This window comes from Arthrobacter sp. Y3221114 (assembly GCF_059092625.1).
Genome location: NZ_JBNHHW010000003.1, coordinates 113,826 through 170,001, shown reverse-complemented (window position 1 = coordinate 170,001; position 56,176 = coordinate 113,826). Strand labels below are relative to the sequence as shown.

Annotated in this window: 57 protein-coding genes and 1 other RNA gene (2 of these 58 only partly in view); 45 read left to right on the top strand and 13 right to left on the bottom strand. The window is 66.6% G+C overall.

The features are described 5' to 3' along the window. The 3 genes in view from AC5RV3_RS07795 to AC5RV3_RS07785 are tightly spaced (at most 2 nt apart) and all read left to right on the top strand, a layout consistent with a single transcriptional unit that may run on beyond the window. A protein-coding gene (locus tag AC5RV3_RS07795; RefSeq protein WP_494121631.1) for a DegT/DnrJ/EryC1/StrS family aminotransferase crosses the window boundary here: on the top strand, positions 1–840 show its 3' portion. 255 nt of this gene lie to the left of the window's left edge; only the last 840 of its 1,095 coding nucleotides appear in the window; the start codon falls outside the window, past its left edge; the stop codon is at positions 838–840. A 2-nt stretch (positions 841–842) separates the two neighbouring features. After that, on the top strand, positions 843–1,913 hold the full coding sequence (locus tag AC5RV3_RS07790) for a Gfo/Idh/MocA family protein (RefSeq protein ID WP_494121630.1): 1,071 nt from the start codon (positions 843–845) through the stop codon (positions 1,911–1,913). Beyond that, entirely contained in the window at positions 1,913–3,091 is a 1,179-nt protein-coding gene (locus AC5RV3_RS07785; protein WP_494121629.1) for a glycosyltransferase, read from the top strand. The genes AC5RV3_RS07790 and AC5RV3_RS07785 overlap by 1 nt, the downstream gene beginning before the upstream one ends. Before the next feature lie 58 nt (positions 3,092–3,149). Here the strand turns inward: AC5RV3_RS07785 and AC5RV3_RS07780 are convergent, their stop codons facing one another. Continuing rightward, on the bottom strand, positions 3,150–4,289 hold the full coding sequence (locus AC5RV3_RS07780) for a glycosyltransferase (protein ID WP_494121628.1): 1,140 nt from the start codon (positions 4,287–4,289) through the stop codon (positions 3,150–3,152). A gap of 245 nt (positions 4,290–4,534) precedes the next feature. Here AC5RV3_RS07780 and AC5RV3_RS07775 point away from each other — a divergent pair, with 245 nt between their 5' ends. From AC5RV3_RS07775 to AC5RV3_RS07750, 6 genes are read left to right on the top strand one after another with little or no spacing between them, the layout of a single operon-like run. Then, on the top strand, positions 4,535–5,695 hold the full coding sequence (locus tag AC5RV3_RS07775) for a glycosyltransferase (RefSeq protein WP_494121627.1): 1,161 nt from the start codon (positions 4,535–4,537) through the stop codon (positions 5,693–5,695). Between the two features lie 27 nt (positions 5,696–5,722). Beyond that, positions 5,723–6,388 (top strand): glycosyltransferase family 2 protein, encoded by a 666-nt coding sequence (locus AC5RV3_RS07770; protein WP_493989168.1) that lies wholly within the window; start codon positions 5,723–5,725, stop codon positions 6,386–6,388. A gap of 4 nt (positions 6,389–6,392) precedes the next feature. Continuing rightward, complete coding sequence (locus AC5RV3_RS07765) at positions 6,393–6,776, top strand: DUF2304 domain-containing protein (RefSeq protein ID WP_494121626.1); 384 nt, start codon at positions 6,393–6,395, stop codon at positions 6,774–6,776. Then, on the top strand, positions 6,773–7,996 hold the full coding sequence (locus AC5RV3_RS07760) for a glycosyltransferase (protein ID WP_494121625.1): 1,224 nt from the start codon (positions 6,773–6,775) through the stop codon (positions 7,994–7,996). The genes AC5RV3_RS07765 and AC5RV3_RS07760 overlap by 4 nt, the downstream gene beginning before the upstream one ends. After that, the gene (locus AC5RV3_RS07755; RefSeq protein WP_494121624.1) at positions 7,989–9,125 is read left to right on the top strand and encodes a glycosyltransferase; all 1,137 of its coding nucleotides are present in this window, start codon (positions 7,989–7,991) and stop codon (positions 9,123–9,125) included. Before AC5RV3_RS07760 ends, AC5RV3_RS07755 begins: the two co-directional genes overlap by 8 nt. 3 nt (positions 9,126–9,128) lie before the next feature. Continuing rightward, positions 9,129–10,112, top strand: coding sequence for a glycosyltransferase (locus tag AC5RV3_RS07750; RefSeq protein WP_494121623.1), 984 nt, complete (start codon positions 9,129–9,131; stop codon positions 10,110–10,112). A 53-nt stretch (positions 10,113–10,165) separates the two neighbouring features. Here AC5RV3_RS07750 and AC5RV3_RS07745 read toward each other — a convergent pair whose 3' ends face one another. Beyond that, positions 10,166–11,983: an ABC transporter ATP-binding protein gene (locus AC5RV3_RS07745; protein WP_494121622.1), complete on the bottom strand. Its 1,818-nt coding sequence runs from the start codon at positions 11,981–11,983 to the stop codon at positions 10,166–10,168. Between the two features lie 209 nt (positions 11,984–12,192). Here AC5RV3_RS07745 and AC5RV3_RS07740 point away from each other — a divergent pair, with 209 nt between their 5' ends. The 16 genes from AC5RV3_RS07740 (at position 12,193) to AC5RV3_RS07665 (ending at position 23,993) form a co-directional block, all read left to right on the top strand. Next, positions 12,193–13,419, top strand: a complete 1,227-nt coding sequence (locus AC5RV3_RS07740) for a TadA family conjugal transfer-associated ATPase (RefSeq protein ID WP_494121621.1) — start codon at positions 12,193–12,195, stop codon at positions 13,417–13,419. Continuing rightward, complete coding sequence (locus AC5RV3_RS07735) at positions 13,416–14,273, top strand: type II secretion system F family protein (protein ID WP_494121620.1); 858 nt, start codon at positions 13,416–13,418, stop codon at positions 14,271–14,273. The genes AC5RV3_RS07740 and AC5RV3_RS07735 overlap by 4 nt, the downstream gene beginning before the upstream one ends. Beyond that, positions 14,270–15,148, top strand: coding sequence for a type II secretion system F family protein (locus AC5RV3_RS07730; protein ID WP_494121929.1), 879 nt, complete (start codon positions 14,270–14,272; stop codon positions 15,146–15,148). Before AC5RV3_RS07735 ends, AC5RV3_RS07730 begins: the two co-directional genes overlap by 4 nt. A 9-nt stretch (positions 15,149–15,157) precedes the next feature. Then, entirely contained in the window at positions 15,158–16,540 is a 1,383-nt protein-coding gene (locus tag AC5RV3_RS07725; RefSeq protein WP_494121619.1) for a recombinase family protein, read from the top strand. Further along, on the top strand, positions 16,537–16,914 hold the full coding sequence (locus AC5RV3_RS07720) for a hypothetical protein (RefSeq protein WP_494121618.1): 378 nt from the start codon (positions 16,537–16,539) through the stop codon (positions 16,912–16,914). Before AC5RV3_RS07725 ends, AC5RV3_RS07720 begins: the two co-directional genes overlap by 4 nt. 87 nt (positions 16,915–17,001) lie before the next feature. Further along, positions 17,002–17,223 (top strand): hypothetical protein, encoded by a 222-nt coding sequence (locus AC5RV3_RS07715; protein ID WP_494121617.1) that lies wholly within the window; start codon positions 17,002–17,004, stop codon positions 17,221–17,223. A 409-nt stretch (positions 17,224–17,632) separates the two neighbouring features. Beyond that, positions 17,633–17,917 carry a hypothetical protein gene (locus AC5RV3_RS07710; RefSeq protein ID WP_494121616.1) on the top strand — a complete coding sequence of 95 codons (285 nt, stop codon included), beginning with the start codon at positions 17,633–17,635 and terminating at the stop codon, positions 17,915–17,917. After that, entirely contained in the window at positions 17,914–19,362 is a 1,449-nt protein-coding gene (locus AC5RV3_RS07705) for a DUF3631 domain-containing protein (RefSeq protein ID WP_494121615.1), read from the top strand. Before AC5RV3_RS07710 ends, AC5RV3_RS07705 begins: the two co-directional genes overlap by 4 nt. Positions 19,363–19,634: 272 nt before the next feature. After that, positions 19,635–19,859 (top strand): hypothetical protein, encoded by a 225-nt coding sequence (locus AC5RV3_RS07700; RefSeq protein ID WP_494121614.1) that lies wholly within the window; start codon positions 19,635–19,637, stop codon positions 19,857–19,859. A 24-nt stretch (positions 19,860–19,883) separates the two neighbouring features. Further along, complete coding sequence (locus tag AC5RV3_RS07695; RefSeq protein ID WP_494121613.1) at positions 19,884–20,126, top strand: hypothetical protein; 243 nt, start codon at positions 19,884–19,886, stop codon at positions 20,124–20,126. Then, positions 20,123–20,392, top strand: a complete 270-nt coding sequence (locus AC5RV3_RS07690; RefSeq protein ID WP_494121612.1) for a hypothetical protein — start codon at positions 20,123–20,125, stop codon at positions 20,390–20,392. Before AC5RV3_RS07695 ends, AC5RV3_RS07690 begins: the two co-directional genes overlap by 4 nt. A gap of 222 nt (positions 20,393–20,614) precedes the next feature. Next, positions 20,615–21,826: a phage major capsid protein gene (locus tag AC5RV3_RS07685; protein WP_494121611.1), complete on the top strand. Its 1,212-nt coding sequence runs from the start codon at positions 20,615–20,617 to the stop codon at positions 21,824–21,826. A 240-nt stretch (positions 21,827–22,066) separates the two neighbouring features. Then, entirely contained in the window at positions 22,067–22,303 is a 237-nt protein-coding gene (locus AC5RV3_RS07680; protein ID WP_494121610.1) for a hypothetical protein, read from the top strand. A 124-nt stretch (positions 22,304–22,427) separates the two neighbouring features. Continuing rightward, on the top strand, positions 22,428–22,985 hold the full coding sequence (locus tag AC5RV3_RS07675) for a hypothetical protein (RefSeq protein WP_494121609.1): 558 nt from the start codon (positions 22,428–22,430) through the stop codon (positions 22,983–22,985). Positions 22,986–23,056: 71 nt separating this feature from the next. Continuing rightward, positions 23,057–23,245, top strand: coding sequence for a hypothetical protein (locus AC5RV3_RS07670; RefSeq protein WP_494121608.1), 189 nt, complete (start codon positions 23,057–23,059; stop codon positions 23,243–23,245). 139 nt (positions 23,246–23,384) lie between these two features. Beyond that, a complete protein-coding gene (locus tag AC5RV3_RS07665; RefSeq protein WP_494121607.1) occupies positions 23,385–23,993 on the top strand; it encodes a hypothetical protein in 609 nt (202 codons plus the stop codon). A 54-nt stretch (positions 23,994–24,047) separates the two neighbouring features. On the opposite strand, the gene AC5RV3_RS07660 is transcribed toward AC5RV3_RS07665, so the two are convergent. After that, positions 24,048–24,272: a hypothetical protein gene (locus AC5RV3_RS07660; protein WP_494121606.1), complete on the bottom strand. Its 225-nt coding sequence runs from the start codon at positions 24,270–24,272 to the stop codon at positions 24,048–24,050. Positions 24,273–24,491: 219 nt separating this feature from the next. Here AC5RV3_RS07660 and AC5RV3_RS07655 point away from each other — a divergent pair, with 219 nt between their 5' ends. The 4 genes from AC5RV3_RS07655 to AC5RV3_RS07640 all read left to right on the top strand — a co-directional run bounded on the left by AC5RV3_RS07655 (position 24,492) and on the right by AC5RV3_RS07640 (position 26,171). Next, positions 24,492–24,704: a hypothetical protein gene (locus AC5RV3_RS07655; protein ID WP_494121928.1), complete on the top strand. Its 213-nt coding sequence runs from the start codon at positions 24,492–24,494 to the stop codon at positions 24,702–24,704. Between the two features lies 1 nt (position 24,705). Further along, positions 24,706–25,155: a TadE family protein gene (locus AC5RV3_RS07650; RefSeq protein ID WP_494121605.1), complete on the top strand. Its 450-nt coding sequence runs from the start codon at positions 24,706–24,708 to the stop codon at positions 25,153–25,155. A gap of 75 nt (positions 25,156–25,230) precedes the next feature. Beyond that, positions 25,231–25,671 (top strand): hypothetical protein, encoded by a 441-nt coding sequence (locus tag AC5RV3_RS07645; RefSeq protein ID WP_494121604.1) that lies wholly within the window; start codon positions 25,231–25,233, stop codon positions 25,669–25,671. An 86-nt stretch (positions 25,672–25,757) separates the two neighbouring features. Next, positions 25,758–26,171 (top strand): pilus assembly protein TadG-related protein, encoded by a 414-nt coding sequence (locus AC5RV3_RS07640; protein WP_494121603.1) that lies wholly within the window; start codon positions 25,758–25,760, stop codon positions 26,169–26,171. A 147-nt stretch (positions 26,172–26,318) separates the two neighbouring features. On the opposite strand, the gene AC5RV3_RS07635 is transcribed toward AC5RV3_RS07640, so the two are convergent. Further along, positions 26,319–27,788: a S8 family peptidase gene (locus AC5RV3_RS07635; RefSeq protein WP_494121602.1), complete on the bottom strand. Its 1,470-nt coding sequence runs from the start codon at positions 27,786–27,788 to the stop codon at positions 26,319–26,321. 179 nt (positions 27,789–27,967) lie between these two features. Here AC5RV3_RS07635 and prfB point away from each other — a divergent pair, with 179 nt between their 5' ends. The 14 genes from prfB to smpB all read left to right on the top strand — a co-directional run bounded on the left by prfB (position 27,968) and on the right by smpB (position 42,195). Continuing rightward, complete coding sequence (gene prfB / locus AC5RV3_RS07630; RefSeq protein ID WP_494121601.1) at positions 27,968–29,086, top strand: peptide chain release factor 2; 1,119 nt, start codon at positions 27,968–27,970, stop codon at positions 29,084–29,086. Between the two features lie 351 nt (positions 29,087–29,437). Next, entirely contained in the window at positions 29,438–30,643 is a 1,206-nt protein-coding gene (locus AC5RV3_RS07625) for a substrate-binding domain-containing protein (protein WP_494121600.1), read from the top strand. Positions 30,644–30,756: 113 nt separating this feature from the next. Next, positions 30,757–31,521, top strand: coding sequence for an ABC transporter ATP-binding protein (locus tag AC5RV3_RS07620; RefSeq protein WP_493989186.1), 765 nt, complete (start codon positions 30,757–30,759; stop codon positions 31,519–31,521). Beyond that, a complete protein-coding gene (locus tag AC5RV3_RS07615; protein ID WP_494121599.1) occupies positions 31,518–32,414 on the top strand; it encodes an ABC transporter ATP-binding protein in 897 nt (298 codons plus the stop codon). Before AC5RV3_RS07620 ends, AC5RV3_RS07615 begins: the two co-directional genes overlap by 4 nt. Further along, entirely contained in the window at positions 32,411–33,286 is an 876-nt protein-coding gene (locus AC5RV3_RS07610) for a branched-chain amino acid ABC transporter permease (RefSeq protein WP_494121598.1), read from the top strand. Before AC5RV3_RS07615 ends, AC5RV3_RS07610 begins: the two co-directional genes overlap by 4 nt. Further along, positions 33,283–34,512, top strand: a complete 1,230-nt coding sequence (locus tag AC5RV3_RS07605) for a branched-chain amino acid ABC transporter permease (RefSeq protein ID WP_494121597.1) — start codon at positions 33,283–33,285, stop codon at positions 34,510–34,512. The genes AC5RV3_RS07610 and AC5RV3_RS07605 overlap by 4 nt, the downstream gene beginning before the upstream one ends. Next, entirely contained in the window at positions 34,509–36,104 is a 1,596-nt protein-coding gene (locus AC5RV3_RS07600; protein WP_494121596.1) for a class I adenylate-forming enzyme family protein, read from the top strand. Before AC5RV3_RS07605 ends, AC5RV3_RS07600 begins: the two co-directional genes overlap by 4 nt. After that, on the top strand, positions 36,101–36,742 hold the full coding sequence (locus tag AC5RV3_RS07595; RefSeq protein WP_494121595.1) for a TetR/AcrR family transcriptional regulator: 642 nt from the start codon (positions 36,101–36,103) through the stop codon (positions 36,740–36,742). The genes AC5RV3_RS07600 and AC5RV3_RS07595 overlap by 4 nt, the downstream gene beginning before the upstream one ends. Next, positions 36,735–37,487 carry a 3-hydroxybutyrate dehydrogenase gene (locus AC5RV3_RS07590; RefSeq protein WP_494074994.1) on the top strand — a complete coding sequence of 251 codons (753 nt, stop codon included), beginning with the start codon at positions 36,735–36,737 and terminating at the stop codon, positions 37,485–37,487. The genes AC5RV3_RS07595 and AC5RV3_RS07590 overlap by 8 nt, the downstream gene beginning before the upstream one ends. Then, a complete protein-coding gene (locus AC5RV3_RS07585) occupies positions 37,484–38,455 on the top strand; it encodes an alpha/beta fold hydrolase (RefSeq protein ID WP_494121594.1) in 972 nt (323 codons plus the stop codon). Before AC5RV3_RS07590 ends, AC5RV3_RS07585 begins: the two co-directional genes overlap by 4 nt. An 88-nt stretch (positions 38,456–38,543) precedes the next feature. Next, the gene (gene ftsE / locus AC5RV3_RS07580) at positions 38,544–39,245 is read left to right on the top strand and encodes a cell division ATP-binding protein FtsE (RefSeq protein ID WP_493979073.1); all 702 of its coding nucleotides are present in this window, start codon (positions 38,544–38,546) and stop codon (positions 39,243–39,245) included. Then, complete coding sequence (gene ftsX, locus AC5RV3_RS07575) at positions 39,242–40,156, top strand: permease-like cell division protein FtsX (protein ID WP_494113739.1); 915 nt, start codon at positions 39,242–39,244, stop codon at positions 40,154–40,156. Before ftsE ends, ftsX begins: the two co-directional genes overlap by 4 nt. A 100-nt stretch (positions 40,157–40,256) precedes the next feature. Further along, positions 40,257–41,636 carry a peptidoglycan DD-metalloendopeptidase family protein gene (locus AC5RV3_RS07570; RefSeq protein WP_494121593.1) on the top strand — a complete coding sequence of 460 codons (1,380 nt, stop codon included), beginning with the start codon at positions 40,257–40,259 and terminating at the stop codon, positions 41,634–41,636. An 85-nt stretch (positions 41,637–41,721) separates the two neighbouring features. After that, a complete protein-coding gene (gene smpB / locus AC5RV3_RS07565) occupies positions 41,722–42,195 on the top strand; it encodes an SsrA-binding protein SmpB (protein WP_494121592.1) in 474 nt (157 codons plus the stop codon). 61 nt (positions 42,196–42,256) lie between these two features. Here smpB and AC5RV3_RS07560 read toward each other — a convergent pair whose 3' ends face one another. Further along, positions 42,257–43,396: a carboxylate-amine ligase gene (locus AC5RV3_RS07560; RefSeq protein ID WP_494121591.1), complete on the bottom strand. Its 1,140-nt coding sequence runs from the start codon at positions 43,394–43,396 to the stop codon at positions 42,257–42,259. A 136-nt stretch (positions 43,397–43,532) separates the two neighbouring features. On the opposite strand from AC5RV3_RS07560, the gene ssrA reads away from it, so the two are divergent. After that, positions 43,533–43,902: a transfer-messenger RNA gene (ssrA, locus tag AC5RV3_RS07555) on the top strand. A gap of 345 nt (positions 43,903–44,247) precedes the next feature. Here ssrA and AC5RV3_RS07550 read toward each other — a convergent pair. The 6 genes from AC5RV3_RS07550 to AC5RV3_RS07525 all read right to left on the bottom strand — a co-directional run bounded on the left by AC5RV3_RS07550 (position 44,248) and on the right by AC5RV3_RS07525 (position 51,435). Further along, entirely contained in the window at positions 44,248–45,441 is a 1,194-nt protein-coding gene (locus AC5RV3_RS07550) for a heparan-alpha-glucosaminide N-acetyltransferase domain-containing protein (protein ID WP_494121590.1), read from the bottom strand. A 186-nt stretch (positions 45,442–45,627) separates the two neighbouring features. Continuing rightward, a complete protein-coding gene (locus tag AC5RV3_RS07545) occupies positions 45,628–45,954 on the bottom strand; it encodes a hypothetical protein (protein WP_494121589.1) in 327 nt (108 codons plus the stop codon). A gap of 26 nt (positions 45,955–45,980) precedes the next feature. Next, complete coding sequence (locus AC5RV3_RS07540; protein WP_494121588.1) at positions 45,981–46,196, bottom strand: hypothetical protein; 216 nt, start codon at positions 46,194–46,196, stop codon at positions 45,981–45,983. Between the two features lie 534 nt (positions 46,197–46,730). Then, the gene (locus AC5RV3_RS07535; protein WP_494121587.1) at positions 46,731–47,867 is read right to left on the bottom strand and encodes a sensor histidine kinase; all 1,137 of its coding nucleotides are present in this window, start codon (positions 47,865–47,867) and stop codon (positions 46,731–46,733) included. Then, the gene (locus tag AC5RV3_RS07530; RefSeq protein WP_494121586.1) at positions 47,864–48,586 is read right to left on the bottom strand and encodes a response regulator; all 723 of its coding nucleotides are present in this window, start codon (positions 48,584–48,586) and stop codon (positions 47,864–47,866) included. The genes AC5RV3_RS07535 and AC5RV3_RS07530 overlap by 4 nt, the downstream gene beginning before the upstream one ends. A gap of 359 nt (positions 48,587–48,945) precedes the next feature. Next, positions 48,946–51,435, bottom strand: coding sequence for a S8 family serine peptidase (locus AC5RV3_RS07525; protein WP_494121585.1), 2,490 nt, complete (start codon positions 51,433–51,435; stop codon positions 48,946–48,948). Positions 51,436–51,727: 292 nt separating this feature from the next. On the opposite strand from AC5RV3_RS07525, the gene AC5RV3_RS07520 reads away from it, so the two are divergent. Next, positions 51,728–52,372 (top strand): hypothetical protein, encoded by a 645-nt coding sequence (locus AC5RV3_RS07520; protein WP_494121584.1) that lies wholly within the window; start codon positions 51,728–51,730, stop codon positions 52,370–52,372. A 149-nt stretch (positions 52,373–52,521) separates the two neighbouring features. Here AC5RV3_RS07520 and AC5RV3_RS07515 read toward each other — a convergent pair whose 3' ends face one another. Both AC5RV3_RS07515 and AC5RV3_RS07510 read right to left on the bottom strand, forming a co-directional pair. Continuing rightward, positions 52,522–52,893, bottom strand: a complete 372-nt coding sequence (locus AC5RV3_RS07515; protein WP_494113734.1) for a hypothetical protein — start codon at positions 52,891–52,893, stop codon at positions 52,522–52,524. Between the two features lie 99 nt (positions 52,894–52,992). Next, positions 52,993–56,176: the 3' portion of a Pls/PosA family non-ribosomal peptide synthetase gene (locus AC5RV3_RS07510; protein ID WP_494121583.1), read on the bottom strand. The gene runs 947 nt beyond the window's last position; the window shows 3,184 of its 4,131 coding nt (coding positions 948–4,131); the start codon falls outside the window, past its right edge — the gene reads right to left on this strand; its stop codon occupies positions 52,993–52,995.

The following is a 56,176-nucleotide window of genomic DNA, read 5'->3' as shown; positions in this document are numbered from 1 at the left end:
GCGGCCACCGCCAACTCGGTGGCCCTGACCGGCGCCACCCCGGTGTTCGCCGACATCGAGCCGGAGCACTACTGCCTGGACCCCGACGCGGTCCGCGCCGCCGTGACCGGGCGGACCAAGGCCATCATGCCGGTGCACCTGTACGGGCATCCGGCCGACATGGACGCGCTGGGCAGGCTGGCCGCGGAGAAGTCGCTGCTGCTCTTCGAGGACGCCGCCCAGGCCCACGGGGCGTCGCTGGGCGGCCGGCCGGTAGGTACGTTCGGCGAGTTCGCGATGTTCAGCCTGTACCCGACCAAGAACATGACTTCCGGCGAAGGCGGCATGGTCTCCACCGGCAGCGACGAGGTGGCGCGCCGGCTGCAATTGCTGCGCAACCAGGGCATGGAACGCCAGTACGAGAACGAACTGGTCGGCTTCAACGCCCGGATGACCAACCTGCACGCCGCGATCGGCCGGGTGCAGCTGGGCAAGGTCCTCGGCTGGACCGACCGGCGCCGGGCCAATGCCGCGTTCCTCGACGCGAACCTGGACGGCGTGGGCACCCCCCGGGTGGCCGACGGCGCGGTGCACGTCTACCACCAGTACACCGTGCGGATCGGCGCGGGGGAGCGCGACCGGTTCGCCGCGGCGCTGAAGGATGAATACCGGATCGGGTCCGGGGTCTACTACCCGATCCCGAACCACCGGCTGCCCTCCTTCAACACCGCCGCGGACCTGCCGGTGACCGGAGCCGCGGCCGCCGAGGTGCTCTCGCTGCCGGTGCATCCCTCCCTCGACGCCGAGGACCTGGACCGGATCGCCACCGCGGTCAACGCCCTCGCGAAGGCAGGTGCCTGAGCATGGCAGGGACCGGCAAGACCGTGCTGCGCGCCGGGCTGATCGGCCTGGGCATGATGGGCCGCCACCACGCCCGGGTGCTCCGCGAGACCGACGGCGTGGACCTGGTGGCCGTGGCCGACGCGTACGGCGACCCGCACGGCGCGGCGCCCGGCCTGCCCGTCTTCGGCGGCGTCGAGGAGCTGATCGCGGCCGGGATCGACATCGCCATGTGCGCGGTGCCCACCGGCCTGCACGAGGAGGTCGGCCTGGCCCTGGCCGAAGCCGGCGTGCACACCATGGTGGAGAAACCGCTCGCCGACACCGTCGCCGGCGGCGAGAAACTGGCCGCCGCGTTCGAATCGCGCGGCCTGGTCGGCGCCGTCGGCCATATCGAGCGGTACAACCCGGCGCTGCAGTCGCTGCGCGCCAGGCTGGAGGCCGGCGAACTCGGCCGGATCTTCCAGATCGCCACCCGCCGGCAGGGCCCGTTCCCGGCCCGGATCGCCGACGTCGGCGTGATCAAGGACCTGGGCACCCACGACATCGACCTCACCGCCTGGCTGGCGCAGTCCGACTACCAGTCCGTCAGCGCCCGCACCACCACCCGCTCCGGCCGGGAGCACGAGGACATGGTCGCGGCCACCGGTCAGCTGGCCAACGGGGTGATCACCAGCCACCTGGTGAACTGGCTCTCGCCGATGAAGGAACGGGTCACCGTGGTCACCGGGGAGCGCGGCGCCTTCGTGGCCGACACGCTGACCGCCGACCTGACCTTCTACGAAAACGGCACCATCGACACCGAATGGGACTCCGTGGCGAACTTCCGCGGCGTCGCCGAAGGCAACATCACCCGCCTGGCCATCCCCAAGCGGGAACCGCTGAAGGTCGAACACGAGGCCTTCCGCGACGCCGTGCTCGCCGCGCGCGGACTGCCGCCCGGTTCCCCGGCTGCACAGCACGACGGCGGCGCTGGCACCGACCGCCCGGCGGCCACCATCGTCACCATGCGCGAAGGGCTGAACACGCTGCGCGTCGCCGAAGCCATGATCGCCAGCGCGAAGGAATCCCGCACCATCGGGCTGCAGGCCTGATGGGCCTGCGGATCCTGCTGGCCACCCGGATCTATGCGCCGGAGGCCGGCGCCGCCGCCTACCGGCTGGCCGCCACCGCCCGGGCGCTGACCGAGGCCGGGCACCAGGTCACGGTGCTCACCACCCGGCCCCCGAAGGGACTTGGTGCCGCGACGGGGGAAACCGGCCGCCCCGGCGACCGGATCCTGCGCTGGCCGGTGCTGCGGGATGCCAGCGGCGCCGTGCGGGGCTACCTCCAGTACGCCAGCTTCGACATCCCGCTGTTCTTCCGCCTGCTGGCGCAGAAACCCTTCGACGTGCTGCTCGTGGAGCCGCCGCCGACCACCGGCGTGGTGGTCCGGGCGGCGGCCGCGCTGCGGTGCCGTCCCTACGTGTACTTTTCCGCCGACGTCAGCTCCGATGCCGCGGCAGGGATCGGCGTGCACCCGCGGGTGGTCAAGGTGCTGCGGGCCGTGGAACGCTGGGTGGTGACCGGTGCCTCCGGCGTCCTGAGCATCTCGCCCGGCGTGACCCAGGCGCTGGCGGGGCTGACCTCCGGACGCGCCAGGGTGGCCGAGGTGGGCACCGGCATCGACACGGGCACCTTCAGCCTGCACGGGCCCCGCGCTGCGCACCCCGGCCCCACCTTCGTCTACGCCGGCACCATGTCCGAAATCCAGGGCGCCGGCGTGTTCGTGGACGGATTCCTCAAAATCACGGACCGGTACCCCGACGCGCGGCTGCTGATGTACGGCGGCGGCGTGGAACTGGAGGAGCTGCGCCGGCGGGCGGCACCGGCGGGGGATCGGATCCGCTTCATGGGAACGGCCGACGGCGGCACTATCGCCGGCGCGCTGCGCTCCGCCACCGCGGGGCTGGCCTCGGTGCGGCCGGCCCGTGGCTATGACTTTGCCTTCGCCACCAAGGCCTTCGTCTCGTTGAGCTGCGGCACGCCCGTGGTCTACGCCGGCGTCGGCCCGCTGCGGCAGCTGGTGGCCGACCACGGGCTGGGCCAGAGCGTGGACTGGGACTCCGGCCAGGTGGCCGAGGCCCTGGCCGCGGCGCTGGAACGGGCCCCGGACGACGCCGAGCGCCGTCGGCTGTCCGACTGGGTCGAACGGAACTACTCGCTGCGTAGCGTGGGGGCCCGCGCCGCCGAAGCCGTCGCGGACGCCGCGAAAGGCTTCCGGCAGCGCTGACGCCGGCTCCGGCAGTGTGTCGGCCGCGCCGCGGGGATGCCGCTGGTGGCGGCCTCGGTCAGGGCGTCAGCAGGGCAGCGAGGATGCCCCTGGTGACGGCCTCGTCCTCTGCCGAGCTGAGCGCCGCGGCGGCTCCGTGCGCGTTGGCCTTGTACTTGTCCACCTGTTCGGTGGTCAGCGACGCCAGCGCCCGGGCCAGCGACTCGGTACTGAAGTCCTCGGTCACCACGCCCAGGTCGTAGGCCTTCATCAGCGCAGCAGTCTCCGGGGACGGGCTGAACACCAGGGCCAGGCGCGCCTGGACGAAATCGAAGAACTTGTTCGGCAACATGAACCGGTGGTTCATCGTCTGCGGCGGAAGGGAAAAGACCCCGACGTCGTAGGCATTGAGCGTGGCGGGCAGCTCTTCCGGGGGGACCGCGTCGTGGAAGGTGATGCGCTCGTCGCCGTCGGCCAGGTCCTTGAGCTGCTGCCAGTAGCGTCCGCCGTCGCGGGCTTTGACCAGGTACAGATCCAACGTGAAACGGTTATCCAGCAGCTTGACGGCGTTGATGGTGCCTTCCAGGTTGCGGCCGGGTACAGCGGCGCCGCTGTGGACCAGGCGGATCTTCCCCGGCACCGGGGCCGACGGATCCAAATGTCGGAACGGCCCCGCGTTGCGGACCACTTCCACGGTGCAGCCGAACTGATCCGCATACATCCGGGCGATCGATCCGTTGACGGCGGTGACCGCGGCGCTGTTCGGCAGGTACTTGGCGCAGAGCCTGTGCATGTACGGCGCGACCAGCAGCCGCCAGGGCAGTACATGGGAGCGTTCCTCCGGCGCCCACTCGTGCATGTCTCCCCACACCGGTGCCCCCTGCGCCACGGCGTGGGCCAGGGGCAGGGCGCGCGCCTCGTTCGCCACGACCAGGTCGAAGCGGCGTCCCGCCACCAGCTCGCGGGCCTGCTTGATGGCGGGGGCAGCCAGCTCCACCGCGGAATACAGGCGCAGCGCCAACAGCAGCACACCCAGCGGCGTCTGCGGCAGCGAGGGCAGCGACGCGTCGATTTCAAGGTGGTGGGTGGCTCCGGGGGGACGCTTGCCGTAGCTGAGCGTGGTGACCTCACCGGCTTCGGCCAACAGCTTGACTTGCCGCAGCACACGGGAATCGGCCTGGATATCCGAGAACGAGATACACAGGATCTGCTGGGCCACCACTGCTCCTTGTCGCTGACGCCGGGCGAATGCCGGACACTGAAAGATTACCGTCAGGGAATCGGTCCGCCGCGGCGCGACGGCGCACCGGGCGCGCCGGACCGCGGCGCCAGGCAAGCGGACCCCGGCCCGTGGCAGGGGCCCCCGGCGAGGCCCGGAGCCCCGGGGTGGCGTTCAGGACGCCGGGCTAGGATGGCGATAAGCCGCACCGAGCCGGCTGCAGCCCACCAAGGTCCGGGAGCCCCGTGAAGATCGCCATCACCAAGAGCACGTTGCGGATTCCGCCAACGTACTTCGCCACGGCGCACGCCGAGCGGTTGAAGGACAGGCACGACTTCCGTGTCTTCACGCTGGTGGCGGAGATCGAGGATTCATCCGTCACGATCCCGGTCACGGACTTCGTTCCGGTGCCGCGGCTGGGCTTCCGGCGCCGCGAGCTCATGATGCCGGCTTTCATGCCGGCCATGACCGTGGCCGTGGGCCGGTTTGAACCGGACATCATCCATCAGCACTTCGCCACCTGGTCGACGCCCGCCGTCAAGGCATCCATCGTGTCCGGGACCCCGCTCATCACCACCATGCACGGCTCCGACATGGTCTCGCTGGGGAACCCCGCGGACACGATGATGGCCCGGTGGCACCACCGGAATGTCCTGGCCGCCGCGGCGCACAGCACCCGCATCCTGGTGGTCAGCAACTACATGGCCGGCCGCGCCGCCGAGCTGGAACTGGACACCGCGAAAATCCAGGTCCACTATCAGGGCGTCGATACCGACTATTTCGAGCCGGCCCGCTACCAGGCCGATGAAGTGCCGGTCGTGCTCTTCGTCGGCCGGCTGAACACGCAAAAGGGCATCCGGGATTTGTTGGACGCCTCCCTGGCCGTCTGGCGCAAGGCCCGGCACCGGCTGGTGGTGATCGGGGACGGCCCCTTGCGCGACACCGTCGCCGAGCAGGCTGCCAGCCATCCGCACATCGACTTTCTGGGCCGCCAGGACCGGAGCGCGATCCGCTCCTGGCTGCAGCGGGCACACGTCCTGGTGGCCCCCAGCCAGGAAGCCGGCGGCGCCCGGGAAGCCGCCGGGCTGGTGCTGCTGGAAGCCCAGGCGTGCGGTACCCCCGTGCTGGCGTACCGCAGCGGTGGCATCCCCGAAATGATGGACGACGGCGTCACCGGCCTGCTGGCACCGGAAGCCGAGTACAACCAGCTGCAGGACGGGTTGCAGCAACTGCTGCAGCTGGGCAGCGCGGAGTACATTGCCATGCGTCGCGACGCGCGCAAGTTCGTGGTGGACCAGCGGAGCCTGGCGGGCAGCGTGCGGGAGCTGGACGGCCACTATCGCGACGTGGCAGCCCAGCCGCCGGCCACCGGGCAGCAGGGCCCGCCGCCCCCGGAACAGCCGTGACCATTCCCTGTGTGGAATACTAGGCGGGTGAGTCGCTGCTGGGTCGTCGTGCCGATGTACAACGAGGCCACCGTCGTCGGTTCAGTCATCCAGGAGCTGCTCGAAACCTTTCCCCACGTGGTCTGCGTGGACGATGGCAGCACCGACGATTCCGCCGCCCTGGCACGCAAGGCCGGCGCCGTCGTCGTTGCCCATCCGGTGAACCTGGGCCAAGGCGCCGCCCTGCAGACCGGAATCGAATATGCCGTGCAGGATCCGCAGCTGGACGCGGTCATCACGTTCGATGCGGACGGCCAGCACCGGGTCCAGGACGCGGCGGCGATGCTGGCGCGGATCCGGGCCGGCGAAGCGGACGTGGTGCTCGGTTCCCGCTTCCTCGACGGGCGCGGCGAGGTCTCGGCGCTCAAGCGCCTGGTGCTGCGCACGGCGGCCATCCAGTCCCGGATTTCCACCGGCTACCGCCTGACCGATGCCCACAACGGGCTGCGTGCCATCTCCGCCGACGTGGCCCGGAGGATCCATCTGACCCAGAACCGGATGGCACACGCTTCCGAACTGATCCACCAGTTCGCCGCCCTCGATGCCCGCGTGGTGGAGCAACCGGTACACATCGTCTACACGGAATATTCCAAGTCCAAGGGGCAGTCCCTGCTCAACGGCATCAACATCCTCGCTGACCTCTTCTTCCGGTGAACCCATGCTCATAGTCGTCCAAATCGTCCTGGTCCTGGCCGTCGCCCTCGGCGCGCTGGCGCTGATGCGCGGGGGCCAGAACGCGCGGCACCAGGCCGTGCGCCGCATCCTGCTGATGCTCTTCGCGGTCCTGGCCGCGCTGTCCGTGTTCTTCCCGGGCATCCTCACCGCCGTCGCCAATGCGCTGGGCATCGGCCGCGGTACCGACCTGGTGCTGTACGGGCTGATTGTGTGTTTCCTGATCTATATGGCGAGCTCTTTCCAGCGCACCCGGCAGCTCGAGGAGCGGATCACCAAGCTGGCCCGGCGCATCGCCCTGGACGAGGTGCCCAAGCCGGATGACGTGGCCGGACCGAAGGACGCGGCACCGCCGGGAAACGGGGCGTGAGCGTGCCGGAGAACCTACGCCACGACCGCGGTCCGGAGGCCGAGATCGTGATCGCCGTGCATACCGCTGACCGCCCGGTCCGGCGCGCCGTGGAATCGGTCCTGGCCGCCGCGCCGGGACGCGTCGGCGCCACGGTGGTGTGCCACAACATGGATCCCGGGCCCGTGCGCGAACAGTTGGCAGGCCTGCCGGAGACCGTCCGGCTGCTGGAACTGGCCGACGGGATACCGTCGCCGGCCGGGCCGTTCAACCACGGGCTGGGCCGGGCCCGGGCAGAGTATGTGGGCATCATGGGATCCGACGACACGCTGGAGCCCGGATCGGTGTCCGCTTGGCTCGACGCCGCGCATGCCACGGGCGCGGGCGCCGTCGTCGCACCTCTCCGCTACCGCGGCGGCGCACGCATCCTGACGCCGCGCGCCCGGGTGTTCAGGGGCCCGCTGGTGGATCCGCTGCGCGACCGCCTGGCCTACCGGACGGCACCGCTGGGGCTGATTCGGCGCGAGGCCGTCGGCCGGTTGGGCCTGCGGCTGACCGCTGGGCTGCGCACCGGCGAGGACCTGGAATTCGGCCTGCGCCTGTGGTTCTCGGGCGACAAGATCGCCTACCCGGCCCACGCCCCGGCGTACCTGGTGGGGCAGGACGCGGACGAACGCGTCACCGCCGCCGTGCTGCCGCTGCGCACCCAGTTCCAGGACGTCGAGTCGCTGGTGTCCGGGGCCTGGTTCCAGGCGCTGCCGGGTGCCCAGCGCGAGGCCATCGTGGTGAAGCTGCTGCGCGGCCACGTCATCAGCGCGGCGCTGCGCCGCGGCGCGGGCTTCGCCTGGGAAGCCGAGGACCGGCAGGCGATGTCCGCCGTCGTCCGCTCCCTGACCAGCGCCGCCCCCGGGGCACCGCGCCTGCTTAACGCCCCGGACGAACGCCTGCTGCTGGCCCTGCGGGACGCGGCCTCCGCCGCGGACCTTGCGGCGGAAGTACGACGACGGGAGGCGGCCGGCGCGCTGCGGCGCACCTTCACCCGGCGCTGGCAGGACAACGCCCGGCGCGAAGCCCCGCTGCGGACCAACCTGAACTCGCTCGCGTTCACCGCCGCCTGCCGGCTGCGCGAGGCCCGGCTGAAGGCCCGCCCGGCCGCCGTCGCGGGACGCCCCGCCGCCGCCGACGGCTCCTCCGCAGCCCCGGAATCCGTTGGACCCGACGTAAGGCAGCCCCGTGACTGATTCCCGCTCCCTGCTGGTCCTCTCGCTCTCGCCGCTGCGCAGCGACCCGCGGGTGCTCAAGCAAATCGCCCTGTTCAAGGACAAGTACCGGGTCTTCACCTGCGGCTACGGCCCGGCGCCGGACGGCGTCGCCGGGCACTTCGAGCTGGACACCGCACTGGCCAGCTGGCCGCGCGATCCTCGGCGGCTCGCCCTGCGCCGCTACGTGGACGTGTATTGGAACATCGCCGCCGTCGCGCAGGCCCGGAAGCTGCTGCGCGGCCAGCGTTTCGACGCCGTGCTGGCCAACGACACCAACACGGTCCCGCTGGCGCTGAGCCTGCGACCCGACCACGGCGTCCACGCCGACCTGCACGAATTCGCGCCGAAGGAGCACTTCAACAAACCGGCCTGGCGCGCGCTGGTCGCCCCCTACGTCCGCTGGCTCTGCCGCACCTACCTGCCGGCCGTGCGCTCGGTGACCACGGTGGCGGAGGGCATCGCCGAGCAGTACACCAAGGATTTCGGCGTCGCCGCCTCCGTGGTCACCAACGCCGCCCCCTACGCGGACCGGCAGCCGCGGCCCACCGGCGCGAAGATCCGGATGATCTACAGCTCCGCGGGACAGCGCTACCGCAAGATCGAAGACATCATGGAGGCCATGCGCGGCGCGCCGGAGCACCTGGAGCTGGACCTGATCGTGATGCCCAACGAGCCGGCCTACGTGGCCGAGCTGAAGGCGCTCGGCGAGGAACTGCCGCGGGTGCGGTTCCGCGAGCCGGTCCCGTACGACCAGCTGGTGGACACCGTGGCCGAATACGACGTCGCCATCTCCATCATCCCGCCCACCAATTTCAACCTGGCCCATGCCCTGCCGAACAAGTTCTTTGAGGCGGTCCAGGCCCGCACCGGGCTGATCATCGGGCCCTCGCCCGCCATGGAGACGCTGCTGCGCCGGCACGGGCTGGGCGCCGTCACCGCCGACTTCACCCCCGCGGCCCTCGTGGAGGTGCTCAAGACCCTGACACCCGAGCTGGTGGACGAGTGGAAGGCCAACGCGCACGCCGCCGCCCGCGAGCTGTCCTCCGAGCACCAGATCAAGGGCTGGGAGCAGGCCGTGGACAGTCTGTTCGCCCGGCAGGAGGCCTGAGCGGTGGCAGCAGAACCACGCGTCCTGCACATCTACGACGCCGCCGACGTCGGCGCCGCACTGGTCAAATACGGCCAGCGGGCGGGGCGCCCGTGGCGGCACTTTAATGTCATCCCACCGGAAGGCGCGCCGTCGTCGGCCGTCCGCCGGGCCGCGAAGCTCGCCGCCGGCGCCGCGTGGCAGGTACGGCGGGCGGCCGCCATCCTGCGCTCGGACCTGCTGCATGTGCACTCCGGGTCGCGGATCGGCGTCGTTCGGTCCCGACCGGTCAAGCCCTTCGTGCTGCATTTCCACGGCACAGATATCCGCACCCAATACTACGATCCCGTCCGCCGGCCCGCGCTGCAGTGGGGCGCCGACCACGCCGTGAAGGTGCTGTACTCCACCCCTGACCTGCGCGAACACGCGGAAACGGCCCGCGCCGACGCCGTGTACTTGCCGAACCCGATGGACCTGGAGGAACTGCCCGAGTGGCGGCCCGCCGCCAGGCCGCGGATTGTTTTCGCCTCCCGCTGGGATGACTCCAAGGGCGGCCAGCGGCAGCTGGAGCTGGTGCGTGCACTGCAGGTTGCCGCCGGCACGGAGGTGGAGCTGCAGGGGCTGGATTGGGGCGGCGGCGCAGCCCGTGCCGCGGAGCTAGGCGTCGTGATGGTGCAAAAGATGCCCAAGCCCGCGTACCTGCGCTGGCTCGCCTCTGCACATGTGGTGATCGGCCAGGCGGCCGGCATCCTGTCCATGAGCGAACTGCAGGCCATCGGCATCGGGGTTCCCGTGGTGATGCAGTTGGGGGAGGGGTACTACCGGTCGCCTCCCGTGCTGCAGGGGGAGTCGGCCGACGCGCTCGCGGCTGCCGCCGCGGCGGCGCTGGAGAACCCGTCCCGCACCTCCGCGGCCCTGGGCGGCCGCGCCTGGCTCGGGGAACACCACGACCCGGCTCGCCTGGTGGACCGGCTGGCGGGGATCTACGCCGAGCCGGCAGCCGGATAAGCCGGCCGGTTATTCCTGCCGACAGCCTGGAGCTGCCGGCGGCGGACGCGGGCTCAGCGGTGTTCTTCCACCGGCCTCCCGGTCTTGCCGAGGCCTGCGAGGGCAGCCTGCTCCGCGAAGTCCGGCACGGTGGCCACCACCTCGTTGAAGGTTCCGGCGGCGGCCACCGTTCCGCCGCGCATGAAGAACACGATGTCGGCGTCCCGGATGGTTGCCAGGCGGTGCGCCACGGTAATGACGGTGACGTCGCCGTGCAGTTGCCGGATCGCCGTCGTCACCGCCGCCTCGGTGGCGGTGTCGAGCGCCGAGGTGGCCTCGTCCATGACGAGCACCCGGGGGTTGTCATACAGGGCGCGGGCGATGCCGAGCCGCTGCCGCTGCCCGCCGGAGAGCGCCATGCCGCGCTCACCCACCAAGGCGTCCAGGCCGCCGTCGCGCCCCATCACCGTGTCCAGCAGCTGCGCGCGCCGCAGCGCAACGGTCACGCGCTCGCGGTCCACGCGGGCCTGGTCCCAGGCCAGGGCAACGTTCTGCGCGATCGAGGCGTCGAAGAGCGAGACCTCCTGCGGCACGTAGCCGATGCGGCGCCGCCAGGAATCCAGCACGAACTCCATCGGTTCGCCGCCCACCAGAATGCGCCCGCGGCTCGGCTCGAGCAGGCCCAGGAGCAGGTCCACCATCGTCGACTTGCCGGCGCCGGACGCACCGACGAAGGCCACGTGGCTGCCGGCCGGAATCCGGATATTCACGTCGTGGAGGGCCGGCGCCGCGGTATCCGGGTAGCTGAAAGCGACCTCCTGCAGCTCGATATCGGCGGCGTTGTCCGGCAGCTCGTGCTGCGGGCGCTCGTCGCGCCGCCGCGACATTTCGGCCTCGCCCGCGTGGATGTCCTCGACGATCTGCCGGGCGAAGGAGGCGCTGGTGTTCACCGAAGACTGCACGGCCTGCATGCGCGTCAGCGAGGGGATCAGGCGGAACCCCGCGACGGCGAACAGGCCGACGGCGCTGACCGCCCCGGCCGGTCCGCCGGTCAGGTAGCCCACGCCGCCCAGCAGCGCGAAACCCAGGACCAGGGCGGTCTCCAGCACGTAGCGCGGGATCTGCGAGATCTGGATGGCGCCGGCGCGCGCTATCGAAGACTTGGTGCGGGTGCCGTGCACCTGTTCCTGCACCTCGGGCCCGCGGCCGGCCAGGGTGATTTCCTTGAGGGCGCCCAGCGCCTCGTACAGGGTCTTGGCGGTGCGGTTGGACCATTCCCGGTTTTCCCGGCCGATGGCCACGGCGCGCGGGGAGATCACCTTGGCCAGCAGCAGCGCCACCAGGCCCAGGTAGATCATCGTCACCACCGCGATCAGCGGCTGGGCCACGAACAGCACGACGACGACCGCCACCAGGGTGCCCAGCTCGCCGAACAGGCTCATCGCCGGCATCAGGACTCCCGAGACGGTGATCCCCACGCCCACGTCCACGGAGCGGACGATCTCGGCCGAGTTGCGGCCGAGCCGCTTCTCCCACGGGGAGGCGAGGTAGGCGGCGAAGAGGCGGTCGCCGATGGCCACTTCGTGCCGGGCGAAGCGCTTGGTGGCGAAGCGCAGCAGCAGGACGGCCAGCACCCCCTTGAGCACGATCAGCAGGCAGATGAACGCCAGCAGCGGCAGGGCCAGCCCGTTTTCGGCGACGTTGCCTACGATGGGCAGCTCGGCGTCGGAGCTGCCCACGAGGGCTGGCAGGAGCGCGGCGATCAACCCCAGGGCGACGACGTCCAGCAGGGCCAGCGCCGCCGATGCCGCGCCATAGCCGGTCAGGAAACGGCGGCTGCCATCGGGCAGGGTACGCAGCAGCGGCACAAGAACGTCGAGGATGCTTTTCATACTGCCCCTCAGCCTATTCCATAGCGCCCTTATCACCCGCGACGGCTACTGGCCAGTGGCGGATAGAAAATGTGACAGCTTTTCCACAATCCGTGTGGAAGGGCTGGCCGGTCTGAAGACCGGTCGCTAGGGTCGGTGGAAACGCCCGCCCGCCGGTCTCAGTTTCGCGCGGCGGGGGGATGCGCCCGAACTCTGAGGGGGGAGAAGGGATGGAGGGCATCCGGATCGTCGAGGGGGAGGTCCGTGAGCTGATCCGCCAACGAGGCTTGGACCCTGTCCGCCAAGGTCCGGAGGTCCGACGGCTGGTCGAAGCCGCGGTGACCGACTATGACGAACGGTCCTTGCTGGGGTCTCTTCCGCCGATCGGCCAACTGGACCATGCACGCAGGTACATTTTCGACGCCGTTGCCGGATTCGGCCCCTTGCAACCGCTGCTGGACGACCGCTCCATCGAAGAGATCTGGATCAACTCCCCGTCCGAGGTCTATGTAGCCCGAGGCGGTGAATCCGAGCTGACCTCCGTCTCGCTCACGCAGCAACAGGTTGCGGATCTGGTGGAGCGGATGTTGAAGTCGTCGGGACGTCGGCTGGACTTGTCGTCGCCCTTCGTGGATGCGGCACTCCCGGACGGATCGAGGCTGCATGTCGTCATTCCGGACATCACCCGCCAGCACTGGGCGGTCAACATCAGGAAGTTCATCGCCCGTGCTTCGCGGTTGGAGCATCTGGTCGAACTGGGCTCGCTGACGCCGGAGGCATCCCGGTTCCTGGGAGCGGCGGTCAGCAGCGGACTGAACATCCTCGTGTCAGGAGCAACGCAGGCGGGCAAGACCACCATGCTCAACTGCCTGGCAGCCGCTATCGGCAGCCGGGAGCGCGTGGTCACGGTTGAGGAGATCTTCGAACTGCAACTGCCCCTGCGCGACGTCGTAGGGCTCCAGTGCCGGCAACCGAATCTTGAAGGGGAGGGCGCCATACCGCTGCGGCGGCTGGTCAAGGAGGCACTGCGCATGAGGCCCGACCGGCTGATTGTCGGTGAGGTCCGGGAAGCCGAAAGCCTTGACATGCTCGTGGCCCTTAACAGCGGGCTGCCTGGGATGTGTACGGTCCACGCCAACAGCGCCCACGACGCCATCACTAAAATTTGCACCCTGCCGCTGCTGGCTGGGCAAAACATCTCGTCCGCCTTCGTGGTCCCGACGGTGGCATCTTGCATTGACCTCGTCGTCCATTGCGTCCGCCGGCCAGACGGCAGGAGACAGGTCGCGGAAATCGTTTCGCTGGGCCGGCGGGTGGAGAACGGGATCATCGAAACGTCCACCTTGTTCAGCCGCCAGGGCGGCCAACTTGAGGTGAGTCCTTCTGCCAGCCCCGCTGGGGAGAAGTTCGCCCGCGCAGGATATGAAGTCATGCAGTTGCTGGAACCGGTGCCATGACGACGGCGGCTGGACTCCTTGGCGGCGTGGGGCTCTTTTTGATTTGGTGGTCCTGCTGGGAAAAACCGCCCACCCAGCAGGTACGGCGAAAGCGGCCGGGCCGGCTCCAGCAAATGATCAGCCAGGCAGGCATCGAGAAAGTATCGTCGAGTGCGCTTCTGGCCAGCTGCGTGGCAATGGCAGCTGCAACTTTCCTGGTTGTGTTTGCGCTCACAGCATCCGGTCCCATCGCAGCCTGTTTCGGCCTGTTTGGGGGATGGCTCCCATTCGCTCTGGTGGGTTGGAGGGCTCGCCGACGCGCCGCCGTACTGCGCGAAATCTGGCCGGACGCCGTCGACCACCTCCGGTCGGCCATCCGGGCGGGACTCTCCCTCCCCGAGGCGCTGGTGCAGTTGGGAACGCGAGGTCCGGTGGAGCTGCGGACGGCCTTCAGCCAATTCGCCTCCGACTACCGCGCGGGCGGGAATTTCGACGACGCACTGGAACGGCTGAAGGCAAGGCTGTCCGATCCGGTGGCCGACCGGATCGTGGAGGCGCTGCGCATGACGCGCGAGGTCGGCGGTACCGATTTAGGCAGGTTGCTCGGGACCCTGGCGGATTTTCTCCGCGATAGCGCGCGAACCCGCAGTGAACTTGAGGCCCGCCAATCATGGACTGTCAACGCCGCCAGGCTCGCCGTTGCCGCCCCTTGGATCATCTTGATGCTGCTGGCAACCCGGCCGGAAGCTGTGGCTGCCTACAACACGACCGTCGGGGCGGCCGTCCTGCTGGGCGGGCTGGTGGTGTCAATCGTGTGCTACCGACTGATGCTGCGCATCGGATCGCTCCCCGAAGAGGAGCGAGTGCTCCGGTGAACCACACAGCTGCAACGGCAGCCTTATTGGGCCTCACGTTGGGAGTGGGCCTCTGGCTGACGGTCGTCCGGTTGCCGTTCTTCCGCCGCAGCCGCTTCGCGGACCGGATCGCCCCGCAATTGAAGTCGATCGAGATGAAGTCGCGGCTGCTGGACGGTGGATCGGGAAACGTCACGCCGTTTGGCCCCTTGGAACGTATTTTCCGCCCTGTGCTCCGTGACTCGGTCACCTGGCTCGGGAAGTTCAATTTCGGTTCCACTTTATTGTCGAAGCGGTTGCTGCAGGCGGGACGCCGGCAGGGCACCGACGATTTTCGCGCCGAACAATTGCTGTGGGCGGCGGCGGGTTTCGTCATCGGTATTGCGTGGACGATCACCTCGGCGGCAGGAGATTCGCTGGATCCGGTACTTGCGGTAATTCTCACCCTGGGCCTGGCAGTGAGCGGGTTCATGCTCCGGGATTACCTTCTGAGCGTCCAAATCCAACGCCGTGAGGAGAAGATGCTGGCGGAATTTCCCAGCTTGGCGGAGTTGATGGCACTTGCGGTCAGCGCTGGAGAGAGCGCCACGGGGGCATTAGAGAGGATCTGCCGCAGCGCCCAGGGCGAACTCGCCGGCGAATTTGCGGTGGTGCTCGCGCAAACGCGATCCGGTACTCCGATGTTGACGGCACTGCAGGAGTTTTCACACCGGACCCGCTTGCCGGCGCTGGTGCGCTTCGTCGACGGGATCACCGTTGCCGTGGAGCGCGGAACTCCGCTGGCGGACGTCCTGCGGGCGCAGGCCCAGGACGTGCGTGACATGGCGAAGCGGAATCTGATGGAGTCGGCCGGAAAGAAGGAAATCGGCATGATGGTGCCGCTCGTCAAGTACTAGTATTCCTACATGAGCGCTGTTGCCCTGTACGTGCGGCAATCCCAAGACAAGTCCGGGAACGCCGCAGCTGTTGCCCGCCAAGAATCCGCTGGCCGTAAACTCGCTGAAGCCAAAGGCTGGGAAAACGTTACTCTCTACGTCGACAACGACAAATCGGCCACCAGCGGCAAGGCACGTCCAGCCTTCGAACAGCTGCTCGCTGACATGGAATCCGGGCGCATCGACGCTGTCGTCGTTTGGCACCTCGACCGGCTCACCCGATCTATACGGGATTTGACCCGAGTCATCGAGGCAGGAAAGTACCGCGGCGTGAATATCGCGTCCGTCCACGGAGTGAGCCTCGACCTTGGGGACCCAACGGGCGTCGCTGTGGCGACCATCCTCACAGCAATCGCCGCGATGGAAGTACAACACAAAGGGGCCCGGCAAAAGGCAGCTAACCGTCAGCGCGCCTCGGCCGGCCACGCCCATTGGGTGCGCCGCCCGTTCGGCTATCGCCGTGAAGGAGCCACCGTCACTGTAGACCCAGCCGAAGCTAATGCACTTCGCGACGCGGCAAGGCGAATTCTGAAGGGTGAAACACTCAGTGCCGTTGTAAGGGAGTGGAACGACGCAGGCCTGCAATCAACCGTCGGCAAGCCGTGGAACGTCACCAGCCTCCGCCGGGCGCTCCTGAACCCCCGCACGGCCGGCAGGCGCCTATACAACGGAGAAGACCTCGGAGCAGGAACGTGGGAACCCATCCTCGACTCTGAAACCCACGCCGCGCTCGAATTGAAACTGAATGATCCCAGACGACGGACGGCCCCAGATGACCTCAACGCCAAATACCTGCTGTCCGGTATCGCCACCTGCGGTAAATGCGGGAAAAAGATGTTCGCTTCACCAGCAAAGAAAAACGGCCATGCCTGGATGATGTACCGGTGCTTCGGTGGCTACTGCATGACCCGCCGCCTCGACAAGGTGGACGAAGTGGCGGAAGCGATTATCACCGGCATCCTGGCCCGCCCCGACGCCGCCTCCCGCTTCGGCTCAGGTAAAGAAGCCGCCGCGCTACAGGTCCGTGCGACAGCCCTGCGCGACCGGCGAGACGCGCTCGCCGCCCTGCTCGCGGACGGCTTGCTGTCACCGGCGGCGGTTCGGGAACAGGCCGGGAAGCTCAGCACCGAACTGGCTGAGACGGAGAAGCAATTGGCCGCCGTCGACGCCCTTAACCCCGCCGCCGCCGTCATCGCCTCGGACGATGTAGACGCGGCATGGCTGGCCCTGCCGCTGGCAGACAAGCGCCGCATCATCCGTGCCCTCGCCGCCGTGACGATACTCCCGGCAGGCAAGGGCGTACGATTCAGCCCCGACCAAGTACAGATAACCCCTAAGGAAGTCGCGGCATGACCGGCATCCTTGTCTACTGCACCGCCCCGTCCCACGAGGGAAAACAGGCGAAAATAGCCACTCTGAACCGAAACCGGAACAGACAGTGGGCTGCGCTGGTGCCCTCCACGCCGAATCGGCCGGAACGCGGGGCAGCTAACCGCGTTACCGATGTCCTGGCCGAGGAGCAACCCTTGCAGCGTGTGGGCCATGTAGGCAATGCAGTCCGGAGCGGCGTGGACATGCGGAAGCGCTGGACCTTCCGCTGCCCGTTGTGCGGCCTGCACGTCCAGGCGCGCCCCGAGAACCTAGTCGCGAAGCTGGACAAGCTGTTGGAACATGGCGTTTTCTCAATCCCACTAACCGCCCTAGCTGCTATGGTGGAAAACAGCTAAACAAGCTGCGCAAGCCGGGAACGCGCCAAGAATCTCGGCAACCCAGCCTCTCATCGGGGGCAGAATTATTCTGCCCTGGAGACAAGAATGTCTTGGACCGTTGAGAGAGCTAAAATCGCTGCCCTGTCGCGCAGCCGCTTAGCCGACGACCCGGAATTACTGGAAGCCCGCCGCCGCCTTAAGGCCGCCCGGCTCGAGGACCATGTGCGCTCCACGATCGACTCGTGGCCCCAGCTCACGTGCGAACAACTAGACCGCATCGGCGCGATCATCCATGCGGCCCGCACTGCCGGCGGTGACGCCGCATGAACCGCGACCACGAAAAGAGCAACCGCCCCAGGCTAGGGGGACCTAAAAACCGACGGCCAGGCAGTGAATGGCTCAAAGGCGTTCTACCGCCCGGAACCCGCATGCACCGGAACCACGAACCATCGGCGTGGCTCCGCTCCGCAACCCGGACCGCGCTGCACCATGCCCGCCGCTGCCGTCACCTGCCCGAAGGCGTCCCCGGTTACGCCGCCCTCTGGCGTCCCGGCCTAATCGCCTGCACCGTCTGCTCCGAAGGCACCCACCGGCTCACCGGCACGGCCGACCACACCTGCGACCGATGCCGGCGAATCCGCCCCGGGCAGCTGCAAGTGCTCATGCTGCCCACTCCGGACGCTCTCGTGTTTGGCGGCTTATGCCCAACCTGCTGGGAGTTGGAAGGGGCGGCGGCATGACCAGCGGACCCATGACGGCAGACGAAATCCACGCCCGCAAAGAAAGCGACTCGGCAGCCAATGACATCTGGCTCGACGGCTACCTCTGGGGCCTCATCCATGGCCGCGAACAGGGCAGGCAGGAACAGCAGCTCTCCAACGAGCAGGCGGCAGAACTCGCCGCACGACGCTTCTACGCGCTCGAACTGGCAGAGATAGACAACCGACGTCTCGCTCGCTCCGCAGCCGAGTTCATTGACGTCGCCGTCGCACGGGCTGAACTAAGTGGAGGCCGGACATGACAGCCTTCGAACCTCTAACCGACGAAGAGTGGGCTGAGGCGCAGGGGCGGAAACCCGACTACGCCGCTTTGCTCGACACGATAAAAACGTTCCTAAAGCGCTTTATCGCATACCCCTCCGACGAAGCGGCCACAGCGCACACACTGTGGATCGTCCATGCGCACCTGGCCACAGCCTTCGAAACAACACCCCGTCTGGCACTGCTGTCACCCGAACCCGGCAGCGGAAAGACTCGAGCATTGGAAGTCACCGAGCCGCTAGTGCCCCGCCCGGTCCTATCCGTCAACGCGACACCCGCCTATATCTTCCGCAAGATCAGCGACCCGGAAGGCCTCCCGACCCTCCTCATGGACGAAGTCGACGCCATCTTCAACGCCAAAAAGGCAGACGCCAACGAAGACCTCCGCGGCCTGCTCAACTCCGGATATCGCAGCGGCGCCACCGCAGGACGCGCCGCCGTTCGAGGCCGGGAAGTCATCACAGAAGAATGGCCCAGCTTCTGCCCCGTCGCGCTCGCAGGCCTGAATAACCTTCCCGACACCCTGATGACCCGATCCATCATCATTCGCATGAAACGCCGCCACCACGGACAGCGCGTCGAACCATGGCGGAGACGCGTCAACGGTCCAGAAGCAGACCTGCTCCGCCTGCGTCTCGAAGGCTTCGCTGAAGCCGTTTATGACGAGGTCAGTGGCGCGTGGCCAACCTTGCCGGAGGGGATCGAAGACCGCGACGCCGACATATGGGAACCCCTGCTCGCAGTGGCCGACGCGGCCGGGGGGCACTGGCCGCAAACAGCGCGAGACGCCGCAAGATCGCTCGTCGACCAGTCCAAGGAACGGCCGGCAACCCTCGGCATCAAGCTCCTTGCCGACATCCGCCAAGTATTCGACACCCTACAGATAGAGCGGATCAGCACCAGCGATTTGCTCCACGAGCTTCACGCCCTGGACGACTCTCCCTGGAACAACATCAAGGGCAATCCCATTGATGCGCGGTTCCTCGCGAGCGTGCTCGGCAAGTACGAGATCCCAACAGGCAACACCATCCGGGTCGGCTACGGCACTGCCAAAGGGTACCTCCGGTCCCACCTCTCGGATGCGTGGGAGCGGTACCTACCCCCATCCGTTACCCCTGTTACAGACGACACCCACGCGTCTCCGCAAACCAATCACGCGGAACTCACACCTGTTACTCCTGTTACCGACTCCGCATACGACGCTCGGTCAGCCGGTGAACACCGACCACCGCAGGAGCCGTCACACCAACCCCCCACCATTCTCAATAAGCAGGACGAGAATCTCAATAACGAGCCACTCGCGTCAGTCGCCTCCGTCCATCCTGACGGGGGTAACAAAGGTAACCACGGTTCCAGAGGCTCCTGCCCGCTGCATCCAGTCAAGACACTGCCGGGCTGCTTCACCTGCGACGGCGGGTCGCGGTGAGCGTCCGATGACTGCGCCGCACAAAGGAATCCAAGCAATGGACCGCTATACAGCTCCAAGCAAATGCACCAAGTGTCAGCCAGTCGCGGTCAAGAACGATGTCGGCGGCGTGCTCCGCGTTGGACCATCGCCCACCCTGCCGAATCATCCGGGGGAGGGGAGTCAAAATCCCGGGGGTGGGGTCCCCCTGCCACGGCGACGGTGGAAACACGTGCGCGGGCGCGAAACCCAGTAGGCCCCTTGGGGGTCCAAATTTCGAAGGGAGAACCACCATGGCGACATGGCCCATCAGCGCGACCGGCGGCCCCTGCGGCTACTGCGGCGAGACAGTCCAGCCCTGGCAGGAATACTGCAGCCGGCAGCACAAGGAAGCGGCGCGGAAGGCCCGCCGCCGTCCAAGCCAGTGCCGCATCTGCAACGCGCCCAGCACGGCAACCAAGCGCGGCCGCGGCGGAGGTCCCCGCTGCGACATGCACAAAGCCACCACATCCCGGTAACCCCCATCTGAAGGAGAACTCGAAATGGACAGCAACGACTTCCGACAGACCGACCTACGCGACGCAGTGGGCCTGGTCCGCCTCTGGAAGGCAGGCCGCACAGAGGACGCCAGCGCCTACCTTTCGCCCTTCGACGCGGCCGAGCGCCAACGTTTGATCCTGGCCCTGCTCGTGATCATCGACGGCCTCGACAGTAAGGCAGCACAACGCGTGGGCTCAGACGCGTTCCTGGACGCGCTCGCAGAAGGCGAATGGGGCCTGCCATGAGCCGGCACCTGGACGCCACCGAGCTGGCCAACCGGCTGGAGCCAAACATTGAACGCGACCCCGCAACGCGCTGCTGGAACTGGCTTGGCGCCTACGACAACGATCAGCCTGTGTTCCGGCTCGCCACAACGCGGCGTTCGGCGGCCGCATGGTCCTGGCGCGCGGTAAAGGGCGAACCACTACCGCGCGCCATGAAGCTTGTCCGAAGGTGTGAAAACACGCGTTGCGTAAATCCCGCACATCACCAGCTTGTCGCCCGCCACTGATAAAATTAGGGGTAGAAGGTCCCTCGGCCAGGGTTCCGGCGTCCCGCGTGGCGCTGATGCACCCCCGCCAGATACTTTCCCGCCCGTAGCTGGCCGGCTGGAGCGCCCCGCAAGCGCGACCCGTCCCGCCAAGTAATCACCGGGTCGGATCCCACCCTCAATGATGCCGCCGCGCCCCCAGTGCGCCTACTTTGCGGCACCCATTTCGAAGGAACCAGAACAATGGACCCGAAAACTGAACTTCAAGAATGCATCAAGCGTGCCCGTGCTACTGCCGAAAAGGCCCAGGCAGAAAATAGGGACTTCACCGCAACTGAAAGGCACAGCGTCGAAACCGACCTCGCCCGCGCCAAGACCATCCGCGAAAACCTCGCCAAGGCAGCCAGATCCAAGCAGCTGATCGACGAGGTAGACGCCCTCCTGAAGGCTGAAGAAGCCGGCGGCAGCGGCGGCAACGGCGGAAAGCTCACCGCCGAGGGCATGACCGCCGCGGCAAAGGCCTTCGCCGAAGCCGCCGCAAAAGCCATGACCGCCGCCCATTCCGGCATGTGGGGCCGGGCCGGCGCGAAGTCCGAACAAGCCCAGGGCAGCTTCACCACCGGGACGCCCTTTGTGACCGGCACCCAACAGGAAGTCATAGGCCCGGACCCGTCTCTCGGCGTGCTGGGCTTAGTCCGCTTCGACGAAAAAACGTTCACGAACACCCACACCTTCAGCTACCTACGCGAGGTTACGAGGGTAAACAACTCGGCCGTGGTCCCGGACGGTGTGAAGAAACCGGTCTCGGAGTACGAGCTCAAGGAAGTACACGACCACCTGAAGTTCATTGCGCACACTGGGGAGCCGATCCCAGCGCGTTTCTTGGAAGATTACGGAGCCTTGGCCGAGTATCTGCGCGTCACCATGAGCCGCGACCTGTACCGGACCATGGGGCGGGAAATCATCAACGGGACCGGAGGGGACACCCACCTCGCCGGCGTGCTGGGAACCAGCGGCATCCTGCAAACATCATGGGCCGGCTCGCTGCCAGCGACGCTGCGAAAGGCACGGACCACGCTCGCTAACGTTGACGAACGCCCGAACGCCTGGCTGGTCAACCCGACCGATGCCGAGCAGCTGGACTTGTTCGCAGACGCCCAAGGACGGTTCCAGTCCTTGCGGGACATCCTGGGCAACCTGCCCGTGGTCCAGGACGCCGAAGTGCAGGCCGGCCAGGCGATCTTGGCCGACTGGAACCAAGCAGCTGTGGTCATGCGGCAAGGCGACGGCGTACGGCTAACCGTGATGGACGGGACACCGCACTACAACGAAGCCGGCGAAATCGACGGCAGCTTGTGGGAATTCAACGAGTGCGCCATCCGGGCCGAACTCCGCGTCGGCGGCCTCGCGATTACCCGGCCCAAGGCGTTCGTCACGGTGAACCTGACGGCATAAGAGACAGGCTGGGGCGGCTTTGGTCGCCAGCCCCGCCCCGCCAGCCTCCCAAGGGCTCGCATGGTTCAGTGCTCGGGCCATGTGAGTCTGACCCGGTCCCCGCCCGATTTGCTCCCCGGTTTTGGGGCGGGCGGGGACCACACCCTCCCTGGCGGTTCGTGGGATGGTTCCCGAAATTGTCAGTGGCCAAGGTTACATTGCCTTCTGTAAGAGAATTTCGCACCCTACGGAGGTAACACCATGGCTGGTTTCTCGATGTCCGGGCTCGGCGACTTAAGTCGGGAGTTGAATAAGCTCAGCAAGGGAATCTCAAAGCTCGACGGGCTCTCAGTCAGCGTCGAGGACGGAGACACCATTAGCAGCGTGACCGCAAAACTTCGACGTGAAATCCGGCGGAGCGGAGCCTATGAACCAACCGACTCAGAGCTGCGGGACATCGCCCGCCAAGCGCTGGCTGACGCCAAGCGCTCCCGCTGAATCTCCAATAAAGGGGGGCGGCCCGGGTCGCAGGACAGGGTGACCGGGCCGTCCATGGATAGGACCGGCGCGTCGCCGGGAGTGAGTAGAATTCGGCTAGGTCCCTGCATCGTAGCCTTGAGGCATGGAGATACTGATTGCTCTCATAGCCCTAAGTGCAGCTCTTGGCGGCACTGCCCTCGGCTCTCTACTGACGAAAAAGAACGAGCATCGACAGTGGCTGAGGAACGAGAAAATAATGGCTTACCGCAATTTCCTCACCGCGCTGAACCCAATCTCAACCAGTACGTTTCATACGCTACTGAATGGGGACGAGGACGAGCAGATCGCTTATGACCAGGCACGTAACGAGGCATGGATGCAGCTGATGATGGTAGCGAGCGAGAAGGTAGCGCGCCAAGCAACAGAGTTGTATAACCTAACGAAGCGTATGAAGGCAGACCTAGAGCTAATCCCCAACGAAGTAGTCAACAGCCTCTCGGAATCTCTGCAGCAGGGGAACTTGGCCGACGACGTTGACCAGATCCACGCAACGGCGAAGGAGTTGGGTTACGCGGCGGCTCAGGATCATTTGGCTAAAGTCATGCTCAAGCACCAGCGGCTGACCGACGCCATGCGTGATGACCTGCTCATTGCTGAAGTATTTTCAGGCAGCTCGGGCACGTCCGTACACGCGGACTAAGCTCTAGAGCTAACTTTTGTGGGTCCCCCATACTAGAGTGATGGCTAACCACCACCCAGAGGACGAGAACTATGACTCCAGTCAGCGTCGCCTTTAAAACAAAAAGTGAACTGTTGCGCGAACGGGCTGAATTAATTTCGAGCAGCAAGCTGTCTCTCGAGGAGCTTAGGGGACGGGCTGCCACGTATGATCTAACGGTAGAGCAGCGGGATATTCTTGAGGAGATTGAGAACCTCGAATTCCTTCTGGCAGATGACTAGCCCTGCAGATCGTCTGGCGCAAGAGAAGGAAAATCTGAGTGAAAAAGCCCGGGTCTTTGCTTCTCAAGCTAACTACATTTTGCAGCAGGTCTTCGATGATGACCGGCCCGTAATCCACTCAGTGGCACGAGGTAAACGGGTGACGGTCTCAACCGTTGATCCAGCAGGGCTGGCTCTTCGTGTCGACGGCCAAGACGTCTTTCGACTAAAACTCCACTATCACTGCGAGCTCAGCGAATCAAAGGATTTCTTGGCTGTCGAGGCCTCCAGCTTCCGACTGTTTCACAAGGACGTGACAGAGCCTCTCCTTCATTTCGATTACGTGAGGAAGTCATCCGGCTCGATACCCGTGGCACACATTAACGTCCATACCGACAGCGAAGGCTTTCGCAGGGCCCTAGCGGACAGCGGCAAGGAGCGGAGAGCTAAGAAGCGAAGACGCCGACGTGGAGACGACGGTAGAGCGAGCGAGTTGCATCTGCCTGTGGGCGGCCACCGATTTAGGCCGTGCCTGGAGGATGTACTCGAGATGGTCATTCAGGAGTTCGGCGTTGACGCAGGTCAGGAATGGCGGACGAGTATCCGAGACGGACGAGTTATGTGGCGCGAGTACCAACTGAAGGCCGCCGTCACCGATCATCCACACGCCGCCATAGAATCGCTCGTCGGTATGGGGTTCGAGGTCAGCTGGCCCGCAGACCCAGAGCAACAACCATCTTGGCGCTACCCGCGGCTGGAGGCCTACTAGCGCCTTACTGACGCTGTTCCCATCCGCCGGCTGAGTTTGGCTGGGAATGGGGCCCTACTTGTCCAGATGAAGTGCCGCCCACTTCTCCAGTTCGTCGGCTAGGTCGCGCAGCCGGCTAGCCAGCCCCATAAGGTCCTCGCCGGACTCGTACTCGCCGTTGTGATTCAGTTCCACGTAGACCCCGCGGACGGTTCCGCGTTGGTACGTGTTGGCTTCCGCAAGCTCAGCCAGATTCTGAGCTGGTGCCACCTGCGGTGTATCGGCTTCTGACTCTTTCATGATGGACAACCTATCTCTTGGGGTCCGGAGCTGCATGTAGCACTACCAATGCTGCGCTTTCGCGGTGCCGCTGGTATTCGGGGTCTTGCCGCTGACCGTGCTGTTTGCCGTGTATCCGGGCATTGCGCTGATCAACCTCGGCTGGTGAAGTCCACCGAGGGAAATTTTTCAATGGGGGTCTAAAAGGGGAGGAACTACGAGATGATGAAACTCTCGCTCATGTTCACCGTCACGATTTCGCTGCTGTGGAGCGGCGGGCTGGACCGACTGCGACGTGCGGCGCGGCCCGATGATGGCGAACGCGGAGATGTACCGGGGTGGGTGATGATCACCCTGATGTCGGCCGTGCTCGTGGCAGGCATCCTGGCCCTGGCCAAACCGGCTTTGGAAGGACTGTTCAACGACGCCATTGGCCGCGTGACCCAGCCCTGACATGGGATCGAGCGAAAGGGCCCGCCAAGTGCGGCCGTCCACCGCTTCCCGCGTCGGCGGCGGTTCCAACCGGGGCCGGGACCGTCCCGACCGAGGCTCCGCGAGCGTGGACTTCGTGCTGGTCGGCGGTGTCCTCACCCTGATATTCGTTTCGATCATGCAGCTGAGCCTCGTCCTACACGTGCGCAACACGCTCATCGACGCCGCGGGCTCCGGTGCCCGCTATGGGACCTTGGCCGATCGAAGCGCCGCCGACGCGCACGAAAGGACCGTGGACTTGATCTCAGCTTCGCTGACCGACACTTACTGCCAAGACGTCCACGTTGAAGAGATCGTCCGGTCCGGCGTCCCCACGTTACGGGTCACGGTCCGGGCTCCGCTGCCTGCGCTCGGACTGATCGGCCCCCAGAGTGCGCTGGAAGTCCACGGTCATGCGGCTCTTCCGCGCTGACCGGGCACCGCACCGGGTGCCGGCACCAGCAGCCGGACTCATTCCGAAACTTGTCGGAGGAGCGCGGTGACAGGCTTGCGACAGCGACTTAAGGTCTGCCTGCACGGAGAGGAACCCGAACGGGGGAGCGCCGTCGTTGAATTCGTCTTTCTGGGAACGCTGCTCCTGGTTCCAGTGGTCTATTTCGTCATCGCGGTCTCGCAGGTGCAGGCGGCGTCGTTCGCCGTCGTGAATGCCGCGGACCAAGCGGCGAAAGTGTATGCGGGGTCGGACGAGGCCGCAGCTGCTGGTCCGGCCGCGCAGCATGCGGCGCTCTTGGCCGCCGAGGACTTTGGGTTTGGCCCGGAGCGTGTGGATATCAGGATTAGCTGCGGCAATGGGGCGTGTTTGGAAGCAGGCTCTTCGGTCACCACGGAAGTCGCGATTTCGATCCCGCTGCCGTTGCTGGATGGCACGGTTCTCACCATGGCGACCGTGAACTCCTCGGCGACCCAAATAGTGGAACGCTACCGATGATGCCCGGAAGATCTTCAGGCTCCCGGAATGCCCGTTGCACAGGGAGAGTAGGAAGCCGAGGGGGCAGGACCGATGATGAGGGCCAGGTGCTGGTTCTGCTCATCGGCTTTGTGTTGCTGAGCCTGTTGATCCTGACCGTGGTGATGGGTGCCTCCACGGTCTATGTCGAGCGGAAGAAGCTGCTGTCCGTTGCGGATGGGGCCGCGTTGGCTGCCGCAGACACCTTCGCCTTGGCCGACGTCGAGACCGGTTCGGGGGTGCCGGTGCCAACGCTGGATGACCAATCCGTGAGGGGATCCGTTTCGCGGTATCTGTCAGACACGGGTGCCTACGGGAGGTTTGACCAGCTGACCGTGGGCGGCGACACCGGCTCACCGGAGCAGCGCACGGCCCACGTAGTGCTGAGCGCGGTCGTCCGGCCACCGGTGGTCAATTTCCTCGTTCCGGCAGGCATACCGATTACCGTTTCCAGCGACGCGCGCTCGGAACTCAGACGCTGACCGGGACGCTGCAGAAATGATCAATCATTGCGGCACAACTACCAGCAGTGAGGACGCAAGATCGAGCCGCACATAAGTGGCTCCGAGGCTCTAGCCCGAAGTCTGGCGGGCGCCGATGGGCGACTGACGCACCTGGCTGCTTGTGCCTTAGAAAGGCATCACGGTGGTCAGGTAACCGTAGTACCGGCCCGGCACCGGTCGCAGGGGGTCACCGATGAACCCGTACTGGGGATTCTCGTGGTTGTACTCCGCGACCACTGCGCGGAATTGCTCTATCACGGCCGTCCCGTCGCCTTGGCAGACCTCGCTCGCCAGGCATCGGGCCACCGAGCCGGCGACAATCGGACTGGAGAAGCTCGTGCCGGATGCGGTGGCGTACCGGTCGCCCGGGACCGTGGAGGTCATGCACACTCCGGGGGCCGCGACGGTATGCTCCTGGTCCGCAGGCCGGGTGGCGAAGTTGGAGAAGAAGGCGAACTCGTCGTCGGGGTTGGGAAAAGTCGCTCCACTGCAGCTCGCTGTTCCCTTGCCACCGGGGCGGCCGTCGTAGTCCGCCATGGCCGTGGCGGTGAGCACCTCGTCATACGCGGCCGGAACAGTGTTCGAGAAGTCCGCGGTCGCATTGCCGGCGGCGACCGTCCAGACGACCCCCTCCTCGGCACCCTGGCAAATCATCTTGTGCAGGGGATCGACACCGTTGCCGCAGGTTCCCTGCTCTTGGCCGGGGCCGCCGAGGCTGATGTTGGCGACCCTGATGTCGTTGTCCGGGTCCCCGTCCGTGTGAGTGGAGACCACCCAGTCGGCGCCGCAGAGAATGGCAGCTTCTGTGATGGTGCCGTCGTCTGCGATAACCCGGACGGACCACAGCGGGGCGCCGCTCGCGGTGCCGATGATCCCTGCGTTGTTGTTCTTCGCGCCAAGGATCCCGGCGACCATGGTCCCGTGCCCGAACAGGTCAACGGGAGCTACCTCGACCGGGGTGCCTGACGAGCAGTCCACCCCGCCGCGGACGTTCAGGTCAGGATGAGTGCTGTCGATGCCGGTGTCGATGACGGCGGAGTTGACCGTGATCTGCCTGCCGTCCTCGGCAGCCTCCTCCGGCGTGCCGCCGACCCGCAGCCACCCTGAAGGGAGGAATTCGGCGCCGCTGGTTCCGTTGTTCTCTCCGGCAACGTTTTCCGGCAGCGCGAATTGCCGCTCGGCCGTAACGAATTCAACGGCCGGGTCGGCAGCGAGCTGCTTCGCCTCCGAGACCGTCATGGTGCCGGAGTATCCCTTCAGCGCGTGTTCGTAGGTGTTGGACCGCGTAAACCCGTACTTCTCCCCGTGGGCCGTGGCGGTGGAATCGACATTCCCGATGCTGTCCTTAAGGACGACCGTGTAGCCGTGTTCTTCTCCCTCGGCGGCGGCCCCCGCAGCGACGGCCCCTGCGGTGGAGGCGCTGGAGGGTCCGGCGGCGGCGGGTCCGGAAGCGGCGACCACGGTCGCTGCGGCCAGCACGAGCGCGCCGAAAGCCCCCAGGATTCTTCGCGACGTGGTTGACGGCGGCCCGTCGTGACGTTCGAGCTTCTGCCTCTTCCGCAGGCTCTGAACAGATCCGTGACTTTGACTGGGCATTGCAGCCTCCCCCAATAAGTGGACTTAGATCAGGCCCCAACCCCGTACGCGGTACCTGCGCAACCTGCACCCCGCCCTCTCCAAAGGTTATTGCAAGGGCCTGTGCTTGAGCTAGGGGCCGCCTGGCGCCGTTTTCGCGGGACAGAGGTTTCTCCGCCATGGCGTAGGCTGGGAGAACCATGGCTGAGATCGACTTTCCCGCTGAAATCCGCGCTCTGCGCGCCACGTATGAATCCATTGAAGCCGTCTCCGACGCGGAGGCGATCCGCAAAGATATTGCCGAGCTGAGCGAGCAGGCGGGCGTGCCGGATCTGTGGGACGACCCGGCCGCGGCGCAAAAAATCACCTCCAGGCTTTCGCACCGCCAGAGCGAACTGGAACGGCTGGAGAAACTGGCGGCACGGATCGACGATCTGGAAGTGCTGGTGGAACTCGGCCAGGAAGACGCCGGCGACGAGGACTCCATGACCGAGGCGGCCAGCGAACTGACCTCGCTCAAGAAGGCGCTCTCCGAACTCGAAGTCGTCACGCTGCTCTCCGGTGAGTACGACGAGCGCGAGGCCGTGGTGACCATCCGCTCCGGCGCCGGGGGAGTGGATGCCGCCGACTTCGCCGAGATGCTGATGCGCATGTACCTGCGCTGGGCCGAACGCCATGGCTACCCGACCCAGGTGCTTGACACCTCCTACGCCGAAGAGGCCGGGCTGAAGTCCGCCACGTTCGAAGTCAAGGCACCCTATGCCTTCGGCACCCTCTCCGTGGAGGCCGGCACCCACCGTCTGGTGCGGATCAGCCCCTTCGACAACCAGGGCCGGCGCCAGACCTCGTTCGCCGCCGTCGAGGTCATCCCGCTCATTGAGCAGACCGACTCGATCGACATCCCGGACAACGAGATCAAGGTGGACGTGTTCCGCTCGTCCGGTCCGGGCGGGCAGTCGGTGAACACAACCGACTCCGCCGTCCGGCTGACCCACATCCCCACCGGGATCGTTGTCTCGATGCAGAACGAGAAGTCTCAGATCCAGAACCGCGCCGCCGCACTGCGCGTGCTGCAGTCCCGGCTGCTGCTGCTGAAGAAGGAGCAGCAGGACGCCGAGAAGAAGGCGCTCGCCGGCGACGTCAAGGCGTCATGGGGCGACCAGATGCGCTCCTACGTGCTGAATCCGTACCAGATGGTCAAGGATCTTCGCACCGAACACGAGGTTGGCAATACCAGCGCAGTATTCGACGGCGAAATCGACGACTTCGTCGACGCCGGCATCCGCTGGCGCGCCAACAACCGCAACGCGGAAAACTAACCGCGAATCGTCGCACGAGGCCCGGCCGTTCCATCAGGAGCGGCCGGGCTTCGTCGTTTGGGAGCGTTCAGCGCTGCCCCAAACGACGAAGGGCATCCGGGCTGTTCTGCGTCTCCTCCTGTGGTCGCTTCGCCGTGCCCCAGGCTGGCCGGTTCTGCTGCCCGCCCCCGGAATTGCGGCGCCTGCAACCGAATCGTAACCTTCCGACCCGGCGCGACTGTTGACACCCCTGTGAGCCACGCCATAGATTTGCCGTAATCTGAATCACCTTTCAGGTTGGGGGACCTGACCATCAGGTTCAGACAGTTCCAGAGATACTCCTTGACAGATTTTTCAACGAAAGGCATCGGAGTGAAGGCAACGAAGAAGTTCCTGATGGCCGCCGCGCTGGTCACCGGTCTGACCGTGAGCGCGTGCGCGCCGACCGCAGGCGGCGACACCGCCGGCGCCGCCGGCGAGGAAGGCAGCGCCCCCGAGAGCATCAACGTGGGCATCGTCTATTCCGAATCGGGCCCGCTGGCCGCCTACGGCGCGGCCTATTACCAGGGTCTCCAGGCAGGCATCGACTACGCCACCGAGGGCACCGGCGAGGTCAACGGCACTAAGCTCAACCTGACCTACCACGACGACGGCGGTGACCCCGACAAGGCGGTCAACGTCGCCAAGGACCTGATCGGCAAGGACTACAAGATCCTTGCCGGCACCGTGGTGTCCGGCATCGCGCTCAAGCTCGCCGAGCAGGCCGCACAGAACAAGGTGCTCTACATCTCCGGCCCCGCCGCCACCGACGCGCTGCAGGGCATCAACGACTACACCTTCCGCTCCGGCCGCCAGAGCCTGCAGGACGTGGCAACCGCGGGCACCTTCGTGGACGACCTCAAGGGCAAGAAGGTCGTGGTGTTCGGCCAGGACAACGCGTTCGGCCAGGGCAACCTCGCCGCCGTCGAAGCCGTCCTCGGCGAGCAGGGCGCCGAAGTCGACGACGTGCTGGTACCCGAAGACGCCACCGAGTTCACCCCGTTCGCCCGCCAGCTGATCGACGCCAAGCCGGATCTGGTCTTCGTTGCCTGGGCCGGCGCCACGTCGGGATCCATGTGGCAGGCACTGAGTCAGCAGGGCGCGTTCGACGCCGCCCCGATCGTGACCGGCCTCGGCGACGCCGCCACCTTCGGCGCCTACGGCAAGGCCTCGGACAAGATCAGCTTCCTGAACCACTACTTCCCGGGAGCCGCCGGCAACGACGTGGAGAAGGCCATGATCGAAAGTGTTGAGGCCGAAGGCAAGAAGGCCGACCTCTTCACCCCGGACGGCTTCGTCGCCGGGCAGATGATCGTGCAGGCGGTCAAGGAGGGCGGCAACGACGTCGACGCCATGGTCGAGGCACTGGAGGGCTACACCTTCGAAGGACCCAAGGGCGAGACGACCGTCCGCGCCTCCGACCATGCGCTGCTGCAGGAGATGTACCAGGCCAAGCTGGTGGAGAAGGACGGCGAGTGGGTGCCTGAGCTGATCAAGGCGATTCCGGCCGACGCGGTGGCTCCGCCGGAAGCCAAGTAACCGCAGCAACCACAGCAGGCCCGCACTGCTGCAGTACCGGGGCGCCGCCGACCTACCCGGCGGCGGCGCTCCGAACCGCGGACAGGGTCCTCGACCGCACAGAAAGTGACATGATGACCTCCCCAGATCAGCCCGCGCTCACGGTGCATGGCCTCGGCCTGCAGATCGGTGGCGCCCGCATCCTCGAGGATGTCGGATTCTCCGTCGCGACCGGAGAAATGGTCGGCGTGATCGGACCGAACGGTGCCGGCAAGACCACCTTGTTCAACCTCATCTCCGGAGTCCTGAAGCCGACGGCCGGTTCCATCACGCTCGACGGCAAGGACGTCACGTCGGCCTCGATCCACAGCCGCGCCCGCGCCGGCCTGGGCCGGACATTCCAGACGTCCAGCCTGTTCCCGCGGCTCAGCGTGCTGGAAAACGTCCGGCTCGCGGCCCAGGCAGCCCTCGGCGGAAGCGTCACGGTATTCCGGTTCCCCTCGCGGACGGATTCGGCGACCGCCGCCGCTAAGCAGAACGTGGCCGAGGTCGGGCTGGAGGACAAGCTGCACACCGCGGCCGGCGACCTCGCCCACGGCGACAAGCGCAAGGTGGAGATCGCCATGCTCCTGGCCGGCAACCCCTCGGTCATCCTGCTCGACGAGCCGATGGCCGGGGTGGCCTCCGGCGACGTACCGGGGCTGAGCGCGATCATCCGCCGGATGCACCGTGACCGCGGCTGCACCGTGATGATGGTCGAGCACCACATGGACGTGGTCCTCGGACTGGTGGACCGCGTGGCGGTCATGCACCACGGCAAGCTGCTGGCCATCGACACCCCGGACGCGGTGATGGCCAATCCGACCGTCCAGAGCGCCTACCTGGGAGAACCCGTATGAGCCAGCAACCGGAACGCGGCGCGGCCACGCCGCAGGACGCGGCTACGCCCACCGCGATGACCACGGCCGCGCCCACCGCGACCGCGGCCACCTCGCCGACCGCGACACGGCCGGGCGGCCACGCGCGCCCGGTGCTGGAGGTCGCGGGACTCAGCGCGCACATCGCCGGCCAGCAGGTGGTGGAGAACGTCAGCTTCTCCGTGCCGGCCACCGGCATCACCGCCCTGCTGGGCCGCAACGGCGTAGGCAAGACCAGCACCATCAAGGCCATCATCGGCCTGATCTCCCGCAGCGGCAGCGTGACGCTGGACGGTGCGCGGATCGACAAGGAAGCGACCTTCAAAATCATCCGCCGCGGGGTGGGCTACGTTCCGGAGGACCGGGAGGTCTTCTCCAAGCTGACCGTGGCGGAGAACCTGCGGCTGGCCGAGCGGGACGCCTCCCCGCGCCGGCAGCTGGTGGAGGAACTCTTTCCCGACCTGCTCAAGCGCGCCTCGCAGATGGCCGGGACCCTCTCCGGCGGGCAGCAGCAGATGGTCTCGCTGGCGCGGGCGCTGCTGAATGAGAACAAGCTGCTGCTGATCGACGAGCCGACCAAGGGCCTGGCGCCCAAGATCGTGCAGGAAGTCTCCGAGACGCTGGAACGGGCCGCCGCAAGGGTGCCGATCCTGCTGGTGGAGCAGAACCTGCAGGTGGTCCGCCAGCTGGCCGCCGGCGCGGTGGTGCTGTCCGGCGGGAGGGTGGTCCACACCACCGACAGCGCGCTGGACTTCCTGAACAACGAAGACCTGACCCAGCGGCTGCTGGGCGTCCACGCCGAAGGCGGGCACGACGACGAGGCCGCCCCCGCAGCCGCCGAGACCGGCACCGACCCGAACGGGGTGCACAAGTGAGTACCATCGTCCTGCTGACCGTCACCGGCCTGGGCCTGGGCGCGCTCTACTTCCTGGTGGCCTCCGGGCTGAGCCTGATCTACGGGCTGATGGGCGTGCTGAACTTCGCGCACGGCTCCTTCCTGACCCTCGGCGCGTTCGCCGGCTGGGAAGTGGCCCGCCGCGCTGGCGCCGACAACTGGTGGACCTTCCTCGGCTCGCTCCTGGTGGGCGCCGTCGTGGGGGCCCTGTTCGCCGCCTTCACCGAGTTCGTGCTGATCCGCAAGCTGTACGAGCGGCACATCGAACAGGTCCTGGTCACCGTCGGCCTCTCGCTGGCATCGGTCGCGCTGTTCGACGGGATCTGGGGCACCGACCCGGTCTATATCTCCGGACCCGAATGGTTCAGCCAGACCACCAGAATCCTCGGCGCCGACATTGCGAACGACCGCTTCGTGGCCATCATCGCGGCGGTGTTCGTGCTGCTGGGCCTGGTGTTCTTCCTCAAGCACACCCGCTACGGCATGATCATCCGCGCCGGCGTGGAAAGCCGCTCCATGGTCACCGCGCTGGGCATCGACGTCCGCAAGGCGTTCACGTTGGTCTTCGCCATCGGCGGCGCCGCGGCCGGCCTGGGCGGGGTGCTGGCCAGCCACTACTTCGGCTACGTCTCGCCGCTGCTGGGCGGATCGCTGCTGATCTTCGCCTTCATCGTCACCGTGATCGGCGGCCTGGGGTCGCTCACCGGCGCGGCCATCGCGTCGGTGGTGGTGGCGCTGCTGCAGCAGTTCGCGAACTTCTACCTCAACGGCACGGGGGACTTCGTCGTCGTCGTGGCCCTGGCCCTTGTCCTGCTCTTCCGGCCCTCCGGCCTGCTCGGGAGGAAATCATGACCACCAGCAAGACCGACCCGCAGTCGGACGCGCAGCCGAATCCGGGCCCCGCAGCCGCCGGGCACACCGATACCCCGGGCGCCGCCGGCGAAGGGACGCCGCGGCGCGGTCGGAAAGGCAGGGACGACGGCGGTGCTGCCGCCGGCGGAGTCCGCGGGCTGCTCAAGTGGGCCGCCGGGGGAGCGGGCGTGGTGTTGCTGGCCCTGCTGCCGCTGCTGAACCTCTCCCTGCCCGGCGTGCTGCCCGGGCCCACCTACACCCCGGGTTCGCTGCAGCTGATCGCCATGTGCATGCTGATGGCCGCCGCGGCGCTCAGCTACCACCTGCTGCTCGGCGTCACCGGCCTGCTGTCCTTCGGCCATGCGCTGTACTTCGGCGCCGGCGTCTACGGCCTCGGCGTCATCCTGGACACGTTCGACCTCCCGCTGCTCCCGGCCATGGGCCTGACGCTGCTGCTGGTCATCGTGCTGGCCCACGTGGTCGGCGCGGTCGGCCTGCGGGTGACGGGCATCCCGTTCGCCATGGTCACCCTGGCCTTCGCGGAGGCCGGCCACGTGCTGGTGGGCCGCAACCCCGGCCAGGCCACCGGCGGTGAAGAGGGCCTGACCCTGGCCACGGAGAACCTTCCCGAGGCGCTGCTGGGCGTGGCCAACACCCGCAACCTGTACTGGCTGGCGCTGATCGTGCTGCTGGTGGTCTTCGCCGTCGTCAGCTGGGTGCAGTTCAGCCGGGCCGGCCATGTGGCCGCGGCCGTGCGGGAGAACGAGCTGCGCGTGCGGGTCATCGGGCTGCAGCCCTATCTGGTCAAGCTGCTGGTGTTCGTGGTCGGCGGCGTGCTGGCCTCGGCGGTGGGGATGGTCTACCTGCTGCTGCAGTCCGGTGCCGTCCCGCGCAGCCTCTCGGCCGACTTCACCATCACCCTGCTGGTCATGGTGGTGCTCGGCGGCGTTGGCTCGCGCTGGGGAGCGGTCATCGGCGGCGTCTTCTACACCCTGCTGGACCAGCGGCTGACGGCGCTGGCGCAGTCGGAGGCCATCGCGAACCTGCCGGACATCCTGCGGATCCCGCTCTCGGAGCCGCTGTTCATCCTCGGTACACTGTTCATCCTGGTGGTCCTGTTCCTGCCCGGCGGCATCACCGGCGCGGTGCAGCGGGCCACCCTCAGCCGCGGCCAGCGCCGCCAGGCAGCAGCCCGGCAGCGCGAAATCCTGGAGAAAGCCGAGTGAACCTGCAGCCCCATCCGCCAGCCGGCGGGCTCCACACCCTCGGCCGCTGGACCGCCGACCGCGCGGTGTCCACCCCCGACCGGGTGGCGATCGACGACCGCGGGGTCAGCCTGCGCTACCGCGACCTCGATGCCCGGGCCGTCGCCCTGGCCGGGAGGCTGCGCGCCGCGGGCTACGGCGTGGGGGACCGGATCGCCACCCTGACCGGCAACTCCGCGGACCATGTGGTGCTGTTCTTCGCCTGCGCCAAGGCCGGCCTCGTGCTGGTCCCGCTGTCCTGGCGGCTGTCTCCCGGGGAGATCGCCGAGCAGCTGCAGCTGGCGGACCCGGCGCTGCTGCTGGTGGAGGATGAATTCGATGCCCTGGCGGCGGCGGCCGCCACGATGCTCCCGCTGCCGCCGCGCACGGCGGCGCTGGGGCCCTCGGGAGTGGAGCGGCACGTGCCCTGCCCCACCCGCCGGCTGGAGAGAGCCGCGGCGCCGGTGCAGCGGGAAGTGCGCGACGACGATGCCCTCCTGATGATCTTCACCTCCGGTACCGAGGGGCCGAGCAAGGCGGCCATCCTCACCCATGCCAACTGCTTCTGGACCAACCTCTCGCTGTCGCGGACCATGGAGCTCTCCAGCTCCGACGTGGTGCTGGCCGCGCTGCCGCAGTTCCATGTGGGCGGCTGGAACATCCAGCCGCTGCTGGCCTGGTGGACCGGAGCCACCGTGGTGCTGGAACGCACGTTCGACGCCGGCCGGATGCTGCAGCTGATCGCCGAGCGCAGGGTCACCACCATGATGGGCGTCCCCACCCAGTACGCCATGCTGGCCGAGCACCCCGGCTTCGCGTCCGCCGACCTCTCCAGCCTGCAGCACGCGATCGTCGGCGGGGCGTCCATGCCCGCGCCGCTGCTGCGGATCTGGCACAAGCGGGGCGTGGCCCTGAGCCAGGGCTACGGCCTGACCGAAGCCTCGCCCAACGTGCTCTGCCTGCCCAACGAAGACGCGGCCTCCATGATCGGCTACGCGGGCAAGCCCTACCCGCACGTCAGCGTGGCCGTGGCGGACCCGGCCACCGGCGAAATCCTCGACGGGGCGGCCACCGGGGAGCTGCTGGTCTCCGGACCGGGCGTGTTCGCCGGCTACTTCCGGAACCCGGACGCCACCGCGGCGGCGCTCGCGGGCGGCTGGCTGCGCACCGGCGACCTGGTGGAACGCACCGCGGACGGCTTCTTCCGCATCGTGGACCGGATCAAGGACCTCTACATCTCCGGCGGCGAGAACGTGGCACCGGCCCAGGTGGAGCAGGTCCTGCTCTCGCACCCGGCGGTGGCCGAGGCCGCCGTCGTCGGGGTTCCCGACGAACGCTGGGGCGAGACCGGGCTGGCCTACGTAGTGGTCCGGCCGGGCAGGATCACCGACGCCGAGGAACTGGCCGAACACTGCAGGGCGCAGCTGGCCGCCTTCAAGGTCCCCGGCCGTTTCGCTTTTGTGCCCGCGCTGCCGCGCACCGCACTGAACAAGGTGGTCCGGGGGAGGCTGCGGGAGGCCGCCGTCCGCCCCGTCCGCCACCCGCTGACCGCAGGATCGGAGCAGGAATCATGAGCGCTGCACCACGCACCGCCCGGGGCACCCGGACGCGGGCCAAGCTGCTGGAGGCGGCGGAAGCCGTGTTTGCGTCGGTGGGTTACCACGACGCCTCGATCGTCAAGATCACCGAGCAGGCCGACGTCGGGCTTGGCACCTTCTACCTCTACTTCGAGGGCAAGCAGGCCATCTTCGACGAGGTCGTCGAGGACCTCAACCGGCGGGTGCGCCATGCGATGACCGAGGCGGCGAAGTCGGCGGAGAACCGGCTGGAGGCCGAGCGGGCCGGGTTCAAGGCGTTCTTCCGCTTCACCGCCGAACACCCCGCGCTCTACCGGATCATTCGGCAGGCGGAGTTCGTGTCGCCCGGCGCCCTGCGGATGCACTACACGCGCATCGTCAACGGCTACATTGAGGGACTGAAGGCGGCGCAGGCCACCGGCGAGGTCCGGCCGATGGACCCGGACGTCGCGGCGTGGGCGCTGATGGGCATTGGCGAACTGATCGGCATGCGCTGGGTGCTCTGGGAGGACGACGCCGGTGCGCAGCCGGTCCCGCGGGAAGTGCCCGACCACGTATTCGAAGAAATGATGCAGTTCATTGAGCGGGCGCTGGCGCCCGGACAGCAGACGACGGAAGGACCCACCCATGGCTGAGAAGACTCTGACGGGCCGCAGCGCCATGGTGACCGGCGGGGCCAGCGGCATCGGCGAGGCCTGCGCGCGGGCCCTGGCCGACCGCGGCGCGAAGGTCACCGTGGCCGACCTGGACGGCGCGGCCGCCGAACGGGTGGCGCAGGAGATCGGCGGCGTCCCGTGGCAGGTGGACCTCAGCGATACCCGGGCGCTGGAAACGGCGGCGGTGGACACCGACATCCTGGTCAACAATGCCGGGATTCAGCGGATCAACCCGATTGAGGAGTTCGATCCGGAGGCCTTCCGGCTGATGCTTCGTTTGATGCTCGAATCCCCGTTCCTGCTGATCCGCGCGGCGCTGCCGGGCATGTACCAGCGCGGTTTCGGCCGGATCATCAACGTCTCCTCGGTGCACGGGCTGCGGGCCTCCGCCTACAAGTCCGCGTATGTCTCCGCCAAACACGGGCTGGAAGGCCTCTCGAAGGTCACCGCGCTGGAGGGCGGAGCACACGGGGTGACCAGCAACTGCATCAATCCCGGTTACGTGAAGACGCCGCTGGTCGAGAAGCAGATCGCCGACCAGGCCCGGATGCACCAACTGCCGGCGGAAGAAGTGGTGGCCAAGGTGATGCTCACCGAGAGCGCCGTCAAGCGCCTGGTCGAGCCGCACGAGGTGGCCTCGCTGGTGTGCTGGCTCGCGGGGCCCGACGCCGGCATGGTCACCGGCGCGTCCTACACGATGGACGGCGGATGGTCCAGCCGATGAGCGCCGAACCTGCAGCCCTGCCCTACGCCGCACTGGACGTGCCGGTCCGCGGCGGCACCCTGCGCACCGGCGTGTGGGGGCCCCGGGACGCCGAGGCGCCGGCCATCCTGGCCGTGCACGGGGTGACGGCCTCGCACCGCACGTGGGGCCTGCTGGCGCAGGAGCTTGACGGCGTGCGGGTGATCGCCCCGGACCTGCGCGGCCGCGGGCGCAGCAACGGGCTGCCCGGCCCGTTCGGGATGGCCGCGCATGCCGACGACCTCGCGGAGGTGCTCGCGGCACACGGCGTCGGCCGGGCCGTCGTCGTCGGCCATTCGATGGGCGCGTTCGCCTCCGTGGTGCTGGCCCGGCGCCACCCGCGGCTGGTGGAGTCCCTGGTGCTCGTCGACGGCGGCCTGCCGCTGCAGGTGCCGGCCGGGCTCAGCGACGAGGAGGTTATCCAGTCGGTGCTGGGCCCGGCGGCCCAACGGCTGGCCGCGACGTTCCCCAGCCGGGAGGCCTACCGGGACTTCTGGCGGGTGCACCCGGCCTTCGCCGAGCATTGGAACGCGCTGGTGGAGGACTACGTGGACTACGACCTCGCCGGCGAGCCGCCGCTGTTGCGGCCGGCGACGAATTACGAGGCGATGGCCCGAGACACCGCCGACCTGAACAGCGGCGCCGTCCTGATGGACGCGCTGGAATCACTCGACGTCCCGGCGCTGCTGATGCGGGCCCCGCGCGGCCTGCTGAACGAAGACGCGGGCCTCTACACGCCCGGATACGTGGACGGCTGGGCGCGGCGGCTGCCCGCACTGCGGGTCCGCGAGGTGGCCGGAACCAACCACTACACCATCGTCATGGACCGCCCGGGAGCGGCGGCGGTGGCGGAGGCCGTCCGCGACGCCATGGCCGGCCGGGCGGCGGGACGGGCCGTGGGCAAGGGGGCCGGTCCGGTGAAACGACACACCGAACAGGCTGCAGGATAAACTCAAGACTGCGTGCCTATAGTCGAGAGGCTGAGGTTTCTTCCCCCAAGCACAAGCCCTCGTCCTCGGCCTGAGGCACAAAGTAGTCATGATTCGATTCGATAACGTCACGAAGATCTACGACCAGAACTCTCGTCCTGCCTTGGACAAGATCAGTCTGGAGATCGACCGCGGCGACTTCGCGTTCTTGGTCGGCTCGTCCGGGTCCGGGAAATCCACGTTCATCCGCCTGGTCCTGAAAGAAGACCGCGCCACCCGTGGCTCGGTCTACGTCGCCGGCCAGAATGTGGCCAACATTCCCAGCTGGCGCGTGCCCAAACTGCGCCGCGGCATCGGCGTCGTGTTCCAGGATTTCCGGCTGCTGCCCAACAAGACCGTCTTCGCCAACGTGGCGTTCGCCATGCAGGTAATCGGGCGCAGCCGGGCGGTCATCCGCGAGACCGTGCCCGAGGTGCTCAAGACCGTGGGCCTGGAGGGCAAGGACCACCGCATGCCGCACGAGCTTTCCGGCGGCGAGCAGCAGCGCGTCGCCATCGCGCGCGCCGTCGTGAACAAGCCGGGGATCCTGCTGGCCGACGAACCCACCGGCAACCTGGATCCGACCACCTCGTTGGGGATCATGAAGGTGCTGGACCGGATCAACCAGAACGGCACCACCGTGGTGATGGCCACGCACGACAACGTGATCGTGAACGAAATGCGCAAGCGCGTGATCGAGCTGCGCGACGGCGTGCTGGTCCGCGACCAGTCCGAAGGCATCTACCTGGGCGAACCGGAGGAGGCCAAATGAGACTGGCTTTTATCCTCGGCGAAATCGGTTCCGGCCTGCGCCGCAACCTGTCCATGGTGGTCTCCGTGGTGCTGGTGACCTTCATTTCGCTCAGCTTCGTGGGCGCGGCCGGCATGCTGCAGATGCAGATCAACCAGATGAAGGGCTACTGGTACGACAAGGTCCAGGTGGCCATTTTCCTGTGCGTTGACACCTCGACGACGGCAAGCTGCGCGGCCGGCCCCGTGACCGACGAGCAGCGTGCGGAAATCGAGGCCACGCTCACCAGTCCGGCCGTGGAACAGTACGTGGACACCTATCTGTACGAGTCGCAGGACGATGCCCTGGGCCACTTCCGCGACCAGTTCGCGAACTCCCCGATCGTGGACTCGGTGACGGCCGACCAGCTGCCGGAGTCCTTCCGCGTCTCGCTGGTGGATCCGCAGAAGTACGAGGTCATCAACGAGATCTTCTCTTCGCTGCCCGGCGTCGAAGTAGTGGTGGACCAGCGCGAGATCCTGGAAAAGGTCTTCAGCGTCATGAACATTGCCTCGCTCGTGGCGGTGGGCATCGCCGTCGTCATGATCGTCTGCGCCATCCTGCTGATCGCCACCACCATCAGGCTTTCCGCCTTCAGCCGGCGCCGGGAAACCGGGATCATGCGCCTGGTCGGCGCCTCCAAGGTGGTGATCCAGCTGCCCTTCGTGCTGGAAGGGGTGATCGCCGCCGTGCTCGGGGCACTGCTGGCCTCGGTCACCCTGTGGGCCGTGGCGCACTTCTTCATCGGCGACTGGCTGGCCAGCCAATACCCCGACACGGCCTTCATTTCCTCCAGCACCATGCTGGTGATCGGTCCCGCGCTGGTGCTGCTGGGCGCCGTTCTGGCCGGAATATCGTCCCTTTTGACCCTGCGCCGCTACCTTAAGGTCTAGACTCATGACACGTGCACAGAACTTGACATTGGGGAGCCAGGCTGTGAGCCGTACTAAGCCGCGGAAGAAATGTCTTTCGCAAGGGATTTTGAGTGCCGCCATGGCCGCCCTGCTCGCGTTCTCGCTGGGCTCCGCCGGGCCCGCCCAGGCAGACGACCTCGACGACCGCAAGGCCGCCCTCGACCAGGAAATCCAGCAGATCGAATCGTCGCTGGAGTTCCTCAACGCCGACATCGTCGAGGCGGTCAAGGAACTGAAGCAGCACCAGAGCCGGCTGCCGGCGGCCCAGCAGAAGCTCGCCGAGGCCGAGGGCCGGGTTGACGCCGCCGCCAACAAGGTCGCCGCACTGGCGCAGCGCGTGGACCTGGCGCTGCAAACCAAGGACAAGATCAACCAGCAACTGGCCAGCGACGCCGCGGAGCTGAAAGAAACAAAGAAGGTCATCGGCCAGATCGCCACCCAGGCCTACAAGCAGGGCGGCGTGCCGTCCAACCTGTCGCTGTTCTTCGGTTCCGACGGCGACGCCGGCCTGGCCAGCACCATCGACCTGGCGGACCAGGCGCTGCGCAGCCAAAACGCGGCACTGGACAAGCTGGCCCAGCAGAACGCCACGAATGTGAACTCCCAGGCGCGGCTGGAAGCCGTGGAGGAGGAGATCCGGGACCTGAAGGCGCAAGCCGAGGAGGCGCTGGCGGCCGAGCAGGTCGCCCGCGACGAGGCGGCCGCCGAAAAGCAGAAGGTCGACCAGCTGATCGCCGAGACCTCGGCGCTTTCGGACAGCCTGCAAGCCAAGAAGCCGCAGATCGAGCAGGAGTTGGCCAAGACCGAGCAGGCCCAGAACCAGGTGCTCTCGCAGATCAAGGAGCGGCAGGAACGGCTCCGCCGCGAGGCGGCGGAGCAGGCCAGGCGCGAGGCTGAGGAGCGGCGCAAGGCCCAGGAAGCCTGGGAGCGGGAACAGGCGCGGATTAAGGCAGCACAGCAGGCGGCGCGCAACAGCGGCCAGCCGGTGCCGCAGCTGGTCCCGAGGGTGCCGCCGCCCCCTCCGGCCAGCCAGGCGCCGTCGTCCTTTGGATTGATCTCCCCAGTGAACGGGCCGATCACCTCCGGCTACGGCTGGCGGCCTACTCCGGCGGGCACGATGGACTTCTACGGCACCGGCGGCTACATGCACAGCGGGATCGACTACGGTTCCGCCTGTGGCACGCCGGTCTACGCGCCGGCGGCCGGCACGGTGGCGCGCGCGGACAGCACGGTCTGGGGCGGCGGCAACAGCGTGACGATGAGCCACGGCGTGGTCGGCGGCAACGCGCTGGACACGAACTTCTACCACATGACCCGTTATGTGGTGTACGCCGGCCAGAGCGTGGGCCGGGGCCAGTTGATCGGCTACGTGGGCAGCACCGGAAACTCCACCGGCTGCCACCTGCACTTCGAAACCATCGTCAACGGCAGCTTCGTCAATCCGATGAACCTGCTCTAGGCTTCCGCGGCGGCATTTGGCGCTGCGGCACGCAAACGCCGTGGCGCCGCTATAATGGAACGTTCCGACGACGAAGGAGTACCCCGTGCCCAGAGAAAGTGGCCGAAAGGTAGTGGCCACCAATCGAAAGGCCCGGCACGACTACCACATCATGGATACCTACGAGGCCGGCATGGCCTTGATGGGGACCGAGGTGAAGTCTCTGCGCGAGGGCCGTGCGTCGCTGGTGGACGGCTTCGCCATCTTCTACAACGATGAGTTGTACCTGGAATCCGTGTACATCCCGGAATACCTCAACGGCAGCTGGACCAACCATGCCGCCCGCCGCCGCCGGAAGCTGCTGCTGCACCGGGCCGAGCTGGAGAAGATCGCCCGGCAGACCCGGGAATCGGGCTACACCATCGTGCCGCTGCAGCTGTACTTCAACGACGGCCTGGCCAAGGTGGAGATCGGCGTGGGCCGCGGCAAAAAGGACTACGACAAGCGCCAGACGCTGCGCGAGAAGCAGGACAACCGCGAGGCACTGCGCGCCATGCGGGAAAAGAACCGCGGGGTCTGAGGCACCGCCGCTTCACCGCTCTCCCATGCCGTGCTGCGCGGGGGAAACCCGGTGCGTGGCATCAGTCCGCCGTCAGGGACCGGCGCACCAAATCCAGCCACCCCGGTAGGCCGCCGCTGGCCAGCGCCTTCCGCTGGCGCTGCGCACCGTTGCCCTCCAGCCGCAGCCGTGCGGCCTGCTCGCGAACCCAGCCGCGATCCCCGTGTTGCTCCAACGCCTCATCGATGTGACGCAGCAACAGCTCGAGGACATCGAACGCGGGCCAGAGGGTGGCCGAATCCAGATGCACCAGTTTCTCCGACAATCCGAACCGGGCCGCCTGCCAGAGCGCCACGTCCAGATGTTCCGGATGGAAGTTGGTGACCGGGCGACCGGCGACGACGGCGGCCTGCTCGGTGGCGACCAGCGCCCGGACCAGCCCGGCCAGCAGCACGCTGTCGGCCGCGGTGAGCTGGCTGTCGGCGGCCCGGATCTCGATGGTGGGGTAGTGGTCTGCCAGTCTGGCCAGCCAGGAGAGGTGTCCGGGATCGGGTACCACCCCGGAGGCGTACAGCTGCCGCACCCGGACGCCGTAGTCGTGCAGGTCCGCGAAGTACGGCGGGCAGCCCTGGACCTGCCAGCGGCGGTACAGGATGGTGCGCCAGCTGGCGAAGCCGCTGTCCGCATGCCGCCAATACGGTGAGTTGGCGGCGACGGCGGTGAGCAGCGGGAGCCAGGGCCGCAGCCGGTTAAGGACCTGCAGCCGCACCTCCGGATCCGCCACTTCCACGTGGATGTGCATACCCGTCACGTACTGGTCGGCGATGAGGGCTGGAGCGCGCTCGGCAATGCTGCGGTACCTGGGGGTGTCGGTCACGGATGCCGGGCGCAGGTCGGCGTCGAAAATCACGCCGATGCCGGCCGCGGCCGACCCTGTTGCGGCGGCGCTGCGGGCCAGCTCCCGGCGGAAGTCCAGCAGGGCTTCTGCGGCCTCGGACAGCTGGCGGCACACCGGGGTCGAGGTTTCCACCTGGCAGTCGAGCAACTCGTAGCTGACCCATTCCGGGGCGGCTCCCAGGCGCAGGTTGGCCCGCACAGCCGGGCCGGTCGTCACCGGAAAGGCAGTGCGGGGGTGCATCAGGAGGAATTCTTCTTCGATGCCGAACGTTGCCGGGGTGAGCGCCGGCGTCGGTGGCGTGCCTTGGGCTCCGCCCACAACCATGGTTCGAGGGTAAATCCCGCGACCGCACGCTGGCTACGCCGGAGCGGCGGGAATACATCGGTGCCGGCATGGGTTACACTGGGTGGTCCGGACAGGTAACTGCCCGGCACCAATGGTTATTTTGATAACTACATACGGGGATGACAGGTTTCGACGATGTTAGTCGCGCCAGGGGAAGCGGGCCGAGGATGCAGAGTTATCTCGGAAACGCTCTCTGCAAACCAATAAGTGCCGAATCTAAGCGCACTGACTTCGCTCTCGCTGCCTAAGTAGCATTGCAAGTCCGTCAGCCCGGGGTCGCTCTCGCCCCGGATGCTGGCGTCATTAAGAGGGCCACTGCTGAATACCTTCGCCGTTGGGGTATTCGGGACATTTAGACGGCTGGGCCCGGGTCAACCACCTGTTTGCGGGATGGTTGGGGCCAAGAAAACCCGAAGCAAACTGCGCCCGGAGAAGTCCTGGCAACACAACATCGGACGGGGGTTCAATTCCCCCCATCTCCACTGATTTAGCCCCGGTTTTCCGGGGCTTTTTGTTTTGCCCGTTGACACGGGGCCGGGCTCCGTTGACACGGTGCTGCGATTCCGGCATGGCCAGCATCAGGGAACGGCCACGTTCCAACTGCGCAGGCTGAGAGGTGAACGCGATCTCATGGATCAACGGGACCCATGAGCCTGCTCAGGAACAGACGCGCCAGCGACAAAAGGGGCAGGAAAGGCATAGTGCATCGCCTGCTGCTCCTCCATGGAGGCCGGGTCGGCGCACCTCCCGCAGTCTTCATACAAAATCTCGAACCTGTTTACCGGCGCTCAGGCCCAGCTACGGTAGGCGCCCGGGCAGGAGGTTCCGAATCACCGGGAAACCGTCCCGGATGCCCCGGTGGTCCCGGACGATCCATCGTCCACGAGCTGGCGGAAGTTTTTGGCGGCCGCGGCGACCGGTCTTTCCAAGGGGCCTTGTCCCAGCCACCGGCTCCAGATCAGGCCGAACGCCATGGCCACTGCAATATGGATGATGAACCACAGGACGGGTTCCTCGTAGTGCACCTCGAGGCTGAGCGCGAGCAGGTGCGCGGAGTAGAGGGTCAGTGTCATCGACCCCATCGCGGCGAGGGGCGCCAGCCAGCGTGCACCCGCCAGCTCGACCAGGAGGAACACACCGGTCACCATCAAACCGATGCCGAGGCTGCTGGCGATCGCCAGCGGCGTGTTGGTGTGCGGTGTCGCAATGGCCAGCCACCACGCGGAGGAGTCCGGAATGGTCCCGAATCCCCACACGATCTCATGGTCCAGTTCTTCGCCCGACATCCCGCTGGCAGCCACCAGCTTTTTAAACCCTCCCATGGCATACAGCAGGAGTGCTGAGGCCACGTTGGCCAGGATCGCCAGCCCTGCGCCGATCCCGGCGAGATAGCCCTGCACCTTGGGTTTTCGCAGATCCAGCCGTCCGATCCCCAGCCCGGTCAGGATGTAGCACACGTACATCAGTGCCGGATATGAGCCGGTCAGCAGTAGATCCGAGGCCACGCCGGCCGGCTCGAAGAAGAGATGCTCCAGGGAGGGGTTGAACGTGGACGATGTCGGAAGCATTGGATCCAGCTTCTGCAGCAGGACCGGCGAAACGATGCCGAAAACCGCTGCACTGATGAACAATGTTCTGGGCCGCAGATGGAGGAACGGAATGGCCAGCAGGAAGAACACCGAATAGTAGAGCAGAATGCCGTAGGCCGGGGGGTCCTCCTGCGGTATGAAAGCCCCGATCACCAGGGCTATCACTCCGATCAGGGCGGCCCGCACGAGCAGTCCCACGCGGTTCCCCGCCATCCTCCGCCCTTGGTGCGGTCTGTGCCCGGCGGTGGACAGGGCCAGGCCCACTCCGGCCAGGAGGGCGAACAGCGCAGCGGAGTCGCCGGAGAACAAAAGCCACGACAGGGTTGGCTCGTGAGTTTCCTCGTCCGCCGCCGGCAGGATGTGAATGGCGATCAGCCCGATGAGGGCCAGGCCGCGGGCCGCGTCAATGCCGATCAGCCGCCGCCGATTCTGCATCGACTTAGCGTCTGCAGGACCAACGCCGGGTCCCTGCCTGTCCTCAATAGGGCCCATCTTCGTCCTTCTCTCTTTCGGTGTGTCTACCTGGGGGGTGCCCATGTCTTCCGCAACCTCTTCGTCATTCGTTCCTCGTTCACTTTCTCGTGGGGGGGCCGGCACACTCAGCGAGGAGCCCTTCGGGCCCTACTGGTCCAGTCCGCCGTGGCGCGAGAGACACACTCTGGCCCCGACCACCGGGGTCCAGCCCCCAACCAGCGGCACGACAGTCGTTTCGACGCCGTTCACCGCTAATACCTCGGCCTCGACACCCGGCTCGAAGCAGCCAGGCCGTCGGGGGCCTGGGATGGCCTCCCAGCCGGAGATAGCCACCACGTCCCCGACGATGACGTCGAGCCCACCGATGGTGGCCTGCGGCCCTTGGGCGGAGACGACGGTGCCGTGGTCCGCCGGGGCCGCCGGGGCGGCCAGATCGGGAGCGGCATTGTCCTCCTGGATGCGACGCTCGGGCATTAGGGAGGCGATAGTGAACGCGGCCATCAGGCGGCCCACCCGTCAGGATGGGGGGAGATTAAGGCCGCAGATTGGGCAGTGGCGTCGTCGATGTCCCGGCGCAGGAATCCCTCGATCTCGGCGCGCGCAGCGTTGACGCCCGCCGGGTGCAGACCGACGGCAAGGTCGCCGACGTTGCCCTGGGTGCGGGAGTCGGCGGCAGCGAGTCTTTCTCCGGCACCGACGATTGCGATAGTGGACATGCTCTGCGGCCGATCGGCTCGCATACATCCAGTACTCCACGACGAGTTAAGGAACTGGACTCGTGCCCCAGGCTGGGATTTTCCGTTCACCGTCGCCATCACGTTCACGCATCCCTTGTAGGTGCGACCGGCACCAATCCGAGAGGACGAGGCCGACAGGTCCTGAACGGGACCCGCCTTATCAGGATGGCAAAGGCACTCTGCGCTGGCGTTGCGTGATTCTCACAATTCTCTCAAGGAGGACCGCGATGTAAGCAGCCATGAAAAACTGCCAGTCTGCTGGTCACGCTGATGTCCTGCGGACAGGCGCGAAGAGCCGGCCATGATCCCGCTTCAAGGCGGTGTTCACGGTCACTCGGTGGCGCATACGTCCGTGACGAGGGGCGCCAGACAAAGCTGATAGCGGCCTCGCTCACGTGACGTGATGGCCGAGCACTACGCGTCCATCTAGGTGCTGAGCTTCTTCTCCGGACGCCGAGGAGCCCCATGGGCCTCGGCCCTTGGGAGCCGGATCGTGGAGGAGGTTGTGCTAGCTCAGGAACGCACGGAGCGGGGCAAGAGCAACTCGAAGCGCGCTCCACGGCCCACGCCTGCGCTGTTGGCCTGAAGTCTCCCGCCATGGGCCTCCACCAGTGCCCTGCTGATCGACAGACCCAGGCCCGATCCGGGACCGGATTCCCTCCCGGCACGGGCTCGATAGAACCGGTCGAAGACATGGGGCAGATGCTCAGGCGGAATCCCGTCCCCGGTGTCCGTCACGGCGATCGTTACCGCGTCCCGGGCGTAGTCGGTGTGCACCGTAATCCTCCCTCTAGCAGGGGTATGGCGCAGTGCATTAACCAGCAAGTTACCCAGCACCTGGCCGATCCGCTCCCGGTCCATAAGCACTGGCCCTGTGTCCGGTCCGGACGTAGTGATGCTGAGCGTGATGTCCTTAGCCGCGGCTTCCTGCTGTACCGAGGCGACTGCCTCGGCGACCACCTCCGCCGGATACTGCGGAACCAATTGGAGATGGACGAGACCTTCTTCGGCCTGGGCCAGCAGCCGGATGTCCCCGGCCAATCGTTCGAGCCGGCCAGTTTGTGAGTACAGGATGCGGGTAGTCTCCTCATCCATCTCCAGCACCCCGTCTTCGATCGCCTCCAGATGGGCCTTGATGCTGGCGAGCGGGGTGCGCATCTCATGAGCCAGATCGGCCAGCATCTGGCGCCGCGTGGTGTCCACCGCCGAAAGCCGGGCGGCCATGTCACTGAAAGAGGACGCCAGGGTATCGAACTCCGGGCCCAATCCTGGCGATGTGAGCTGGACCTGGTAGTCGCCCGAGGCCACCTGCTCGGCGGCAGAGCTGAACGCCGTCAGTGATCGGCCTATCGTCCGATACAGGTAGACGCTGAGCCATACAGCGATAAAAAGGGCCGGAAGCCCCCCGACAATCACGGCACTGAGGCTGACCTTGCGGAAGGCGCCCTGCAGGATTTCCTCACCGACACGCGCCGCCTCCCGGGCATGGCCGGACACCGCCAGCTCATGGGAGAACATCGACGGGCCGAACCACAGGACCGTCAGCAGCGTAAGGACCAACCCCACCAGCAGCACCAAGGCCTGCGCCAGCATCAACCTCAGCGTCAGCGGTTGCCAGGAGGTCACAGTAGGCGTTGGTGCCCTCGTCATAGTCCATCTCCCATCCGGTACCCAACCCCGCGGGCCGTATGGATGAACCGGGGGGCGGCGGCGGGATCGCTGAGCTTCTTGCGGATCCGCCCGATGTGGACGTCCACGAGGTGCTCGTCCCCGTTCCACTCTGCGTTCCAGATCATGTCGACCAGCTGCCGACGGCTGAGCACCTGCCCGGGATGCTCCACCAAGGTGGTAAGCAGATCGAACTCGATCCGAGTGAACGGTACCGGTTCCCCGTCCACGTGGACCTGGCGTGCGGCACGGTCCACCACAAGATTCCCGATCGTTATGGTCCGATCGACCGACGTTGGCTCGGCTCTGGGTGCCGAGTCGAGTTGGTGCATCCGGCGCAACCTCGCCTGCACCCGGGCCAGTAGTTCACGCTGGCTAAACGGTTTTGTCATATAGTCATCGGCCCCCACCGACAGCCCCATGACCTTATCCACCTCATCATCCCGGGCCGTGAGCATCAATACGTGGCAGTCGGAGAACATACGCACCCGTCGGCAGACCTCGATACCGTCCAGCCCCGGCAGTCCCAAATCCAGTACCAGAACATCCGGTGCGAAAGCCCGAACCGCCTCCACCGCCTTCGCCCCGTCATGGCACACCGTCACCTCCAGCCCGAACTTGCGCAGGTACTTTTCCACCACGCGGGCCAAAGTGACCTCATCATCGACCACCAGTACGCGGCCTGCTCGAACTACAGACATAAAAGACTCCTTAGCGTGCAGCAGGCCCAATAGCTGCTCAGGCGCAAGAACCGCATCGTTGCCGCTCCGCGTGTACGACCATTGTGCTGGAGAATCGAGGACCAAGACAGCAGTGACCGAAACCGACGTGGCGGTGAACGATTTCCGACATTGACTGATACGCGACTGAGCCCATTACCTACACTGATTTAGTCCGGTTTCCCGGGGCTTTTCTTAGCCCGCGGACCGGCAGTTGCCGACGACGGCGAAGCCCGCCTGAGTAGGTAAGCACGGGATAAACCGGCCCGGCCTGGGAAATCCGGAGACGGATTTGTTCCGCCGGTGGCTGGTACATGCTTCCTGGCCTGGGCCGTCTCGCGCTAGCGCAGGCGTGCGGTGGAGAGCGAGTACCTGTTGGCCGTGTTGTACCCGGTCTTGGATCCGGTGACCCGCACCTTGATCGTGTCCCACCGGTCCGTGGCGGTGAGCCGGTAGGTCTTGCCCGTGGCGCCGCGGATGGCCGTGCCGGAGCGGTACCACTGGTACTTAAGGGTGGTGCCCGCCGTCCAGGTGCCCGGATACGCGGTCAGCGTGTAGCCTGGCCGCAGCGTGCCCTTGATGACCGGTGCGGACGTGCGCAGGGTGCCCTTGGCAATCGCGGACGGCTTGGCCGAGTAACGGTTCAGGCTGGTGTAGCCGCTCTTGTATCCGGTCACCCGGACGGAGATCTGCTTCCCGGCGTCGGAGCCGGTGAGCACATAGGTGCGGCCCGTCGCCCGCGAGATCGCCGTCGTGCCGCGGTACCACTGGTACTTCAACGTGGTGCCCGAGGTCCATGTTCCGGCGCTGGCAGTCAGCGTGTGGCCGACCTTCTTCGTGCCGGCGACCGTGGGGGTGGCCCCGGCGAGGGTGCCGTAGATGGTCCCGCTGGGGTCGGAGGTCGTGGCGACCGGTGTGTAGCCCGGGGCGGTGCCGGTGACGCGGACGGTCAGGTATTTCCCGGCGTCGGCCGCGGTCAGGATGTACCGGCCGGCGGTGGCCCCACTGATTTCCGCACCGGACCGGAACCACTGGTACGCAAAGGTTGTGCCGGCAGTCCAGTTGCCCGGGACTGCGGCCAAGGCGTAGCCGACCTTGCGGGTTCCGCTGATCGCCGGCTCGGAGCTGGCCAGCAATCCCGGGGCGATCTTGGGCGTCGACTCGGAGGTGTTGCTGCCGTCGGCGTAGCCGTCCTTGGTCACGTGGACCTTCAGGGTAAAAGTATGCCCGGCGTCGGCACCGGTCAGGGTGTACGTGCGGCCGGTGGCCTCCGGGACAGGGTTTCCGCTGCGGTACCACTGGTAGGCGACGTTGACCGGTTCCGGCCCCCAGTCTCCATCGGTGCCGTACAGGACGCTGCCGACGCGCATGACTCCCGAGATTTTCGGGAGACCGTAGGGGTACGGACTGAAGTCGAGTGACGAGGTGGCGTCGACAAGCCCGGCTCCACATCCATCGGCACACGTACCGGGAAGTGGCCGGGACTTTTTTTTGAGCTGGTCTTCGATCTGCGCCGGCGTCCAAGCCGGTCGTGCGGCAAGGATCAGGGCGGCCACGCCGGCGACGTGCGGTGCGGCCATGGAGGTGCCCTGGAGGTAGGAGTAGCCCTCGGTGCCCGGGGTGGTCGTGCCCTGGTTGTGCGTGGAATAGATGCGGTGGCCCGCTCCGGTGCTCCTGTCGCCGCCGGGGGCGGTCACGTCGATCATGGATCCGAAGTTCGAATACGGGGCACGGTTGCCTTCGCGCCCGCTGGCAGCGACCGCGATGACGTTCTTGCAGTTCGCCGGGCTCGACTGGGAGGCATCCTGGTTCTCATTGCCGGCTGCCACGACGACGGCCGAGCCGGCATTTACGGCATAGTTCACCGCTGACTGGAAGGTGGCGGAGCACAGCCCGGAGCCGCCGAGCGAGAGGTTGATGACGCGGGCCGGGTTGGCATTGAGCGGGACGCCGGGGACTTCACCACCTGCCGACCAGATAACGGCGTCGGCGATGTCGGACATGTAACCGCCGCAGGCTCCAAGGGCGCGGACCGGGAGAATCTTCGCGTCGGGCGCGACGCCGGCCACGCCCTGACCGTTGCCGGCGGTGGCGGCGATGGTGCCGGCGACGTGGGTGCCGTGCCAGGAGGAGTCGGAGGAGTCGTTGTACCCGCAGTCACCGGGGCCGTACCAGTCGCCTTCATCCCGGGGGTCCGGGTCCCGACCGTCGCCGTCACGGGCGGAGGCCGGGTAGGAGATCATGTCATAGCCGGGCAAGATATTCGGGTTGAGGTCGCTGTGCTCGGTGATGCCGGTGTCGATGACGGCGACGGCGACACCATCCCCGCGGCTGACGTCCCAGGCTCCCGGCACGCGCATCCCGGCCTTGTCCTCGAAGAAGTCCCACTGCCGGCCGTAGTGCTCGTCGTTCGGGGCCGCTGCCACCGGTTGCATGCGCTGATCCGGTTCGGCGAATTCGACGGCCGGGTCCGCTTCGAGCCCGGCGACCAGTTCCCTGGACTCGGTGTCGTTGAGGGCCTTGCCGGTGGTGATGACCCGGGCCCCGGTGGCCGTGGCGCGCAGTTCCTTTACACTGACGCCCAGTTCCTTGGCCGTACGCCCGTAGGCCTTTCCGCGGCCAGCGGAGCTGCTCGCGGCCTTGTCCCTGAACTTCACGATGAACCGGTCGGTTGGCATGTCGCGCGGACCCAGGTACTCGGACGGGGAACCGGGCAGTCCCGGTTCATCGGTGGCCGAGGCCGGAAGGGCGAAGAGCGTTCCACCGAGGACCGCGGCGGCGGTGAACGAGGCCAGTCCGGCGAGGAGGCGGCGGGGCAGGGGCGAAGGCATGGGTGTCATCCTTACGGGCTGGGTCCCGGGAAGCTGGTGCAGGACAGACGGGATGCGACGTTGCGCCCACGAGGTTCAGTGTAACGATTATCCTGCGGTGCACAGCCCCCTGCCAAGGGCTCGAATTGGTCGCCACCCGGTCGTGGCGGAGTCTGACGGCCTCCCGCCAGCCTGTAAAGACCCCACTCCGGTTTGGAGGCTGATCGGTGGAAATTCGCCGCTTTCGCTTGCAAGCCCCTCCGCTCACGACGTAACGATTAAGTTGCAACATCCCCAACGAATGGAGCAACACATGTCATCGTTTGCTAAGACCAAGGCCCGGCAGTTGGCCGCTGGAGTTTTCGTGGCAGGCGTGGTGACTGCCGGAGGCGCAGGAGCCGCTTCTGCTCACGAAACACGGGATTCGTTCGTGGCCATCACGGCCGAGGACGTAACCATCGTGCCGGCCCCGGCCCCGGTCGAGGAAGCTGAACCGGTCGTCGAGGACGGTCCCGCGGAGGAAACCCCCGCTGAGGAGCCGGCTGCCCCGGCACCGGTCGAGGACGACGCCCCGGTCCCGGACGAGGGTGAAGAGCCCGTCGAGCCTGTGCCCGGGGAAGACCCGGTAGAGGAACTTCCGGTTGAGGAATCGGCTCCGGTGGAGGAAGAGCCTGCACCGGCACCTGTTGAAGAGCCGGTAGTGGAAGAACCGGCCCCGGCTCCGGTTGAGGAACCGACCCACGCCTGGAAGGCCGTCAAGGCCGGGACCGACGCCGCGTGGAAGTCGGCAAAGACCGAGGCTGACGCCGCGTGGAAGTCCGCAAAGGCGGAGGGAAGCGCGGACTGGAAGGCCGTCAAGGCTGAAGGAAAGGCCGACTGGAAGACAGCCAAGGCTGAAGGAAAGGCCGTGTGGAAGGCGGCCAAGGCCGCCGAGAAGGGCATCGACGAGACCGAGTAATCCCGCCCAGCTCCGCCATCCGGGGCGGCCTTCCTTCGGGGAGGCCGCCCTTTGCGTGCAGGCAGGAGGCCGGTCGGGTTCGCCGCCGGTTGGTGGCGAAAAGCTTACTTCGTTAACCGGGCGGCCAGCCGATGGCCCGCCGCCAGGGGTCAGTCGCCGGGAGGTGCCACGTCGACGATCCCGATGAACCTGGTGCCGATGCCGTCATACTCGCTGCGGACCCATCCTGCCGGCGCCCCGGGGAGATCCCCGGGATCATGGTGCCGACAGTAGACATAGGTGAATTCCGGCCACCATTTCTTCGGCCGGGCAGACTCGGTAAGGCCGCATATGGTGCACTGCAGCGCTGTCCAGACAGGCCGCTTGCCGGTGCGGTTGGCGCGCGACTGGGCCAGCCAAGCCGGTGGGTTCGCGTCCATCGCGGCGAGTTCCTCCTCGGATATGCGCGACGGGATGCCGTGGCGTTTCGCCATCTCCGGTGGAATATCGAGGAACTGGGCTGCTTCGCGTCTGGTAATCATCACCTACCACCATGGACCGGGAGGCCAGCTGCAGCAACTTCGTGCCGTGATCCGGCGCCGGCCGCTCTGCGCCGCACCGGCCATCCCCGTGCAGCTTCATCACCCTTGGGCCGCGCCCGTCAACCGCCTGTGCCTGGCGGTGTCCGTCGAGTCGCGGGCCGGGTTGCCGGCATATATGGCGTTCTCCGGCACGTCTTCTCCTTTCATGAGCAACGAGTCGGCCTCGAGTGAGACGCCATCGCCCACCACGGCGCCGTAATTGACGAAGGATTCGACGCCAAAGGAACACCGGTTTCCCACCGTGATGTAGTCCGACTTGAACGTACCGTCTTCCATCGAGTGGCCTTGAAGGGCTGTGCCTTCGTTTAAGGCGCAGTCGTCGCCGATTGAGACAAGTGTCTTCTCCGGGATGTTGCAGCCGGCATCGTAGAGACGCTTGCCAACCTTGACGCCGAGCATCCTCCAGACAATCGATTTGAAGGGCGTGCCGTTAAAGGGCGGGGTGGCGAGCATCTTCCACAGACGTTCGTGGTGCCAGAAGTACGGGTCGTAGATCGAACAGTACTGCGGTTTCAGCCTCCGGAAGCCCATCACCAAGCGCTCGACGAGCACGGTGAGCAGGACAAGGTAGATAACGAAGCCCAATGTTCCGACGGCGACCGCCAACGCGCCGAAATCATCGTAGATTGTTGCGGATGCTGCTGCGATCAGTGTTCCGGAGAAGAACACGAACCAGCGCACACCGAGGAAGATTCCCATGGAAGCGATATTGTGCCGGTTCTTGGCCGGCAGGCGCCGGTTTTTCGCCTCTTCAATCTTCAGTTCATCGAACCGGCTGTCCCGCTGAACGGACCGCGGAATCTCGAACGGCGGCGATCCCAGCAAGCCGGTATTTTCCCGGACCGGGCCGTCGATCGGAATCATCACCTTCGTCGCCAACAAAACGTTCTCTCCCACCCGGGCCTCGATGGGGAAGGTGAGGTCGTTTCCCAGGAAGTTGCGGCCCGCGATCCTGACACGAGACAACTGGAACGAGGTGCTGGAATAATCGGCGTTCATCATGTTCAGGCCGTCGGAAACCATGGTCCCGTAGCCGATGGTATTCAGGTAGGGCGAATCGTGAGACACCTCGGGGCCGAAGTTCGAGCCTGTCTGCTCCACCTTCTTGCCAAGGTCGTAGCCCAGCGCCTTCAGGAAGTGCACGATGTACGAACTGTCGCCGAAAACATCCTTGTACAGCTTGGCGTTCGTCATCCCGGCAACCATCCGCTGGAGCGTGAAATGCACGCCGTACAGCGGGTAGACCCTGTCCGGCTTGAGGGCGAGGTTCAGGAGCCGGGGGATAGTAAGGACCGCGATGAGACCGCCGACGAAGGAGGCAAGGAACAAGGTAAGGGTGATGAGCAGGGTATCGACGTAGAAGGACGCGTTGTCCATTTTCAGGTGTTCGCTATCCAAATACGGCGGCAGCAGCGCTGACAAGGCGACGAGTACGACCGGCATGACCAGGACTAACCGGTTGACAAGCTGCAGCAGGGTGAAAATGACCCTTCGGCGCGTGCTGCAGCGTACGGGCGGGACCCTGCGGTAGTTCGTTTCCGTAGGTACTGCAGGCGAGCCGTGCCAGCGCTGACCGTCCGGTATCGCCTGGCCCGTCTGCAGCGAGGATGCATGGCCCAGTTGAGCGCCGTCGCCCATGGACGTGTCGATGTCCAGCGTCGTCTTTTGCGACACAAGGACATCGCGGCCCAGCGTTACCGTGCCCGTCTCGATGACGCCGCTGCGGGCGCGGTAGGCGAGGAAGAATGAATTTTTATGAATGACCGTGCCGTCGCCGATGGTCACGAGGTCGGTGCACACCGGCACCATGCGGGAGAAAATGGCAACGCCCTTGCCGATTCTGGCCCCCAGCGCCCGAAGATAGAGCACGTATAGAGGCGAGCCGACGAACAAGACGAGCGGATTGCTCCGGTTGAGTGTCTTGACGACCCAGAACCGGACGTAGGTCCAGCTCCAGAGAGGAATGTCCTGACGCTTCCAGCGGCCAATGAGAATCCACTTCAGGACGATCGGGGTGATGGACAGTACGAAGAACATGGCGGCGCCGAATCCGACGGATCGCAGCCACATATCGATCAAGGTGGTTCCTTCGGAAACCCAAACGAAGGACATGACGAGCAAAGAGGCAGCGTAGGTCGTGTAGCCGAGGAAGAACATCAGCTGCACTACGCCGCACAAGATGTGCCGGCGCGTGCTCGGCGCGGGCCGCAGGACCGGCTCCGTCTCGTCCGCCCCGGATCCTGACAGTTCGGCGGCAGCCTGTGCCGTGGCGAGGACGACGGCAAGCTGGCGGATAGTCGGATGCTGGTAGATATCCTGCATGGCCACCGGCGGCAGCGCGGCCCTGCGCCGGACGGCCGCCGAAAAGCTGGCCATGAGCAGCGAATTCGCTCCCAGGTCGTTGAAAAAGTGGGCCGTGGCGGAGACTTTCTCCACGCCCAGGACCCCCGCGAGGCAGCCGGCCAGTATTTCCTCTGCCTCGGTACCTGGTGCGCTGTAGTCGTGAGTACCGCCGGTGAGCCGTGGTTTGCTGGGGAGCGGCAGCTTCTTCCGGTCGGCCTTGCCGCTGGGCATGACGGGTATTTCAGCGCATTGTTCGAGGTAGGCCGGGACCATGTAGCCGGGCAGCGTCTCGCTCAGTTTTTCGGCGATGCTGGCCTCGTCGACTTCCGCGGTGTCCTGGCGCAGCGTGTAGTAGGCAACCAGTTCCACGAGTCCGGGGGTTGGCTCGTAGGTGCTCACTACTGCTTGGGCGATTCCCGGCACCTGCAGCAGGACGGACTCAATTTCAGCAAGTTCGATGCGGTAACCGCGGATTTTGACCTGGGTATCGATCCGGCCGTGGTACTCGATGGTTCTGCTCTCGCTGAACCGCCCCAGGTCCCCCGAGCGGTAGATCCGGCCTGAGGGATTGTTGTCGATGCCGAGGAAGTCCTCGATAAAAACCCGCTCGGTCAGGTCCTCACGGTTGACATACCCACGGGCCAGCCCGATCCCGGCGATCCCGATTTCGCCCAGTTCCCCCGGGGGCAAGGCGCGCGGCTCATCCGGATCAAGGATCACCGCCGAGTACGTCGGCAGCGGACTGCCGAGGGTCACCGGTTTGTCCGGATGGACCACATCCCAAGTCGCGGTGACGGTTGCCTCCGTTGGACCATAGACGTTCAGGAACCTGCGGCCCGGACGATGCCATCGGGTGATGAGGTCACGCGGACAGGCCTCG

Bases quoted from the DNA above. Each gene is read 5' to 3' on its own strand.
- AC5RV3_RS07620 (WP_493989186.1), top strand. From the start codon at position 30,757: ATGACCTCCCCAGATCAGCCCGCGCTCACGGTGCATGGCCTCGGCCTG.
- AC5RV3_RS07550 (WP_494121590.1), bottom strand. From the start codon at position 45,441: ATGCAGAATCGGCGGCGGCTGATCGGCATTGACGCGGCCCGCGGCCTG.
- AC5RV3_RS07765 (WP_494121626.1), top strand. From the start codon at position 6,393: ATGCTCATAGTCGTCCAAATCGTCCTGGTCCTGGCCGTCGCCCTCGGC.
- AC5RV3_RS07515 (WP_494113734.1), bottom strand. From the start codon at position 52,893: ATGATTACCAGACGCGAAGCAGCCCAGTTCCTCGATATTCCACCGGAG.
- AC5RV3_RS07735 (WP_494121620.1), top strand. From the start codon at position 13,416: ATGACGACGGCGGCTGGACTCCTTGGCGGCGTGGGGCTCTTTTTGATT.
- AC5RV3_RS07705 (WP_494121615.1), top strand. From the start codon at position 17,914: ATGACAGCCTTCGAACCTCTAACCGACGAAGAGTGGGCTGAGGCGCAG.
- AC5RV3_RS07540 (WP_494121588.1), bottom strand. From the start codon at position 46,196: ATGTCCACTATCGCAATCGTCGGTGCCGGAGAAAGACTCGCTGCCGCC.
- AC5RV3_RS07615 (WP_494121599.1), top strand. From the start codon at position 31,518: ATGAGCCAGCAACCGGAACGCGGCGCGGCCACGCCGCAGGACGCGGCT.
- AC5RV3_RS07560 (WP_494121591.1), bottom strand. From the start codon at position 43,396: ATGGTTGTGGGCGGAGCCCAAGGCACGCCACCGACGCCGGCGCTCACC.
- AC5RV3_RS07715 (WP_494121617.1), top strand. From the start codon at position 17,002: ATGTCTTGGACCGTTGAGAGAGCTAAAATCGCTGCCCTGTCGCGCAGC.
- AC5RV3_RS07675 (WP_494121609.1), top strand. From the start codon at position 22,428: ATGGAGATACTGATTGCTCTCATAGCCCTAAGTGCAGCTCTTGGCGGC.
- ftsX (WP_494113739.1), top strand. From the start codon at position 39,242: ATGAGACTGGCTTTTATCCTCGGCGAAATCGGTTCCGGCCTGCGCCGC.
- AC5RV3_RS07720 (WP_494121618.1), top strand. From the start codon at position 16,537: ATGACCGGCATCCTTGTCTACTGCACCGCCCCGTCCCACGAGGGAAAA.
- AC5RV3_RS07530 (WP_494121586.1), bottom strand. From the start codon at position 48,586: ATGTCTGTAGTTCGAGCAGGCCGCGTACTGGTGGTCGATGATGAGGTC.
- AC5RV3_RS07700 (WP_494121614.1), top strand. From the start codon at position 19,635: ATGGCGACATGGCCCATCAGCGCGACCGGCGGCCCCTGCGGCTACTGC.
- AC5RV3_RS07785 (WP_494121629.1), top strand. From the start codon at position 1,913: ATGGGCCTGCGGATCCTGCTGGCCACCCGGATCTATGCGCCGGAGGCC.
- AC5RV3_RS07695 (WP_494121613.1), top strand. From the start codon at position 19,884: ATGGACAGCAACGACTTCCGACAGACCGACCTACGCGACGCAGTGGGC.
- AC5RV3_RS07635 (WP_494121602.1), bottom strand. From the start codon at position 27,788: ATGCCCAGTCAAAGTCACGGATCTGTTCAGAGCCTGCGGAAGAGGCAG.
- AC5RV3_RS07710 (WP_494121616.1), top strand. From the start codon at position 17,633: ATGACCAGCGGACCCATGACGGCAGACGAAATCCACGCCCGCAAAGAA.
- AC5RV3_RS07660 (WP_494121606.1), bottom strand. From the start codon at position 24,272: ATGAAAGAGTCAGAAGCCGATACACCGCAGGTGGCACCAGCTCAGAAT.
- AC5RV3_RS07670 (WP_494121608.1), top strand. From the start codon at position 23,057: ATGACTCCAGTCAGCGTCGCCTTTAAAACAAAAAGTGAACTGTTGCGC.
- AC5RV3_RS07655 (WP_494121928.1), top strand. From the start codon at position 24,492: ATGTTCACCGTCACGATTTCGCTGCTGTGGAGCGGCGGGCTGGACCGA.
- AC5RV3_RS07535 (WP_494121587.1), bottom strand. From the start codon at position 47,867: ATGACGAGGGCACCAACGCCTACTGTGACCTCCTGGCAACCGCTGACG.
- ftsE (WP_493979073.1), top strand. From the start codon at position 38,544: ATGATTCGATTCGATAACGTCACGAAGATCTACGACCAGAACTCTCGT.
- AC5RV3_RS07595 (WP_494121595.1), top strand. From the start codon at position 36,101: ATGAGCGCTGCACCACGCACCGCCCGGGGCACCCGGACGCGGGCCAAG.
- AC5RV3_RS07725 (WP_494121619.1), top strand. From the start codon at position 15,158: ATGAGCGCTGTTGCCCTGTACGTGCGGCAATCCCAAGACAAGTCCGGG.
- AC5RV3_RS07745 (WP_494121622.1), bottom strand. From the start codon at position 11,983: ATGAAAAGCATCCTCGACGTTCTTGTGCCGCTGCTGCGTACCCTGCCC.
- AC5RV3_RS07740 (WP_494121621.1), top strand. From the start codon at position 12,193: ATGGAGGGCATCCGGATCGTCGAGGGGGAGGTCCGTGAGCTGATCCGC.
- AC5RV3_RS07650 (WP_494121605.1), top strand. From the start codon at position 24,706: ATGGGATCGAGCGAAAGGGCCCGCCAAGTGCGGCCGTCCACCGCTTCC.
- AC5RV3_RS07680 (WP_494121610.1), top strand. From the start codon at position 22,067: ATGGCTGGTTTCTCGATGTCCGGGCTCGGCGACTTAAGTCGGGAGTTG.
- AC5RV3_RS07790 (WP_494121630.1), top strand. From the start codon at position 843: ATGGCAGGGACCGGCAAGACCGTGCTGCGCGCCGGGCTGATCGGCCTG.
- AC5RV3_RS07545 (WP_494121589.1), bottom strand. From the start codon at position 45,954: ATGCCCGAGCGTCGCATCCAGGAGGACAATGCCGCTCCCGATCTGGCC.
- prfB (WP_494121601.1), top strand. From the start codon at position 27,968: ATGGCTGAGATCGACTTTCCCGCTGAAATCCGCGCTCTGCGCGCCACG.
- AC5RV3_RS07585 (WP_494121594.1), top strand. From the start codon at position 37,484: ATGAGCGCCGAACCTGCAGCCCTGCCCTACGCCGCACTGGACGTGCCG.
- AC5RV3_RS07590 (WP_494074994.1), top strand. From the start codon at position 36,735: ATGGCTGAGAAGACTCTGACGGGCCGCAGCGCCATGGTGACCGGCGGG.
- AC5RV3_RS07605 (WP_494121597.1), top strand. From the start codon at position 33,283: ATGACCACCAGCAAGACCGACCCGCAGTCGGACGCGCAGCCGAATCCG.
- AC5RV3_RS07520 (WP_494121584.1), top strand. From the start codon at position 51,728: ATGTCATCGTTTGCTAAGACCAAGGCCCGGCAGTTGGCCGCTGGAGTT.
- AC5RV3_RS07525 (WP_494121585.1), bottom strand. From the start codon at position 51,435: ATGCCTTCGCCCCTGCCCCGCCGCCTCCTCGCCGGACTGGCCTCGTTC.
- AC5RV3_RS07685 (WP_494121611.1), top strand. From the start codon at position 20,615: ATGGACCCGAAAACTGAACTTCAAGAATGCATCAAGCGTGCCCGTGCT.
- AC5RV3_RS07570 (WP_494121593.1), top strand. From the start codon at position 40,257: ATGGCCGCCCTGCTCGCGTTCTCGCTGGGCTCCGCCGGGCCCGCCCAG.
- AC5RV3_RS07690 (WP_494121612.1), top strand. From the start codon at position 20,123: ATGAGCCGGCACCTGGACGCCACCGAGCTGGCCAACCGGCTGGAGCCA.